This is a genomic window from Shewanella sp. HN-41, assembly GCF_000217915.1.
Taxonomy (GTDB): domain Bacteria; phylum Pseudomonadota; class Gammaproteobacteria; order Enterobacterales; family Shewanellaceae; genus Shewanella.
In genome coordinates, this window is sequence record NZ_AFOZ01000030.1 from 57,672 (window position 1) to 102,681 (window position 45,010).

Sequence of the window (45,010 nt, forward strand, 5' to 3'; positions counted from 1 at the left end):
GTCGGTGAGCTCAAGGGTCGTCATCTGATCCGACACTAGGTTGAGCCACATAATCACTTCATCGCCACCATTGGCCTTCTGCACTTCTGGAGGATCGGCTTCCTCTGGCAGGTTATCGAGCAGGCCCGAAATTCGGTCACGAACATCGTTAGCCGCATCTTCAATATTGCGGCTGATATCAAACTCTAAGGTCACCTGTGAACGACCATCGCTGCTCGATGAACTCACATGGCGAATGCCTTCTACTCCGCTGATCCTGTCTTCAATTAACTGGGTAATCCGGCTCTCAACCACGGCGGCACTGGCGCCGCGGTAGTTAGTTTCTATCGACACTATCGGCGGATCGATATTGGGGTATTCCCGCAGGGGCAATTTATCAAAAGCCACCAGACCAAAGGCCACCAACAGCAAGCTGATAACCGAGGCAAAAACGGGGCGCTTAACTGAAAGATCTGTCAGGATCATACACTTGGCTCCGCATTGGCATCGGAAAGATAGCTAAACTTTTCAGCCAATTCGGTTTTAACCACATCGCCTGGGTGCACTTTCAGTAGGCCGCGGATCACCACATTTTCACCAATCTCTAAGCCACCGAGGATTTCCACCCAACCGCGGGTACGAATACCAATGGTGACCTGTTTACGCTCAATCACATTGTCTTTATTCACACTGTAGACAAAATGATTGTTCTGGATAGGAATAATGGCCGACTCCGGCAACATCATCGCTTCGCGGCTACGTTTGATAAGCTTAACCTTCATCAGCATGCCGGGTAGTAAACGCAGATCCGGGTTGGGAATTTCGGCGCGCACTATCACGGCACGGGTAGTAGGGTTCACACGACTGTCAATGGATGTCACCACCCCCTTGAAGGTAACATCAGGAAATGCCACGGCTTTGGCTTCGACCAATTTACCGGGGAGCAGATCTTGAATAAAACGCTCAGGAACCGAAAAATCCAGTTTAATCGTAGAGATATCATCGAGTGTGGTAATTTCGGTACCCGGGGTCACTAAGCTACCCACACTCACTTGGCGCAGCCCTAGCCGGCCATTAAAAGGCGCTAGAATACTACGATCATTAAGGGATGATTGCGCCTGCTCAAGTTCAGCGCGGGTAGTGTCGATTAAGGTTTGTAGGCGATCACGCTCTAACTCGGCCACAGTGCGACTGGTGACCAGTGAGCTTATTCGATTAAATTCCCGTTGATTATCACTCACCTTCACTTGGGCGGCTTTCACTTGGGCAATTTGCTCTGCATTTTGTAGCTGTACCAGTAAGTCCCCTTTCTTAACTATGTCGCCGTCGTCAAATTTCAACGAGATCACGACATCGGTGACTTTAGGCGTAATAGTCACAGACTCATAGGCCTTGTTGGTGCCTATGGCTTCAACTTCATCACGTACAGGCGCCATTGCTGCGGTAGCAATCACTACATTGGGCACGAGTTTAGTCTTGGCCTTCTCTATCCCTTGGGGTTGCATGGCTTGATATCCAAACCATGCCGACGCCAAAATGGCGATTGTTATAATAATTTTTTTCATCTGGCTTCCAAATGATGAAGACTCGCATTGATGACGGCTAGTTTACCCACTCATATCATCACATCAATACGTTTTACTTTTTCTTACAAATTACGGCCATAGCGCAAAAAATGTGTAAATGTTTATCTTTAGCACTAAAAATGAGATACGGCATCTGGAAATTGCACAATAACGAGATGGTGTAGTGATTAAAGCTAAGTATCTTAAAATGACCGTATGTTAAAACTAAAACCACTTAAAAAATACTGGTATAAAAAGTGGAAAAATAAAAACTGTTTTGATTTGGATAAACCGCGCTTTCTGGATCTCGGACAATAAAAAAGGGCGATGATCGCCCTTTTTAGCCTTGAGATAGGATTAACGTAACTTACGTTCTTCCTTCATCAGGTTCGACAATGATTGATGCACACTCGTAATCACATCCTTATCGAGTGGCTTATCCTCGGCGTCTCGTATAAAGAGTTTAGTCTCTTCAGGCGTATCACCATCTTCGAGCAGCAAACGGTAATTGCCTTCTTTTAGGGATAATTTATCGTCACTCCAGAGCGAGCTCCAGAAGCCTGAGTTATCTGAAAACTTGATGAAGTATAATCCTTTAGCACTATCCATATCGGAAATTTCAAAGCCCATTTCCGGCAGTACGATTCGCAAACGATCCCATACTTGTTTGTAAGGCGCTTTGGCTGACCAATAAGCGGCACCGTCTTCTGGTGCGACTAAATCGACATTAATACCTAAGGTTTGCTTCAAACGGTTGGCTTGGATCACTTGTTCACGTTTGATACTCATATAAGCAATGGCGCTGTTAAGCATATCGATAGTGTATCGCTGCTTGTCTTCACCGCTTAACAGGACTTCTTGCGCTTTATCGTCATAAAACTCTTCGTGTTCCGCTAAGTGGATCACGATATTAGCAGTACGACCATGGGGACGAGTTTCCACATCAAAACGGTAACGTTGACGTAGTAGGTAAATCTTATCTGAACCCCACATGCTCGACTCGATCACCTCCTGACTTTCAATCCAGTCGGTTTCGATACTACCCTGTTCAAAATTGCGGCTACGCACAGGAATAGACTGCTTCGCGAGGAAACCATCAAGATTGGTGAAGATTTCCTGTTTTAAGTCCACACTGTTGTCGATAGATTCGACCACAATTTTGATGTTATCGCTGCCCTCTTCCACATGGGTTCCTTCTGCCATTGGCAGAACCTGCAGTGGCGGACGGATGTCCAGATTCTTACCCACCAGCGTAGGATTGGCTTTGGGGCCTATGGATGGCACTTCATATTCTTTATTGTAAGGTGGCGTTTTCAATCCCTCGGGGATCGTTAGCCTTGGCACTTGCTCAGCCTGAACATAGTCTTCACCACCGTTAGCTTGGCGACGCTCTAATGGCGAACTACAAGCTGCAACGGCAGCAACTAGGAACAGTGGGGTGACTTTCTTTAACATTAATTATTTAACCTCTATCTGGGCACGAGTCATTGCATCTAACAACAGACCATGACATTGCTCAGAAAGTTCAGTCAAAGGTAAACGAATATAGCCACATTCAATCAGCCCCATACGATGGGCGGCCCACTTCACTGGGATTGGATTGGCTTCGCAAAACAGTGTGCTATAGAGGCCACGCAATGGCTCATCGATGCTTGCCGCTAATTCGGTATTACCCGCAAGGGCCGCGTCGCACATGGCTTTAAAGGCTTTGGGCACTATGTTGTTGGCAACCGAAATCACGCCATTACCGCCAAGGAGTAAAAACTCCCTCGCCGTCGCGTCATCACCGCTGTACAACATAAAATCATTGCCGCATAACTCGCGTAAACGCTTAACGCGTGACACATCACCCGTGGCTTCTTTCACACCAATAATATTGCTAACGCCAACCAGTTCAGCCACTGTTTCGGGCTTCATATCAACCGCGGTGCGGCCAGGAACGTTATAGAGAATTTGTGGAATATCAGTGCTTGCCGCCACCGCTTTGTAGTGCGCGACTAAACCCTTAGGTGTCGGTTTATTGTAGTAAGGTGTTACGCCTAACATGGCGGCAACGCCCACCCTAGAGAGGGACTTGGTGAGTTCGACCGCTTCAGATGTCGCATTGGCGCCATTTCCACCAATGACAGGAATTCGGCCTGCGGCAAATTTCACCGTTTGTGCAACCACAGTCACATGCTCATTCATTGGCAGAGTCGCAGACTCGCCAGTCGTGCCCACGGCCACGATAGCATCTGTGCCTTGGTCTATATGGAATTCGACTAATCTTTCAAGACTTGCAAAATCTACTGAGCCATCACTGTTCATTGGCGTGATTAAGGCTACGATGCTTCCGTTTATCATCTGACTTTCCCCAAGATTTCAGGATTCGCTATGGTACTGATGCCAACCACTAATGACAAGCATTAACGGGGCTCTCAAATTGATTTAGTTATGGTAGCATTACATCCCGCACAAAAACTCGGCATTAACCCTGAGTTTTCGCTCCATGATATCGAAAAAGTGAGGAAAATTCATGACCAATTTCCTGGTCGTCACCGCAATGGGCGTAGATCGCCCTGGACTCGTAAGTAAACTCGCTCGGCTTGCCAGTGACTGTGACTGCGATATCGTCGACAGTCGTATGGCATTATTTGGTAACGAATTTACCCTGATCATGATGTTGTCAGGTTCGTGGGCATCAATAACGAAAATTGAAAGCATGCTCCCGAGTCTCAGTGTTGAGCTAGAGCTGATGACAGTGATGAAGCGCACCTCTAAACACACCCCGCAAAATTATGTTTCGCGCCTCGAAGTTCGCTTCACGGGCAAAGATCAGCGCGGCACGATGAAACGCATCACCCAATTTCTCGCTGATCGCTCGTTAGATTTAGCGGCGGTACGCTCCTATTCAGAAGAACTTCCGGATGGTGAGCAGACACAAAATGTATCGCTAACCATTAATATTCCTGAAAAAGTTGAGCTAGAAAAACTTGAACAGAGTATCTATCAACTCGCCCAAGAAATGGCGTTAGATTGCACCATTAAACGCATGCAAGGGACAACGGCAAGCGATAGAGGATAATTGATGAACAGATTAACCGTTGGCGCCAAGGCGCCCCAATTTGCCCTGCTGGATCAACAGGGAAAGCCTGTTTCGCTGCAGGAATGTTTAAAAAAAGGCCCTGTTTTAGTGTATTTTTACCCTAAGGCTTCAACCCCAGGCTGCACAGTACAAGCCTGTGGTCTGCGCGACACTAAAGCCGAATTAGATAACCACAAAGTCACGGTACTCGGTATTAGCCCAGATCCAGTCGCAAAACTGGCTAAGTTTGCTGAGAAGCAATCACTTAATTTTACCTTGTTGAGTGATGAAGACCACAGTGTTGCCGACGTCTTTGGCGTATGGGGTGAGAAAAAGTTTATGGGTAAAATCTACGATGGTATCCATAGAATAAGCTTCCTTATCAATACTGACGGCACCATTGCCCATGTGTTTGATAAGTTTAAAACCAGCGATCATCACCAGGTCGTTCTAGCCAAAATCGCGGGTTGATTGTGCACTTGAGTGCAAAATGAGCGCCATGCGGCGACTACAGCGCACAAAAAATTAGCAGTCGGACACAAAAGGCCCTTTATCAGGGCCTTTTTTCATGAAAAATTTTCAGCTTATGCGCAAAAATTAACCTTCTTTACTGAATAAATTCAGTCTGATGGCGCTTAATGACTCAGAGACTACGCCAGATAAGGCCAAATAATTGCCGCCGCTATACTCCACATGGTTAACCAAATAACACGATCGAGGTAACGCCATGCCGCTGGACGAGTAAAAATAGGTGCCAGCAAGCGCGCACCAAAACTTAAACCGAAAAACCAGATAAACGATGCCAACACGGCGCCAGCACCAAACCAAGGGCGATGCATATCATCAAACTGAGTGCTGATACTCCCCAGCAACACCACTGTATCGAGATACAAATGCGGATTCAGTAAGCTGATCCCGAGCGTGGTAAGCATGGCGGTTCGCAAAGTATCGGCATTTTGCGTTTGCTCCATTTCAATGCCTTTAGCCACAAATGAGGCCTTAAGTGCATTTGTACCGTACCAAAGTAAAAAAGCGGCACCACCAAAACTTGCCACATGCTTAATGGTAGGAAATGCTTCAATAATATGTCCAAGCCCAGCCACCCCTGCGGTGATCATCAGCGCATCGATGACCGAACAAAGTAGGGCAATGGGTAACGGGTAAGCACGCTTAATGCCTTGCTTGAGCACAAAGGCATTCTGTGCGCCCACTGCAATAATCAAACTCCCACCAATTCCCATCCCCTGTATAAATGCCGCTTGCATAACCACCTCACCAGTTTGAAGAAGGTGCTAGCATAGTCAAAACGAAATAATTAATATAACTAATGTTTTTTATATGACATAAGTAAAACTAATAATAATCGAAGCGCACTGATTAAGGATGACTATGCTGGAATACGCTAATCTGAAAGCCCTCGCCGTTGTCGTCTCTGAAGGCGGTTTCGAGCGCGCCGCCAAAGTGCTGCACATTACCCAATCGGCCGTTTCACAACGCATTCGGCAGCTTGAAGAAAAAGTTGGTCAATCGCTGCTTATTCGCTCCAATCCCGTGGTCGCAACCCCCACAGGCAAACGCCTGCTGCGCCACTATTCACAGGTGCAATTGCTTGAGAGTGAGTTAAGAGCCGAAATGGACGCCGACGATCCCAACCATCCAACCACAGTGCGCATCGCCGTGAATGCCGACAGCCTTGCCACTTGGTTTTTACCGGCAATAGCGGGCATGTTCAGTCGCCACGCTTGGTTATTGGAATTGATCGTCGATGATGAATCCTATACCCATCATCTGCTGAAGAATGGTGAAGCCGTTGGTTGCGTGACCACGACTGAAAATCCGATGGCTGGCTGTAGCAGTGAGTTTTTAGGCACTATGGAATATTTAGCGGTTGCCACCCCTGAATTTGCCCGCCGTTACTTTGGCAATGGCGAAGAGCTGGCAAAGGCAGCAACGCCCCTCAGCATCAGCCAAGCCCAACTGGCTAAAGCCCCTGCGGTCGTGTTCTCCACAAAGGATAAGCTGCACGAGAAATACCTTGCCCACTATTTTCAAATGACGGCAGGACAATGGTGGCAACATACGATTCCCTCATCGGAAAGTTTTTTGGAAGCCATAAACCTAAGCCTTGGTTATGGTCTAGTAGGCCACTTACAGGCTAAACCTTTAATCGATAAAGGGATACTTATCGAATTAACCCCACAGCAGCGCATGCGCGTGCCGCTATATTGGCAACATTGGAATATTAAAGCTAAACAGACGACCTTAGTTTACCGCGCCCTTGCCGCCACGGCGCAGCACCATTTGCTGCAAACCTGAATGTTAACCACTGGCATAAAATCAAAAACTGCGCCTAAGTACGCAGTTTTTAGGCAGATATAACATCTCTACTGACTTAGTTTTCCAACGAAGGAAGCGGCTCCTCAATTTCCGTTTTCGGCCAAGCGTTAATCACAGCCTTGACTAAAGATGCCAAGGGGATAGCAAAGAACACCCCCCATACGCCCCACAGTCCACCAAAAACCAACACTGCGGCGATAATAATCACTGGGTGTAAGTCCACCGCGTCCGAAAATAAAATTGGCACCAACAAGTTACCGTCTAATGCCTGAATAATGCCGTAACCTAACATTAGATAACCAAACTCAGAGCTAAAACCCCATTGGAAAAACGCCACTAAGGTAATCGGCAAGGTCACTAAAGTGGCTCCTACATAGGGAATGAGTACAGATAATCCAGTGAGCACCCCGAGCAAAGCTGCATAACGCAGTCCCATCACGGCGAACAAGACGTAACTCGCTATGCCGACAATAACTATTTCAATCACTTTGCCACGAATATAGTTAAATATCTGTTGGTGCATCTCAAACCACACCTTACGGGCTAGCTGCCGATTGGTGGGAAAAAATCGTTTACTGCCATTGATGAGTTGATCTTTATCCTTTAAGAAAAAGAATACCAACAGCGGCACCAGAATCGCGTACACCATCAATACCAATAATGAGGCGGAATAACCAATAAGTTGTTTAGCAATATCAATCACATGTTGAGTATCGAGAAGCTTTTTAAGCTCTGCAACCATCATATTGAGCTGCTCTGGATTAATAAATTGTGGATATTGATTAATCAACGTCTGCAGAGTTTGTAGCCCTTTATCTATCATGCTGGGTAAATCCGTCATTAGGCTCACACCTTGACGCCAAACACTCGGGATCAACCCAAAGGTCAGCATGACCACGACCCCAAGAAAGAGCACTAACACTAAGGATGCACCTGTCGTGCGATTAATGCCTAGTTTGAGCATTTGTGCGACGGGCCACTCGAGTAAAAATGCCAGCACTAACGCCACGAGCAAAGGGGCAAGCAATCCCCCCGCAAAATAAATGACTAAAGCTAAGCCAACCAAAATGGCCATTAAGGTGACTGCCTGTGGATCGCTAAACCGCTCTTGATACCAACGAGAGAAAAAAGTAAACATGGATTTATTCCAATAATGATGGTTAGGCTTTCAGAGTGTGCAAGAAAGCAGTTTATTTGCAGATCATTAACGCTATATCATCGACTTAACACTGTCATGCGCTTAAAAATGATGTTGTTAATCATAGGGAATGTATCCGCGAGGTCAAGATGCCATTTTACGCGTCAAAGGGTTCCATTTTCTGATCTGCAGCTTTGTTTCCCCCGTGTCATAATGCGCCACGATACCATGATGATCGCAACCATCATGTGCGTCCGCTAAGTCTGAGTATGTGGGGGATTGAAACACAGAAATAACAATATTATCCCTGAGATAAATCAACTTTAGTGACCACTAAGGCTAATTGAATCGCATCATCACACAGGACTTGGATATTGTAGCCCTGTTTTTTTAAAAAGAGGGGAACATCTCGCCGTGAACCTGAGTCTGAAAGTAAAATATGTAAGGTTTCACCCGAAGACATGGACTTCAATGCAAGCTTGACTCTGACCAAAGGGACAGGACAGCGAAATGGTGTTAAATCAATAAAAATCATAATGAACTTGCTATGAACGAACTTGGGCTATTATCCTAAGTTGCCACTCAAACTACAAGCTAACTGCAGTATTGCAGCCTTAGTTGAGATAATTAGAAGAAATAAAGGATCCGCTTGCGTAAATTGACGTTCTTGACTCAATGTAAACCTTTTGTCGTCGGTGCTCTCTCTTTGATGCTACTGACTGGTGCCGCCAAAAGCTTTGCTAACAATGATTTACCTGATTTAGGTACGGCCGCAGTTAACACCTTCAGTCTCGAAAAAGAAATGGTCTATGGCGATGCCTACATGCGCGTTATTCGCTCTTCGGCCCCCATGCTCAACGACCCCGTATTGAGTCAATATTTGACTGAACTTGGTAATAAGTTAGTCGCCCATGCAACAGGGGTAAAAACACCTTTCTATTTTTTCTTGTTACAGAATGATGAGATTAACGCCTTCGCCTTCTTCGGTGGACACGTTGCCGTGCATACGGGATTATTCCTCAACGCCGACAATGAGAGCGAACTGGCCTCGGTTTTAGGCCACGAAATTACCCACGTGACCCAACGTCACTTAGCCCGCTCGCTCGAGGCGCAACAAAAGACCGGCCCAGCAACCATAGCGGGATTACTCGGAGCGATTTTACTGACCATTGCGGTTCCCCAGGCAGGCATGGCAGCACTTGCCACCACTCAAGCCTTAGCGACTCAGTCAAAAATTAACTATACCCGTTTGCATGAAAAAGAAGCCGACCGTATCGGTATGCAAATATTGGTAGATGCGGGTTTTGACCCCAATGCGGCGTCGGAGTTTTTTGGTAAGCTCGCAACTCGGTATCGCTTTACTACAACACCACCGCAAATGCTGTTGACCCACCCCTTGCCAGAGTCTCGGATCTCCGAGGCCCGCGACCGGGCACATCAATATCCCCATAGATACATTCCAGATAACCTCAACTTCCAACTCGCTAAGGCACGCATCCAAGTGCGTTTTTCGAGCTACAGCGATGATGCCGTATTGGGCCTGTTTGAAAAGCAGCTGAATAAACAAACCTATGGTTTTAAAGAAGCCGCCCTCTATGGCAAAGCCCTCGCGCTTTTTAGACTCAAGAAGTTTGATGAGTCAGAGATACTTATCGATGAACTGTTAAAAATCGATGCTAACAACTTGTTCTATCTCGACACAAAAACCGATTTACTCACCGAGCGCAAAGATTACCCTAAGGCGATTAAACTCCTCGAGGCGCAGCGTAAAATGAAGCCAACCTCTCAGGTCATTAACGCTAACTTAGCCAATATTTATATTGAGGCGGGAGAACCCACCAAGGCCATCCCATTACTAGAGGATATGATTTTCCTCGATAAACAGAATCAACTGCCCTATCAACTGCTCAATCTGGCCTACAAAAAGATAGGGAACCAGGGCATGGAATATTTCTCCAGTGCCGAATTAATGGCGCTAGGGGCCAACTATAAAGGGGCGATTGATCAGCTCAACTTTGCCTATCGCGCATCTGAGGATAATCCGCTACAACTTGCTCGAATTGAAGCGCGTATTCGCCAATTTAAACAAGCAGATAAAGAAATGGACGCCCTTAAATAAGCTATCGAATTGAGACGAAAAACTCAGTTTAGTCAAGCCAATTGCGCCCCAAACACCCTGACGGGGCGCACATTTTTCTGTTATTATCCGCAGCATTGCCATTTCAGCCCATATTGAGCCTATTGCATTATGACCCAAGCGACGATTTACCATAACCCACGTTGTTCCAAGAGCCGTGAGACCTTAGCCTTACTCGAGCAGCAAGGTTGTGAGATTACTGTGATTGAATATCTAAAAAATACACCTACGGCCACTGAAATCCACGACATTTTAGCCAAACTTAACATCGGTGCCCGCGAGTTAATGCGTACCAAAGAAGATGAATATCAGGCGCTAGGGCTGGCAGAACCGTCACTCACTGAAGAGCAACTGATCGCCGCCATGGTTGACACCCCTAAGTTGATCGAACGCCCGATTGTGCTGACGGCGAAAGGGGCTGCTATCGGTCGTCCCCCTGAAAATGTGTTGGCGATCCTGTAACTGAAATTGTTATTTCTCTGTTATTTTTCAATACGCTGTTATTCTTAAATATTAGGTAGACCATGACCTCGAATACCCTATTTACTCTCAGCCGCTTAGGCTATCTTGCTCTGCTGTTGCTGCTTGGCGGTTGGTTTATTGGTCAAGGGCTCAATGGCGAATATACGTTATTATTTAGCCTCCTATGGCTTGTGCCACTCCTTTTACCCGCCAAAGGCATTATCAAAGGCCATCCCTATACCTATGCATGGGCGAGCTTTATTCTATGCCTGTATATGCTGCATGCCCTCACCCTACTCTATGTCACGACGGACGCATTTGCCTTTGCTTTAATTGAAGCATTGCTGGTTGGAGCCCTCCTTGTCGCCTTTCCCTTCTATGCCCGAATTCGTGGCCGAGAATTAGGCTTAGGTTTAAAGAAAAAATCCGATAAAGAGGCTTAGGACGACTACAGTCATCATCTAAGTTACCCCGTAAAAAACCTACGTTAGAGCGCTGTCCCCTATGGAACTGCGCTTTCCTCCCTGAATTAGCAACACTTAAGTGACCTTTTATCACTTTTTTGCAACCTCACTACCATGCTATAGTCATTTTCGCGTCGAACTATGGCCTCTATAGGGTCGATAGTAGGGTGATAAATCTAACCACTAAAGTCAGTTAGCATTGGAGTGTGGAATTATGGGGATATGGGATCCAATTCGTCTGTTAGGGCTTATTAGTTGCTCCGCAATACTGGTTGCCTGTGGCGGTGGTGATAGCGAGGCAGATGGCGGGATCGTCACTCCGCCCTCGAGCAATATACCACGCTGTACTTCAACCATTCCGGCATTAGTTACCACTAGCTCATCCTCCATCCGTTTCCAAACAGAAGCGCAATATGTTGCAGGACAATCCAGCGCCATTATCGCCAGCATTCAAAACCGTGATAGCCAAGAACTGCATTTTCGTTGGCAGCAAATTGACGGCCCTACCATTGAACTCGTCAGCCAAAACAGCCCAGTGTTAGCCTTCGATATTCCAGCTAGCGGCAGTTACCGCTTTAGTCTGCATGTGACGGGCAGCAGTATAGATGTGATGGGGGAAATTGGCATTAACGCCGATGCTGCAACGGACGGATTACTCAATATTCGTCAAGATCATCAAGTTGTTGAAGGTAATGGGGTCAGTCTAAGGATTGGACAGCAAGCAGGGCTAAGTGCCACAAATATCTCTTGGTGTATTGCCTCTGGCCCTGACGTTGCCATCGATCTTACCGATCCCTTTAGACCCCTATTTACCGCCCCCATCGCCAGTCAAGACACAGTATTAAGACTTCAAGCTAGCGCCAATATTAATGGCTCCCAAGTCAAAGACGATGCTTTTATCCTGACGACTGCCGCACCTGCGATTAGCTCACAGTATTTTGATACACCAGTCGCACGCACCTATGCCTATCGTGAGGACTCACCCTATGCTAACGCACTAACAAGCTGCGTTTATTCAAACCAGTTGAATGATTCCTGCACTATTAATCAATTACCTCTGATTGGCCAAATCTCCAACACGCTCGATACCGAGGCAATCCTTGATCGAGTGCTAGTGTCACACGATTGGATGGGTGATAATTTTGCCGCTTTCTTAGCACAAATGGACCCCAATAGCGATTTTGCCCGCCTATTACAATCTGTTACCGCCGTAGTGATCAGTTATGATGTTCGTCCCTCTTTCTATTGGGTGCTGACGGGGGCAATTTATTTGGATCCAAACGATCTATGGCTCACGCCCGCACAGCGTGACAGCATCAACGAAGCACCGGATTATCGCAGCGACTTTGGCAACGATCTGAATTTCATTATGCCCTGGCGTTATGTCAAAGATAATCAATATGCGTCACTGGGGTTCCCCGTGACGACCCGAGCCACTCGCACGCTCGCCCAGATCACCCCTGATTTAGCGTCACTCTTGTACCATGAGCTGGCACACGCCAATGACTTCTTCCCCCGTAGCGTTCATGCCTCACTCACAGGACCCAGATTGATTGACGACTATAATCGCCGCAATACCAATAAGAGCTTGGTATCGGATCAGGTTAGCAATCTGTACCCGCTCACAAGCACTGAAATGGCAGGTCTTGCGGGAGTCAGCTTCCTTGGCGCCAAAGCCAATGCGACTCAAAAGGCTTATCAACCATCTGATATTACAACTTTTTTCTCTACGGATATCGCCAATGATTTCTATGCATATTCCAGCACTCGAGAAGACACGGCTATGCTGTTTGAAGAAGCCATGATGAGTTACCGTTACCAAATCCTGCGGGATGTCGCAGTCACCAATAAACCCGCGGTCTTAACCGCGGATACTGTCATTGTCGATTGGGGGCAAAGAGGCAGAATTGGTGAAAGCAGCTTAGAAAACCGAGCCGCATTAGTCATAGATGAGATATTACCCGAGCTTGATGGGATAAGCTTGATAGCTAGCCTACCCGCACCTATCGCCATGACCCAAGGTCAGAGCTGGCGCCAATCCTTAGCGATTTCGCCAACCAATGCGCAGCTTAAAGGCCAACAGAACGTTGCAACGAATGGCCAAACAATCATCGAACCCGAACTACGTTTAAGTGGCGACCGCCACCGTCATCCACAACAATAAGCAGATCTACAACTTAAAAGCCCGCATGCATTCAGCATAGCGGGCTTTTATCTCTTTCAAATCCTATTTAGCTAGAGATGCAGTGTCTCTTTTGCAAACGGAATAGTGAGCTTACGCTGGTGAACCAGTGAGGCCTTATCTAACTTATCGAGAACATCAAATAGCGTGCGTAGATCCCGCGCCATACGATTGAGCAGAAAGCGACCAACATCCTCGGGTAATTGTAAACCTCGCATGGCCGCCCGACGCTGCAACGCGGCGAGTTTCTCTTCATCAGCCATAGGCTGAAGTTGGTAATTAAGCCCCCATTGCATCCGTGAAACGAGATCGGGTAACAGGAATCCGGCGTCCGCAGGAGATGAACGACCACTGACCACTAAAGCGCAATTCTTATGCTCGGCAACACGGTTGTAGAGATCGAATATCGCCTCTTCCCACACTGGGTGCCCAGCAATCGCGTCCACATCATCGATGCAAACTAACTCTAATTGTTCTAACCCTTCGAGTAACGCAGTAGAGATACTTGCATGAATGCCTAAGGGAATATAGAAACTACGGCGGTCGAGTTCATTGGCATGGGCACAGGCCGCGTGCATTAAATGGGTACGACCAGATTTAACCGGACCCCATAAATAAATCGCAGCCTCACCATGACCTTCGGCACTGGCTCTGAGCTTTTGGATCAATTCATCATTACCCGCGGCGGGGTAATAACTATTAAAGGTTTCATCATCCGGTAAATACACGGGTAATGAGAGTTGTAGAGGTGAGTTAAATGGCACTCGTACGTCTCAATAAAATTAGCTAAAAATCACACAAAGCGGGCGCAAATGTAGAATCGCCCCAGCTTATCTATCCACAGTTTTAAGGTAAGCGCCACTGGTAGACGGGTTTACCTAACTGACTCGACACAGGACTGAACTCCCCTGAACTCGCAGGGACAACCACAGAGATCCTCGGCTCTAGGCTCAATAAACGCTCAAAATCGGTTTCTGAGCCAAATAAATCCAATGAAAAGGTTACTGTATTTCCCTGAATACGTGTCAAAGTTGCACTTTTTATTGCGCTAAGTTGTTTTAAATATTTTTCAATCTCAACAACTTGTTTCATTTTTTCAATGTTAATAAAAGTAACGCTAGCACCGACCTGAGTACCAGTATCGGCAATGGCATACTTAGTAAAATAATAATCCCCTAATGCCACCATCATGGCACTTACCGCCTGAGCGGCGTTTTCTGCGCTGCCATTAAAGCTAAAAAGCGGCGGTGTTAACGAATCAATCGTAGCCTTGGTATAAAGATTTAAGCGATAACGCACTTGATTACCCGCGGGTTCGATAGCCACTAAAGCGAGGAAATCCGCTTGATAACGTCCAGAGACACTTGCCACGATATCGGCGAACATCCCTTTGACATCATTGGGGTTTATTCCCATCAATTCATCAAGATCTAAAATAGGTAGCAATACTGGAATACCGCGTTCGTCAGAAAAAGCCGAGAATGCTTGACGTTCGGCTAAGGTCGAAGAATCGCTTAATAAAATGGTATCGCCTTCGCTCGGCATTGCGACCCAAAATAGAGTCAGGGGACGCTGTGTCCCCCATACGGGTAATTGTGCCTGACGTAATAGTGCAACGACGCGGCGATGCTCGAAGTTAGCCTTAAGCAACAATTGACCATTTTGTTCAAGGTAACCATATTGGCTAAGCAGTGTATCTGGGGTGGCCAGTTGGGCTTGGATAACGCTATTCTCGAGTGAACGCGCAGTGCCCGTATTTTTGATAATCACTTTTTCCAATGCTTTTTTTAACGCTTGATTACGCTCAGGCACGGCACGGGAGGAGACTGGCACATCGGCCTCATCTAATTTACTCACCTCTACAGCGTGCAGGCTATTAATCGTGAACAAGCAGTATAAAAACGCAATTAAGCTCGGCTTCAATAGGAATTTCAGCATCTTTGAGTAGTTGAAGTAACGTCAGATAGGGCAAATTGTACCATAGTTAACGCCTTAAGCGAGTCTTGGCAAAATTTAGCCCGCTTTAATTCGGTGTGGCTAATCCTGCTCACCAAAACAGTGATCGCAACCCGCAAATATGGGGATATTATTGTGCCCTCAATGCAACAAACTGATATCATTTCGCGGTTTACCCTAAAATTAACGAGAATAATAAATGAGACGACTCGCAATTCCCCTACAGGGTGCCCAAATGTTGTTTGTGGCATTTGGTGCCTTGGTATTAATGCCGTTACTGACCGGACTCGACACTAGTGTCGCTCTATTCACCGCAGGTATTGGTACCTTACTGTTCCAACTGATCACTAAACGTCAGGTCCCTATTTTCCTTGCATCCTCCTTCGCTTTTATCGCTCCAATTCTGTATGGCGTGCAAACCTGGGGTATTCCATCCACTATGGGCGGCATTATGGCTGCTGGCTTGGTCTACGTCATACTCGGCGCATTGGTCAAAGTACGCGGCACCGATTTTATTCATAGGCTGTTACCGCCAGTGGTAGTCGGGCCTGTGATTATTATCATCGGCCTTGGCTTAGCGCCAGTCGCAGTAAATATGGCGCTCGGTAAAAGCGGAGATGGCAGTCTGACATTAGTCCCAACCAATACGGCACTGATCATTTCACTTGCATCGCTCGGAACTACCATTGCGGTGGCTATATTTGCCAAAGGCATGCTGAAAGTGATGCCGATCCTAGCCGGTATCGTTGTGGGGTATGGACTCAGTCTCGCCTTTGGTATTGTCGACTTTGCGGTCGTGGCAGCAGCGAGTTGGATTGCCATTCCTAAATTTGTCGCACCCGAATTTAACTGGCATGCCATCGCCTTTATGATCCCTGTCGCTATCGCTCCTGCGGTTGAACACATTGGTGATATTCTGGCGATATCCAATGTCACGGGTAAGGATTTTATGAAAAAACCAGGCCTTCATCGCACCCTGACAGGTGATGGTATTGCCACTATGGCCGCAGCTGCATTTGGTGGGCCACCTAATACCACCTATTCAGAAGTCACTGGCGCCGTCACGCTCACGCGCAACTTTGATCCAAGAATTATGACGTGGACCGCTATCACAGCGATTACCTTAGCCTTTGTCGGCAAGTTGGGCGCTCTGATGCAAACTATTCCCGTGCCTGTGATGGGCGGTATTATGTGCTTGTTATTTGGCTCAATCGCCGCGGTAGGACTAAATACCTTAATCCGCAATCATGTGGATTTATCCGAGCCGCGCAACTTAAGCATTGTGGGCGTCACGCTGGTATTTGGTATTGGTGGTATGGCATTTGGCATTGGCTCATTTAGTCTAACGGGTATTAGTCTGTGTGGTATTGTGGCCATCACGATGAACTTACTGTTACCCGTGACTAAGCACCCGAAACAGGATCTCACGTCGCATTAGTCGCGCCAACAGGCGCTGATTGAGTCAAGCTGCTCGACTAGATTTGTAGCATAAAAAAAGCCGCTGGATATAAATCGCAGCGGCTTTTTATGGCATTCGAATTAACGCTTATTCCGCTGTTTTGTACTTTTCAGCAGTCGCTTTGATTAAGGGCTGTAACTCGCCTTTTTGGTACATGTCCACCACGATATCACAACCACCGATCAGCTCACCTTCAATCCACAACTGTGGGAAAGTTGGCCAGTTTGCATACTTAGGTAATTCGGCACGAATGTCTGGATGCTGAAGAATATCCACAAACGCAAATTGCTCACCACAGTTAATCATGATCTGGGCGACCTGAGACGAGAAGCCACAGCTCGGTAACTTAGGCGAACCTTTCATATAAACAATGATGGGGTTTTCGGCGATCTGCTGCTTAATTTTCTCTACTGTTTCCATTTTAATTCCTAAGTGCGATGACATTGACTCAATGGCGCTATTGTACGACAGCTAGGCACAGAACAAAATCCCACAGTTTGTAAGGTTATGTCGAGATTTGATTTTTCGATGACGCCTATCTAATCAAATAGCCAAACAATGATTCACATCACAAATTTTATCGGTACAATAGTGCCCAGTGAGCACGTTTAAAAACGATAACCTAAGACCATGGAGAGATACTAATGGCTTTCGAATTACCCGCATTACCATATGCAAAGAACGCACTAGAACCACACATTTCTCAAGAAACCATTGAATACCACTACGGCAAGCATCACAACACTTATGTTGTTAAGCTAAACGGCTTAATCGAAGGAACTGATTTCGCTGGTAAGTCTTTAGAAGACATTATCAAAACTTCTACCGGCGGCGTATTTAACAACGCGGCTCAAGTGTGGAACCACACTTTCTACTGGAACTGCCTAGCGCCTAACGCTGGCGGCGAGCCAACAGGTCCAGTTGCCGATGCAATCAATGCTGCTTTTGGTTCATTTGAGGCATTCAAGGCTCAATTTACCGATTCTGCTGTAAACAACTTCGGTAGCGCTTGGACTTGGTTAGTGAAAAAAGCCGATGGCACTGTTGCCATCGTTAACACTAGCAATGCGGCAACGCCACTGACTGACAGCACAGTCACGCCAATCCTGACTGTAGATGTGTGGGAACATGCTTACTACATCGATTACCGTAACGTGCGTCCTGACTATCTTGCCCACTTCTGGCAATTAGTTAACTGGGATTTTGTGAACCAAAACTTCGCAGGTTAATGCTTTAACCCAAAGAATTAACGCTAATAAAAGAGCCCTTGTGGCTCTTTTTTATACCATTACCCTTCCATCCCCCCTCCCTCCCCATCGGAAAATTGATGTCACTACAAGTGCAACAATTGCATTTGCAATCATTTGTTATTGTTTTATTTGATATTTTTTTTGACACAGGTATCGAGTTTGTGTCTAAGATTAGTATAGGAAGCTGGCAAACCAGTTCTCCGTTCCATGACATCACTGGCGTTTCAGGGGGTTTATATGGGCATTTTCGAGCATTACCAAAAGCGCTACGAACAAAAACTCGATGAAGAATACACTTTGCAGGAGTTTCTCGACATCTGTAAAGAAGATCGCAGTGCTTACATGTCAGCATCTGAACGGCTCTTGCTTGCCATTGGTGAAGCAGAAGTCATAGATACCGCAAAAAATCCGATACTTAGCCGCATTTTTTCCAACCGTCTTATTTCACGTTATCCCGCATTTAAAGATTTCTTCGGCATGGAAGATGCGATTGAACAAATCGTGGCCTACCTCAAACACTCAGCTCAAGGCCTAGAGGAATCAAAGCAAATCCTGTATTTACTCGGTCCTGTGGGTGGTGGTAAATCATCATTGGCCGAAAAGCTCAAAGCGCTAATGCAAAATGTCCCCATTTATATCCTGAGCGCAAACGGGGTACGCAGCCCAGTGAACGATCATCCCTTCTGCCTCTTTGACGCCGATGAAGATGGCCAACTATTAAAAGATGAATTCAACATCCCTATCCGCTACCTAAAGACCATAATGTCACCTTGGGCAGTGAAAAGATTGCACGAATTTGGCGGCGATATTTCTAAATTCCGCGTCGTTAAGGTTTTCCCTTCTATCCTCGATCAAATTGCGATAGCCAAAACGGAACCCGGTGATGAAAACAATCAAGATATTTCGTCTTTAGTGGGTAAAGTCGATATTCGTCAGCTTGAACACTTTTCCCAAGATGATGCCGATGCCTATGCCTATTCGGGGGCATTATGCCGCGCAAATCAAGGAATGATGGAGTTCGTCGAGATGTTTAAGGCACCGATAAAAGTGCTACATCCCCTACTTACCGCCACCCAAGAAGGCAATTATAACGGCACCGAAGGACTATCAGCCCTGCCCTATAGTGGCATCATTCTGGCTCATTCGAATGAATCGGAATGGTCAACGTTTAAAAACAATAAGAACAACGAAGCCTTCCTCGACCGTGTTTATATCGTCAAAGTACCCTACTGTTTACGGGTATCTGAAGAGCTACAAATCTATCAAAAGCTGCTCATTAACTCCGAGCTATCGAAAGCCCCCTGCGCTCCTGGTACCCTAGAAACCCTAGCGCAATTTAGTGTGCTATCGCGCCTAAAAGTACCTGAAAACTCCTCCATCTACTCTAAGATGCGGGTTTATAACGGGGAAAGCCTGAAAGATACCGATCCTAAGGCCAAGTCCTACCAAGAATATCGCGATTATGCAGGTGTCGATGAAGGGATGAATGGGCTATCTACCCGTTTCGCCTTTAAGATCCTATCGCGGGTATTTAACTTCGATCACTCAGAAATTGCAGCTAATCCGGTGCACTTATTCTATGTGCTAGAACGCCAGATAGAGCAAGAGCAGTTCCCCAGTGATACCGCCGAACGCTATCTCGAGTTTTTAAAGGGCTACTTAATCCCTAAATACGTGGAGTTTATTGGTAAAGAAATTCAAACCGCTTACCTAGAGTCTTACTCTGAATACGGCCAAAATATCTTTGACCGCTACGTTACTTACGCCGATTTTTGGATCCAAGATCAGGAATACCGCGATCCAGAAACAGGTCAACTGTTCGATCGTGCGGCCCTCAATGCCGAACTGGAGAAAATAGAGAAACCCGCAGGGATCAGCAATCCCAAAGATTTCCGTAATGAAATTGTCAACTTCGTGCTGCGCGCCCGCGCTAACCATGAGGGTAATAATCCACTCTGGACCAGCTACGAGAAACTTCGCACTGTGATCGAGAAGAAAATGTTCTCCAACACTGAAGATTTACTGCCGGTGATTTCCTTTAACGCCAAAACCTCGAATGACGATCAACGCAAACACGATGATTTTGTCAATCGCATGATGGAGAAAGGCTATACCAAGAAACAAGTCCGACTCTTGTCTGAGTGGTATTTACGGGTGCGTAAATCCTCTTAAACTTGCGCTCGCTAAGTACAGGGCTTTGGTGCTACCAAAGCCTTCGCTAGGGTTTGGGAGGTGCGTATGGCGAACTTTATCGACAGACGGTTGAATGCGAAAGGAAAAAGCACTGTCAACCGTCAACGCTTTATCAATAGATATAAGCAACAAATCAAAAAAGCCGTCAGCGATGCGGTGACGCGCCGCAGTGTAACGGATGTAGATAAAGGCGAAAAAATCAGTATTCCTACGCGGGATATCAGTGAACCTATGTTTCACCAGGGCAAGGGTGGTGTCAGGGACAGAGTGCATCCCGGAAATGATCAATTTGCCCGTGGAGACAAAATCGATAGGCCCCTCGGTGGCGCAGGCGGCGGTGCGGGTAAAGGTGATGCCTCGGATTCAGGCGAAGGGAACGATGATTTTGTCTTTGAAATTTCAAAGGATGAATACCTAGAACTATTATTTGAAGACTTAGAATTACCTAACCTGCAAAAAAATCGCCTCAATAAATTAGTAGAGTATCAGGTTTATCGTGCCGGATTTACCAACGATGGCGTCCCCGCCAACATCAATATTGTCCGCTCCCTACGTTCATCACTGGCACGTCGCATTGCAATGTCGGCGAGTAAAAAGAAGCTATTAAAGGAATTAGAACAAGAGTTAGCGGAGCTTGAGAATATCCCAGGAACTCAGGCAGAGCTGATCCTCGATTTAAAGGCTCAAATAGAGGAGTTAAAACAAAAGATTGCTAATGTTCCCTTTATCGATACCTTCGACCTACGCTTTAATAACTTTGCCAAACGGGAAATTCCTTCTAGCCAAGCGGTCATGTTTTGCCTGATGGACGTGTCTGGCTCTATGGATCAAGCGACCAAGGACATGGCAAAGCGCTTTTATATTTTGCTTTACCTCTTCCTGACTCGGACCTATAAAAACCTTGAGGTGGTATACATTCGCCACCATACCCAGGCTAAAGAAGTCGACGAGCATGAGTTCTTCTACTCCCAGGAAACCGGTGGCACCATAGTGTCCAGCGCATTAAAACTAATGCATGAAATTCAACAGGCACGCTATCCCGCCGATGAATGGAACATTTATGCCGCCCAAGCCTCAGACGGTGATAACTGGGCCGATGATTCCCCAACGTGTCGGCAGATATTAGAGCAAAAAATTCTGCCGTTAGTACGCTACTTTAGCTATATCGAAATCACCAATCGCGCCCACCAAACCCTGTGGCGCGAGTACGAATCCCTACAACAGCATTACGATAACATTGCGGTGCAACATATTCGTCAAGCAGAAGATATCTACCCTGTATTTAGAGAGTTGTTTAAGAAGCAGGCGGTTTAAGGGGGTATTATGGGGAAGAAATCAAGAACACCACTGAGCGATGGTCCCGATTGGAGCTTTGAGTTGCTGCAGGACTATCTGAAGGAAATTGAACGTGTAGCCGCTCTATACAAACTCAGCGCCTACCCTAATCAAATTGAAGTTATCACCGCAGAACAGATGATGGACGCCTATGCGGGTATAGGGATGCCCATAGGGTACACCCATTGGTCTTTTGGCAAGCGTTTTATCGAAACAGAGCAAGGCTATAAACGTGGACAAATGGGCCTTGCCTACGAGATTGTGATTAACTCAAACCCTTGTATTGCCTATTTGATGGAGGAAAATACTATCACGATGCAGGCGCTGGTAATTGCGCACGCATGTTTTGGACACAATAGTTTCTTTAAAAATAACTACTTATTTAAAACTTGGACAGATGCCAGTTCGATCATCGATTACTTAGTCTTTGCCAAAAACTACATCAGTGACTGCGAACAGAGATACGGGGTTGAACAAGTCGAAAGCGTGATTGACTCCTGCCATGCGCTGATGAATTACGGCGTCGACCGTTACAAACGACCTTCGGAAATCTCCTTCCGTGAAGAACAAGCCAGACAGAAAGACCGTGAAGCCTATCTACAGAGTCAAGTGAATGACCTTTGGCGCACTATCCCAAACCAACTACAGGGTCAATCTGAAGCTAAAAAACGTCGTTTCCCCGCAGAGCCGCAGGAAAATATTCTCTATTTCATCGAAAAAAATGCCCCATTGCTCGAGCCTTGGCAACGGGAGATCATCCGCATAGTGCGTAAAATGGCCCAATATTTTTACCCACAAAAACAAACACAAGTGATGAACGAAGGCTGGGCGACCTTCTGGCATTACACTATCTTAAACCACCTATATGATGACGGTGTGGTAACAGACCGTTTTATGATGGAGTTTTTACAGAGCCATACTGGTGTTGTCGCACAACCCGAGTACAACAGCCGTTACTACAATGGCATTAACCCCTATGCCTTAGGTTTTGCCATGTTCTCCGATATCCGGCGTATTTGTGAAAATCCAACCGAAGAAGATAAGGTTTGGTTTCCTGAGATTGCTGGAAGTGATTGGCTAGAAACATTGCATTTTGCCATGCAAAATTTTAAGGATGAGAGTTTTATCAGCCAATATCTCTCTCCTCGAGTCATCCGCCAATTTAAATTATTTGGCATTCATGACGATGAAAAACGCAATTATTTATCAGTATCCGCTATCCATGATGAACAAGGTTATCAAGATATTCGGCAATTATTGTCGCAACAGTATAACCTGTCGAATATTGAACCTAATATTCAAGTTCATAATGTTGAAATAAATGGTGATAGATCTTTAACCTTAAGATATGTGCCGAGTAACGATATCCCCCTCGCAAATACCTATAAAGAAGTATTGAAACACTTACATCGGCTATGGGGATTTACAGTAACGCTTGAGCAAAAAAATACCGATGCCAGTATTAATATTTTAGCGACCTGTCCTGAATTAGTTAAATCAGAATTGTAAAAGTAAAAAGCCGTTTCCAATGGAAACGGCTTTTAAAAACACCTGTCATTTACCCCACACCAAGGGGGTGGAATTAATTATCCTGTGCGATGGATGCGGGCATATCGTCCCGTAATTGTAACCACATTTTGCCACTGTTAATGCCATAGGTACGCATTAGGGCAGGTACATCGACATAATTTTTTGCCTTTGCTAACACTTCTAATTCTTTATAGAAGTTTAAAGCCAGCAAACGCGCCTCTGGACTACTGAAATAATAGCGCCCCACTCGGCTATATAAACCTTTAAAGCCATTTAGGATCAACACATAGAGTGGATTCCCAGACGAAAATGCTAGGGTGTGATGCAGTAAATAGTCATATTCAGCGAAAGATTCAGCCGTATCTTCTAATTGGTGAATTTTTGCCAACACACCGACCGCTGTTTCAGGGTTGTAACGCAGTGCACCACGAAAATAAATTGCACTGACATTCGTTCTGGCCGAGAGCAGTTGGTCCACCAGCACAGGAAAACCTTCGGGATTGAGATCGGCAATCGTCTCAAGAATATTTAAACCTGAGGTTTCCCAAAAATTGTTCACCCGTGTCGGTTTACCATGTTGAATTTTTAACCAACCATCACGAGCTAGACGCTGTAGCACTTCACGCAAGGTGGTGCGTGTCACACCGATCAACTCAGAAAGCTCACGTTCAGCCGGTAAAATGGACCCTGGTGGGAATTTATTTTCCCAAATTGATCTCACAATATACTTCTCTGCAAAACTTGCAGGTCCTTTGGCATTGATAATCATCAGCCCACTTATCCAGTTGTTGTACGTCGTAATGGTCACTGATCATACCAGAGCGGTAAAAAATGGAAACCATTGACTGAAAATCCCCGCACTGTGTCGGTATAAATGTCACAAAACGCTCAAAAAACAGACTAACCTCAAGACTTATTGAGCAAATTTTGCCGATTAGCTCCGCTTTTTGAAGTATGAGTTCCAGTATCTCATTACATTAGCATTCTCTTTAGGCTAGACTGATTTGCAAACACGGGTAAATACAACATAACACGTGCAAATTTTTCAACATAATAAGTAGAGAGGATGCCATGCCGGTGACAATGAGCCAGGCGTTTATTGGGAACTTCTTAGGGAATTCCCCTAAGTGGTACAAAATCGCAATACTGTCATTTTTAATAATCAACCCAATACTCTTTTTTTATGTCAGCCCCTTTGTGGCTGGTTGGGTATTAGTGCTTGAGTTTATTTTTACCTTAGCCATGGCATTAAAATGCTATCCACTACAACCCGGTGGTCTATTAGCCATAGAAGCCGTTGCTATTGGTATGACCTCGGCCAGTCAAGTTCTGCATGAAATAGAAGCTAACCTCGAAGTATTGCTGTTGCTGGTCTTTATGGTGGCCGGTATTTATTTCATGAAGCAATTGCTGTTATTTGCCTTCACGAAAATGATCACTAAAGTGCGCTCAAAAATTTTAGTGTCCTTGATGTTCTGCCTAGCCTCCGCCTTCTTATCTGCATTCTTAGATGCATTAACGGTTATTGCGGTCATTATTGCAGTCGCGGTGGGGTTCTATGCGATTTATCACAAAGTGGCTTCAGGAAAAGACTTCTCGGCCGATCATGATCATACCTCTGAAGACAAGAACGGCGATGATAATCAACTTGACGAAGCAGAATTAGAGTCATTCCGTGGTTTTCTACGTAACCTATTGATGCATGCGGGGGTGGGAACTGCACTCGGTGGGGTTTGCACTATGGTGGGCGAACCACAGAACTTGATCATTGCTGCCCAAGCAAATTGGCAATTTGGTGAGTTTGCAATACGTATGTCACCCGTGACTGTGCCCGTGCTGATTGCGGGGATCCTGACTTGTTATTTAGTTGAAAAATTCCATATTTTTGGTTATGGAGCCAAACTTCCCGATGCCGTACATAGGATCCTATGTGAATATGCGGCCTACGAAGATGCCCGCCGCACCAACAAAGACAATATCAAGCTAATCATACAAGCGTTAGTGGGGATCTGGTTGATTGCAGGTCTAGCCTTGCATTTAGCATCCGTCGGTTTAATTGGTTTATCTGTCATTATTTTAACCACAGCCTTCAACGGCGTGACCGATGAACACGCGCTCGGAAAAGCCTTCGAAGAAGCATTACCCTTCACTGCGCTTTTGGCGGTATTTTTTGCCGTGGTCGGGGTCATTATTGATCAACAATTATTTGCTCCGGTTATTCAATGGGCACTGAGCTATCAAGGAAATACACAATTAGTTATCTTCTATATCGCCAATGGTTTGTTGTCCATGGTGAGCGATAACGTGTTTGTGGGCACGGTTTACATTAACGAAGTTAAAGCCGCCCTGATTAACGGACAAATTACCCGCGATCAATTCGACCTGTTAGCGGTGGCCATTAACACTGGTACTAACTTGCCTTCGGTGGCGACACCAAACGGTCAAGCAGCGTTCCTATTCTTACTAACCTCAGCCCTCGCCCCGCTCATTCGTTTATCCTATGGCAGAATGGTGTGGATGGCTCTCCCCTACACTATCGTTTTGTCGATAGTCGGTGTGTTAGCGATTGAGACAGGTTTCTTAGAACAGGCAACGCAATACTTCTACGACTCACAGATGATCATGCATCACAGCGCAAAAGAAGTGATTGGGGGTGCCACTGGGCACTAACATTGAGTTGACTGAACTTTCTTAAATGAGTAGAGTCCAAAAAACGCCCCCAGCCTTTGAGGGCGTTTTCGTTACTATGGAGCCCACATCTTTGACAGTACTAACTCGCTTTGCCCATTCCCGAATCTCTTGGTTGGTCCTAGGCGGCACAGCCCTATGCTTAGAGGCGGCTGCACTGTATTTTCAATATGTTATGAAACTCGATCCCTGTGTGATGTGTATCTACCAAAGATTAGCCGTGTTTGGTATTTTTGCGGCTGGGATCATTGGGATCATGGCTCCTCAGTATCTGATCGTGCGCATTTTAGCGGCGCTCGGTTGGGCTGTGAGTGCAACATGGGGACTGAAACTCGCCCTAGCGCTAGTGGATATGCAAAATAACCCTTCACCTTTTTCAACCTGTTCCTTTTTACCAGACTTCCCTGCCTGGATGCCACTTCATGAATGGTTTCCTGCGGTCATGTTGCCAACGGGCATGTGTACCGATGTGCCCTGGCAATTTATGGGGGTAACAATGGCCGAGTGGATGGTTGTGGCATTCAGTGGTTTCCTCGTCGTTTGGCTGCTGTTTATCGTACCAATCCTCAGCGGCTCGACTAAGCCTTCTCTGTATAAATAACTTAAGCTAAGGCAGGTATTACACCTGCCTTTCTACGCTACCGCTGGTAAAGTTTACGGTTTTAATCAGTGAGTTTCCGCCATCTCCTCATCTTTGATATAAGCTAATAGCAAAAGAGCGAAAAAGCGCTACACTGGCTCAATGGAAAGCGTATTACGGAACGCTGCTATGGCGGACAAAAGCTCAACCACTGAATCACAACCCCCCTTGACTCAATGGCAAAACAGCTTGCCCTTTAAATTCAGTCTTATTCAACTCGTTATCGCCAGTATTCTGATTTTTAGTACCGCTTGGGTGATGCTTAGCATTCAAAATCAACAGATCACGGAGCAACAGGCGGTACTGAATCAAAACCATGGCCAAATTGTGATCGCCAAATTACAGGAAATGACCTCTCAGGTTGAAAATCTCGTCAGTGCTATCAGTAATATCGCCATGCTATATCGTTATGATAAGCCACAACTGAGTAAAGCTATACCTGCCTTATTTTCTATTGAAAATCAGAAAGATGTTATTTCTGGCGGTGGAGTTTGGCCAGAGCCAGACAGTTTCAACCAGCAGAAATTTCGCGACAGCCTCTTCTGGTCGCACAATATCCACAATGAATTGATTGCAATAGACACCTATAACGATCAGGCTTTTCCAAGTTACCACACAGAGGAATGGTATCGCCCGACACGCTTTTTCCCTGCAGGAAGAACCTTTTGGTCTAAATCCTACGTCGATCCTACAACCCATGAACCCATGATCACTGCCTCCGGTGCTATGTGGATGGAACATCAGTTTATTGGTGCTGCAACTGTGGATATCAGTTTAGGAAAGCTCGATATCTTACTGCGAAATGCAATGGCGGATGTCGGTGGCTATGTCATCGCCCTCGACCACCAAAATCAAGTGTTAGCCTATCCACACTCTAAGGATCACAACCAACCTCAAACCAATGCGACTCAAACGTTACTCACCTTCGATGCACTAGCCAAATCAACATTAGCCTTTGCACCTGTTGCCTCGGCGCTCGCCAACGCCGATCGCACCTTTGTGGAGCAAGCCATTGCACAGCGCGTGTTTACCCAAGAGCAAATGGACAACCTCACCCGCTTAAGTAAAGATAACGAGCGGGAAATGCTTGCCGCCATAGTGAATAGCAACGCACTAAACCAATTTACGGTACCGAAGCTATTGGCTTCAATTTCCTTAGTAACTGATCCTATTCTGAACACGCCCTCGCTAGTGTCCATTTTCCTCATGCCGAATACCTATTGGAAAATATTAGTCGTCACTCCCATTGCGCCATTACAAGATACTGCGATGCATTTGGTTGAAAAAATAGGCATATATCTGGTTTCTATTCAGTTGCTTGGACTCATTTTACTGTTCTTATTGCAACATAGACTGTTTATTTCACCCATTATGGAGATGGTTCAGGCGCTCAAACGTAACGATCCTGCATCCATTGAAATCAAAGCGAATCAACGCCACGATGAAATTGGCTTATTGGCAAAAACCTTTTTATCACGCACTCAACAACTCGAAGTGGCGATGGCCAGCTTAGATGCCAGCAATCTAGCCTTAGAGCAACAACTACAGAGTCAACAACTCTTTCAACAGGAACTGAATTTCCATAAAGAACAGCTACGAGCTTTACTAAAGTTCTCACCTAATCTGATTTATATCAAAGATTTAAATGGAAAGTATATTCTCGTTAACGATAAATACTGTGAAGTGCTTGGAATTGAGCGCCGACGAATTATTGGTGCATCTGACTTCGATCTGTTCCACAGTCAACTTGCTCTGATTTACCAGCAAAACGATCAAAGGGTCACCCACAGCCGTGACGCTATCAATTTTGAAGAAGTCATCCCCTCCCACCGCGGAGAATTAGTGTATCAGATGACAAAATTTGACATTAAAGATGATGAAGACCATTCGATCGCCGTTGGTGCAATCGGCTTTGATATTGATCTGCGTAAACGCCAAGAACTGGAGATAGAAAAGCTCCTGCAAACTCAGGTCGTCAGCATACAAAAACAGCAAAACAAAACCCAATTAGCCAACGATGAAAATGCTCAGTTACGCCAGCAACTTGCGCTCATCCACCATGAAATAGCACAACAACAGCAACTCAATCTAAGTCGGTTACAAAGCCAAAAATTAATGCAGAACTTTCTTGCCGATATAATGACACAACTGATGCAGGAGCAAGACCATCTACTTGGGCAAATTTGTCAAACTCAAGCCGAGGCGAACCCAGAATATCAAACTCATACCATCGAGTTGATGGCACTCCAAGCCGATAGATTGAGGCATATTTCGCAGTTATTTACCGCCCATCAATCCGATATTAGGCCATTGCATCTTGCCCAATTTATTCGCCATTTACTCGGGTTATTACAAGGGCAACTTATGCGGGCAAATGTCAACGTGAGTCTAACATGCGATGAAAATTTGATTGTCGATGGGAGTTCATGGCAATACCTACAATTCTTTTACCGGCTCATTTGCAACACTTTGAATCATGCATTTAAAGAACACAATCAGTCCCGGGAACTGCACATAAATATCACAAGGCAAGGTAATAAACTTCACGTACAACTCAGCGACAATGGTGTGGGTATGACTGAGTCACAACTCACCCAGTTGAGACAGGAAATGGCGCAGGATCTCTGCCTTGGCACGCTCACCTGCCTAAGCTTATGGGTGAAAAATGATCTTAACGGTGTGCTATCCCTTGAAAGTGAACTCAACAAAGGTACGCAAGTTGTTTGCAGTTGGCCATTATAAATCCCCCGCACACACCCTCTAGATTAAAACTGATTTCATGCCGCAAAAATCATGAAATTACACTTCTGCCACTTCGACTTGATCTAACCAAATTTGAGCTTGCTGACGCTCACTGGTGGAAAACACTTTTACAGGGCAAGGCAAGATCAATGCTAATGCATTGACCATAGTCCCACTATTTGCCGTGTCGGCAATCATCACCACCCGCGAGAAATCGCTTAGATGAAATAGACTCAACCAAGCGTCATCCCATAAGGCGCCCACTGAAATGCCAACAAATTCTGGACTAAACTCATACCATAAACGAATACAGGCGTGATCCTGTAATTTGGCCTCAATAGCGGGGATGAGTTGGGAGTCTATATCTTGGTGGTTCACTCTGCCAGAAACTAAAATGGTCAAAATATCATCGGCATAACCGGGCGATATGGTCAACATATAAGATCCCCTATCAACAGAGAACATGGGAAGCAGATATCAACTAAGCATGGGTCTGTAATTTAGCAATTTCTTGGTCGAATAGATTTTTAATCAAACCTGAAAACTCCGCCACAAATAACATCTGCGCAGGAGTGGCTTTATGATTCGCCACCGAGGCTAAAATTTCCTCTAAGTCGTAGACTATGGCATCCACCTCTCGGATGATCATATTACGCTCGGCAAAAGATAAGGAAGGATTCTGGCCGCACACCATAATAATTTGGGCAGATAATTGCTCTTCAAATAATTCCATCACTGTATCATCGGAAACACTTTGGGTATCTGGCGCTTCAAATAAGCCAAGGTGTTCAGTCAAATACTGGATCAAATGCATGTAACCGTCTTTATCTGTGACCATTTTTTACCCTTAACACACATAAACTTAGTGCCACTAACGGCCCTATCTACAACAAAAATGAAAACATTGACACACTTTACACTCAATCAAGGATTCAATGCATCACGTCAGCCACCACTCACCATACTCTAAATAAGTTAGCTGACGTGTTGATCTATGCCAATCTTATTGAAGTTGCTGAGTTAAGGTTAGTACAAATGACACTGGAACAGCCTGACTAATACTCGATAAACCCGCAATATCACGTAATTTCTCGACACCAGCCACTAAATCAAACTCATTGGCATTGATTATTATCGGCTGAAAACTGCTAACCATCAGTTTATTATCAGATACTTTGGTTAGAATTACCGAAAAAGTTTTCGTTTGCTCTTTGCCATGCAGTGAAATTTTACCATCAAAATCGGCGACTTTGCTTTCACCAACCACTAAGTCCTTAAGCATCTTGCTATCTACCTGTGATGTGAGCTTCAACTCAGGGTAAAGCGAGACTTCAAACAGCAGATTCTGTAATCGTTCATCACGTACTTCAATGCCTGTTGCCACCCCCACTAAGGGAATAGTTAAGTTAAATTGACCGCTATCTGCTAACGTCCCTTTAAGTTGCTTAAAATGATGCACTTCAGCAATATCGCCTTTCTTCACCGAAATGAAATTGACTCTCGAATCCTGCTCTATTACTTGCCATTGTGCGGCACAACTAAAACTGGCCATTGCAGATAAGGCGACAATTCCAATCCATTTGTTCATTGTATTAGTCCTCAGGGTTAAAAAGGATACCGCGGCAGTATTCACCTAGATATCGGGCTAAGATTTTGATCAGTTATCTGTCACCTAGTCCCCAAGCCGCCCTAAGGGATGAGCTTTAGAGAAGTTTAGATATCTATCAGCTAAGCGTCACTAAAGATACCCTTTTTATCCATTAGCGACTAGTAAACTATCGCTTAAGCCCGCACTAACCATTTATCTAAACTGTTGGCGAAAGCTTGCTTATCGGCCTGAGAAAATGCCTCCGGGCCACCTGTATGCACACCAGAACCGCGCAGATCTTCCATAAAATCCCGCATGGTCAGCTTTTGCTTAATATTATCTATGGTATACAACTCACCACGGGGATTGAGTGCCAAAGCCCCTTTCTCAATCACTAATGCCGCGAGGGGAATATCCGCAGTAATCACTAAATGCGTTGTTTCAACATGATCGACAATATATTGATCCGCCACATCAAAACCTGAGCCAACTCGGATTTGGCTAATATAAGGTGATGGCGGTATACGGATCAGCTGATTAGCAACGAGCACCAGCGGCATCGCTTTACGTTCCGCGGCTCTGAAGAGGATTTCTTTAATGGGGTTTGGGCAAGCATCGGCATCGACCCAAATTTTATACTGACTCAAATCGGTCACTCCAATATCATAAACATCACCGCAAGCTGGCGGCATTATGGCGCTAGACGGTCAATATCCCATGTGCCATCACGGCGAGTATAAATAAAGCGATCGTGTAATCTGTGTTCTCCACCTTGCCAAAACTCGATGCTGGAAGGCTTAATCAGGTATCCGCCCCAAAAACTCGGTAGAGGCACATCCCCCTTGGCAAACTTGGCCTTCATCTCCATAAATTTGCCCTCGAGCACTTGTCTAGCACTGAGTTTACTCGACTGCTGTGATACCCAAGCGGCAATTTGGCTCTCCTTAGGGCGCGTCATAAAATACTTTATGACTTCTGCGGTTGAGAGCGGTTGCGCTTCACCGAGCACAGCGACTTGTCGTTCTAAAGGATGCCAAGGAAAATGCAAACTGACTTTATTATTGACGGCAATCTGCTGCGCCTTGCGGCTACCTAAATTAGTGAAAAAAACGAATCCAGTATCATCGAACCGTTTAAGCAATACGATACGCTGAAATGGCTGACCATGCTCATCCACAGTGGCTACACACATCGCCGTTGGATCGCTAAGCTCAGCATCCCTTGCCTGCGTCATCCACAGTTCAAATAGGTCCATTGGGTTTTGCGGTAAATCGGCGCGACGTAAGCCACCTTTTACATATTCACGGCGGATATCACTGAGATCTGTCATAGGATTTCCTTATAAGCACACAGCATAACTGTAATTTTTGACGAGAGTCTAACATGATAATCAAAAAGTTAGCCCTGCGAATAAAATAACACCCCGGCAAAAAAGCCAAGGTAAACACCTTGGCAGGATCCACTCTCACGACGTCCATACCGACAACATCGGCACCACTCTCCTGTAGTTTGACGTCAAGTGGCAGGTGCCAATAACCAAACGCCTTGAAATAACATAAATCATCTGGCTTTTCTGCAATCCTGGTCATACACCCAAAAAGCAAACGCCCCGCATTTACATTAGTTCAGGGCTCAACACTTCAGCCTGTAACTGCTGATAGTGATTAAAACCAATATGATAGCCTTGATCCGTCGTTAATGAACAACGCCCTAAGCATAAATGCCGAGGGGCTCCTTGGGCCTCAAGGGGATGATTAAAACCGATCAAGTCCCAACTCACGGGTGAGAACAGATTTAACAGGCTTCCCAAAACAGTCTGAGGATATTGCGACAAATCAAGATTGGTTTCAAAACTCACATAGGAGCAGGCATAGGCTTGCCCTGCCTGTGGAGTAATATGCAGGGTGATATAATATTCGCCCCAGAGCCCATTCATTGAAAAGCCATAGGGCTCAAATAGATGTACATCAAATGTGAACTGTGGAAATAACGCCTCCAACTTAAGCCAACGGCACATATCCCCTAGGGTTTGCACCTCACCATTGAGGTATTCGGCCAATTCACCCCGGATATGGTACATCAGCAGTTCTATCGTGCTTTCTTCTGTTTGGGCTTTATAGTGTCCCTCCGAGCAGAAAAAATAATGGTGATGCGAATCTAAGTGTCCCATACGAAACGCTTTGCCAGGAATATGCCGACGCAATTGGATAATATCCTCGGCAAAAGTGCTATTTTGCAGGTGGGCGTGGTATTCATTTTTACGCTGGTAGCTTATGAATGCGATGTTAACCACGCCAAAGTGCTCAATAAAATAACAGGCTGCGTTGACTAAGGTGCTGTTACCACAGGTTAATATTAAGATCCTATTCTTCCAGACGAACAGGCTAGATTCACTGAGTAAATAGGCATCACAGTGATCACTTTTAAGACTAGAGAGGATCTCTGCGTTCGCATGTCGCACTAGATCAACCCAAAAGGACAGATCTAATTGACGCAAATTCGCCACCGCTGGGCCGACGGTAATCTCGAGCTTTTTTTCTGAACCTTCAAAAAACATCAACTCTTTGACCCCATGGCCGCCACATCTCCTGTAACTCATTCCTGCGCAATTTTACACGACTCATTGGGCAAGCAAAGCGAAAAGCATAGGTTTATAAAAACAAAAATCAGCCTAAGTCACCCTAGGCTGATTTTTTTAACGTACTAAATTTTAAGAAAAATCTTCTAAGTAAGTATAGCCTTTAAGGCCTACTTGCAACTCTTCTAAAATTTGCGCCCGCTCATCTTCTGCTATGTGCAGGTTCACTAACTCTTCATAGGTGCGCATAAAATCGACCGCATCCAAGTTAACATAGCGCAATACGTCAGCCACTGTATCGCCTGCCAGTACAGATTCAATATTAGTGACGCCGTTCTCTTCGATACGCACGACCGCAGAGTTAGTGTCACCGAAGAGGTTATGCATATCCCCGAGGATCTCTTGGTAGGCTCCCACAAGGAAGAAACCAATCAAATATGGGCTTTCAGCACTCCATGCAGGTACGGGCAGAGTGGTTTCAATGCCTTGACCATCTACGTATTGATCTACAATACCGTCGGAATCACAGGTAATATCCAGCATCACAGCTCGGCGCTCGGGGGCCTTATCTAAACCCGACAACGGCAGTACAGGGAATACTTGATCAATACCCCACGCATCCGGTAATGACTGGAATAGCGAGAAGTTAACGAAGAACTTATCGGCTAACTTTTCGTTGAGCTCATCGATAATCGGTCTGTGGTAGCGGTTTTTAGCGCTCAACAGGCCTTGCACTTCATGGCAAACACGCAGGTTGGCCTGCTCGGCCCATGCACGCTCCGCCAGTGTTAACTGACCTAAAGCAAACAGGGATTGCGCTTCCTGCAAGTCACTTTGACTATCATGGTAAATCTCGATCAAAGCACGCTGATCGGCGCGACCACTGATCTCAGACCATGAGTGCCACATGTTGTGTAATAACTGCGGCGACTCTTCCGCTGGCGGTTGAATATCCTCAGGCTGGTAAGCCTCGGTACCAATCACATCGGTAATAAGCACCGCATGGTGCGCAGTCAAGTAACGACCAGATTCTGAAATAATACGTGGCATTGGCTGTTCGTATTCATTACAGATATCGGTCAATACGTTAACGATATTGTTGGCATACTCGGTCAGGCCATAGTTCATCGAGTTATTACTTTGGCTACGAGTACCATCGTAATCCACAGCTAAACCACCGCCTACATCGAAGCAATTTACACTTGCACCTAGCTCACGTAATTCACAGTAGAAGCGACCCGCTTCACTCACACCTTGGCGAATATCACGGATATTGGCAATTTGCGAACCTAAATGGAAATGCAGTAACTGCAGCGAATCCAACATATCGTGTTGCTTTAACTGTTCGACCACTGTCAAAATCTGGGCCGCAGATAAACCAAACTTAGATTTTTCACCGCCACTGGCCTGCCACTTGCCTTTACCTTGGAAGGCAAGGCGAGCACGTAAGCCCAAACGTGGCTTAACACCCAAACGCTGAGACTCTGCTAGCACCATCTTAAGCTCAGACAGTTTCTCTAAAACGATATAAACCTTATGGCCTAATTTCTCACCAATCAAAGCTAAGCGAATATATTCGTTGTCTTTATAGCCATTACAAACGATAACCGAGCTGGCTTTTTGCGCCATCGCAAGCACGGCCATCAACTCTGGCTTACTGCCCGCTTCAAGGCCTAACTGTGGCACTTCCTTTGATGCTTGACTCGCAAGGATCTCTTCCACCACGGTTTGTTGTTGGTTTACTTTAATGGGGTAAACCAGCAAATAGTCCGCCTGATACTCATACTTTTGTATCGCTTGGTCAAATGCTTGGCACAGGCTGTTGACTCTGTGGTGCAGGATCTGCGGAAAACGCACTAGCACAGGTAAAGCGACCCCCGCTTTAACCATATCTTTGGCGAGCTCATTTAAACCAATCTTGTAATCAGGATTTTTAGGATCCGGTGACACTGTCACCTCACCTTGGTCGCTGATCCCATAAAAACCTTGGCTCCAGTGAGTAACATTGTACCCAGCACGAGCATCATCAATAGACCAATCATTCATTTTTATTTAGCCCGTCTATTAAAAAATGGGTTGGACGACCATTTGCTTGTTACAAGGCCGCCCGTTCGACAAACCCAGGCAAAGGGATACCTTACCTGACATACATTAAAGGTGAACATCACCTTTTATTGGTGCAGCAAAATCACGCAAGTTTAGGTGACATTGATGCTATTTTCATTAATGCCGCAGGGAGTCTCCAATGCCGCATTATTGGGTATTCAATTATAGGGAACACCAATCATGTATTCCTTTTTTGCCAATCGAGTTCTACCGACCAGCAGAGTGTTTACCATACCCCTAGCCATGGCTAAAAAACACTCAAAAAGCCGAAGTTACAGTGAGAATCACACTTTAGCGGTTTAAGCCCAAACGGCCGCAATCCCACTATAAAGAGTGCAAACAACACCAAAACAAATAACACTAGGGAACAACATCACACATTAAGTGGTGCAGCTTGAGCTTATCCACCTAATAAAAGACAAGTTTATATAAACTGGGGACTGTTGGCTTCTTCACGGCCAGAGTTGATGCGGATTAACGTGAGATGCTTAAGACCGGTATCATCGTAGGGTACGACAATAGCATGCTGGCATTGTGACGCTTTAAGGCAAAGTGCAAAAAATGGATGCTTGTGCATTAGCTAAAAAAACCCTCTTAACCCCATGTAACAGCTATAGATTGTTTGCTACACGGTTAATGACCAGTGAACCATAAAACCTTTACTACTCACGTAATATTTGTCTATCTACAACGAGCTAACTCGTTAAACGGCGCAATTAAACCGCGCAATGTCACAGAATGCAAGCAAGAATCTCATTTAATATTTTACGTTAAAATATAATAAACACCTGCGTAACAAACATTGACCATTACTACTATTTTTACTCATAAAAATAAGAGACTTAGCTATAGATAGCTAATTAACTCCGTTCAATATTTTTTAATAGCTTTAGCACAAAAATTGACAATACTAATGGAGGATAGCCTTGCATCTGCCGCTGATGGATTTCTATCACTACACGCCGCTTTGATATTTGTCATCAATACAGCATCTCACTTTAGCCCCCTGCTGACCCACAATGATGAATCCCAGTGGCAATAAAGCTGCTGTTTCAATACTAAAGCAGTTATAATCGCCGCTGAATCACATCCATATGCACAGAGAAATCCATGGTACAGATAGGTAAAACCTGCAAACTTGAGGTTGTAAAACAAGTCAGTTTTGGCGTATATCTCGACGCGCACGAACTAGGGCAAGTATTGCTGCCAAATAAAGTCACCCCAAAGGACTGCCAAGTCGGTGATTGGCTTGAGGTGTTTCTGTACCTAGATTCTGAAGATATAGTGATTGCCACCACCCGCCGTCCCCTTGCTCAGGTGGGAGAGTTTGCCTATTTAAAAGCGGTATCCACTGGGCCTTATGGCGCCTTTTTAGACTGGGGCTTAGATAAGGATCTCTTGCTACCCTTCGGTGAGCAGCATAAGCCGATCGAAGAGGGCCGCTCCTATTTAGTCTATGTGCATGCCAACCGTGCCGATGAGCGGATTGTCGCTTCATCTAAAATCGATAAATTCCTCGACAAGACTGAACCTAACTATCAGGTTGGCGAGCAAGTGGACTTATACATCGGCGGCACTACAGACTTAGGTTACAAGGCCATTATCAATCATGCCCACTGGGGGGTAATTTACCAGAATGAAGTCTTCCAAAAGTTGCGTTTTGGCCAAAGACTCAAAGGCTTTATTAAACAAGTGCGCCGTGATGGCAAAATCGATCTAGTGCTGCAACAGGGCAGTAAGCAAGAGTTAGATAAACACGCCCACATTATCTTGAGTAAACTCAAACTGGCTGGCGGTTTTTTAGCCTTGACCGATAAAACCGACGCAGAAATCATCTACGATCAGCTAGGAATGAGTAAAAAAGCCTTTAAAAAAGCCATAGGTGGCCTCTTTAAAAATGGCCAACTGAGCATAGATAATGATGGATTGCGTTTAACTGCAACCGCAGAATAATCAACTCTATTCAATACTTAGCTTTAAAATTGTACAGTTTACCGCCACTAAGACGGAGTTTAACTGACAACGTCTAGGATATTAAGCATGGCTCTGTTATAAACAAAGCCATGCTTTTTTCTTTGGAGCTTATATGGAACTCACGTTACACGAAGCCAGAGTCATCGGATGCCTGCTGGAAAAAGAAATCACTACTCCCGAGCAATATCCACTCTCGCTAAATGCATTGACCTTAGCCTGTAATCAAAAAACCAGCCGCGAGCCTGTGCTGGATCTGAGCGAAACCCAAGTCCAAGATGCCCTCGACTCCCTGAATAAAAAACGTTTAATCAGCGAACAATCGGGCTTTGGTAGCCGTGTGGTCAAGTATAAGCACAGGTTCTGCAACACCGAATTCAGTGAGTTACAATTATCCCCTGCCGCCGTTGCTATCGTCTGTTTACTCCTCCTTCGCGGCCCGCAAACCCCCGGAGAACTGCGCACCCGCAGTAATAGACTCCATGAATTTAGGGATGTCACAGACGTTGAGGATTGCATCAAGCAACTCATGAGCCGTGACAAACCTATTTTAAAACAGTTACCAAGGGAGCCAGGCCGCAGAGAGTGTCGCTATATTGAGTTATTTTCCGAGGCATCCGCCCAGACGCTGGGGTCAGATGCACCTATGGCGACAACGGCCCTTGAACAAGTTACAGATGCAGAACTCATAGCCAGAGTGGCGCAATTAGAGCAGCAAGTCGCTGCCCTGACCGAGAAACTCGATGAGCTACTCGCATCGCTCAGTTAGGGCTTGCATGTAATAACGACCTTAGGTTGTGAGTTGCAGCATCCTTAGCTTACTCATCTACCAATCGGATAAAACCTGTTCGAACTTTCAATCATAGAGACAGCGAATGACACATAACCCACCCAGTACATTCAATAACATGTTTATCATCGCTGTCTTTGAACTGCGAAAATTTTTCTTGAATACCCGAGGCATTATTGCACTGATTGCCTTTGCGCTGGTATGGGGGATTTTGTTGCTCTACCCCATTCAAGGTGCATCGGCGATGTTGATGCAACCGAATATCAAAGACTTAATCGATGGCCTATTTGGCGCAAAGACCCTTAATGTCTTATTTGAATGGCCAGTGGCAGAAATGGCAGTATTTTGGTGTTTTGCGCTGTACCTATTCCCGATGTTTAGTATTTTGATCGCCGCCGATCAGTTTTCATCGGACAAAACCCGTGGCACGCTGCGTTTCTACACCATTCGAACCAGCCGTGACAGCCTATTATTCGGCCGCTTTCTCGGGCAAATATTGATCCAAAGCCTTTTGATTTTACTGACGATTATGGCCACCATCGCCCTCGCACTTTACAGAGATAGCCAGTTATTTTTACAGGCAATAAGCTCTGGAGCCTTGGTGGGTTTAAATTTACTCATCGTTATCTTGCCCTTTACCGCCCTGATGAGCCTATTATCTTTATATGCCCGCACCGCACGCCAGGCGATGGTATTGGCAACGATCCTGTGGACATTAGTATCACTCGCTATATTACTCCTGAGTCATCAATCGAGCCTGTTAGCAGAACTCCAATGGCTACTCCCTGGTGCACAGCTCTCAAATATGATCAACACCAATGGACTTAATAGCTTAGCTTACGCACCTATTCCCTTACTACAAACCGCATTCGCCCTCTTCCTTGGCCGCGTTTATATCCAAAGGAGTCAACTATGATCCTCGTTCAATGCCAAGGGCTGTCAAAAAACTATGGCAGTAAAAAAGCCCTAAATAATATTAACTTAACCCTAGAGGCTGGCGCACCCATCGCATTGGTAGGTCCCAATGGTGCGGGTAAAACTACCCTTTTTAGCCTGCTATGTGGCTATTTATCACCTAGCGAAGGCAGGATTAGCTTGCTAGGTGAAGCCCCGAACAGCCCTAAACTCTTAGGCAAAGTAGCGGCGCTACCACAGGATGCAACCCTAGATCCTAACTTAACCATTGCCAGCCAACTGGCTCTGTTTGCTCGTCTGCAGGGAATGAATGCCAAATTAGCCGCAGAAGAAGCCTTACGGGTTCTGAGCTTAGTGGATTTAGTCGATATCGCTCAGCAAAAGCCACCGAGTTTAAGTCACGGCATGGGCAAACGTGTCGCCATAGCCCAAGCCTTGATTGGTTCACCGACACTCGTCCTGCTGGATGAACCTACCGCAGGGCTCGACCCCGCCAATGCCAAAAAAGTACGTGAGCTGGTGAAAACCCTTTCCCCCACAACGACGTTTATGATCAGCTCCCATAATTTGGACGAACTCGAAAAACTCTGTGATCAAGTGCTGTACCTAGATAAGGGTGAGCTAAGCCAATCCGTCTCCATGCACGCCAACACCGACAGTGACTATCTCACCTTGACCATGCAACACTGTGATAGTGAAAAATTACTGCAGGAAGTGGCAAAGCTTAACGGTGTCATCAATGTTAGCACTAAGCAAAGCAATAGCTTTGTTATCCAACTTGCACCGAATGAAGATAAGATAGCTGAACAATCTGCTATCGATCACTATCAGTTTGAGATGAAACTACTTTCCCTCTTTAACCATCACCATTGGCAATACAAGATGCTGATGAAGGGGCGTACATTAGAAGAAACCTTGTTCTCCTAAAGATAACCCATTGCGCCCGCAAGGGCGCTTTTCCACTGATGATGACCCAGTTGCGTATTTACATATCGATGGCTCAACGTCATCCAGCAAGCCCTATCCTAAGAAGAGCCAATAAATAAGCTCGTTGCGCAATAGACAGCCACCAATAATCAATAAAGCAGCGGTTAAGTCGCTAAAGGGAGCGAACGCTTTCAATCTACAGCAGGGCTTGTTATAACTCCCAGTCCCTTGCTCATTCGCTGAATTCAGAGGTATCAATGAACAAAGCACAACTCATTCAACGTATTGCCGTATCACTCAATCAATCTCAAGCCAGCACTAAGCCTGTAGTCGAGCACATCCTACAACAAATCCATATTGCCTTGAGCGAAGGAGAAAAGATCTTTCTACCCCAATTTGGCACCTTTGAGTTGCGTTACCATTTACCTAAATCTGGCCGTAATCCGCAGACGGGTGAAACCATGGAGATAGCAGGCTTTAATCAGCCGAGTTTTAAGGCAGCGACGGCGCTAAAACAAGCGATTAATGATTAGAATAACTCAAGGGTTTTGAACAAAGCCTCGTTAAACTATGGGGCTTTTTATGTGGGCTGGCCGGCATTAATGACAAGGTATGCACAGCCTGAGTGCTTAAGCTTTACCAATATCGATAGCGTTAAAACCCAGATGCAAAAAAGCCCCGACTAATGTCGAGGCTTATTTACTATTCACTAAGAATAATGGTACCCGAGGCCAGACTTGAACTGGCACGCTGTTACCAGCGAGGGATTTTAAATCCCTTGTGTCTACCGATTCCACCACTCGGGCAAACTCTGTATATCGCAAGCTTTGCTGTTGATATTTAACTCTTTGCTTCGACTTTATACTTAAGTTTAAAATGCTTAGTTTTAAAAACTTAAGTTTCGAAGTTTAACGCTTCAGCTCGCTTTGAGCTGTGACCATTATAATAATGGTACCCGAGGCCAGACTTGAACTGGCACGCTGTTACCAGCGAGGGATTTTAAATCCCTTGTGTCTACCGATTCCACCACTCGGGCAAACTCTTTATGTTAACGACGGGAATCGTGTCATTAGCATGTTATTTATGGAGGCGCGACCCGGAGTCGAACCGAGATCGACGGATTTGCAATCCGCAGCATAGCCATTCTGCCATCGCGCCATTTTCCAACCTATTAAGATTGGAGCGACATATCGGGTTCGAACCGATGACCTATACCTTGGCAAGGTATCGCTCTACCAACTGAGCTAATGTCGCTTTTCGATTTCGCATTGACTCAGATAAACAAGGTATCGTACTTCACCTTATCAACCGAGCTAATGTCGCATCATGTAGAGTTAAGATTTTGTTTTCACTTCGTCTCTCGTCTACGGGGTGGCATTCTACCTATTTGCCATGCTGTGTCAACCGCTGTTTTATCGATAACTTACTGCTTGCGCACTAAATAATCTCTTTGATTTTTTATTGTGCTATTCAGCCGTCAGATCTTTCCAAGCGGCTAAAATGTAACTCATCATTGACCAGAAGGTTAATACTGCAGCGATATATAAGAGTACAAATGCGGCTTGGATCATCAGGGGATTGTATTGCCAAATCAGGCCAATAATCGCCACCATCTGCGCCGCAGTCTTATATTTACCGATCCAAGATACGGCAACCGTACCGCGCTTACCTAATTCTGCCATCCACTCACGCAGGGCTGAAATCACAATTTCGCGACCAATCATAAAGAGGGCTGGCAGAGTAAGCCAAATATTTGCGTATTGTTCGACCAATAAAACTAATGCCGTGATCACCATAAGCTTGTCGGCAACGGGATCGAGAAATGCGCCAAAACGGGTTAATTGTTTCAGTTTACGGGCAGCATAACCGTCTAATGCATCCGTTAACGCCGCCAGCCAGAACACAAATGCGGCAACAAAAGGGGTCCAACTATAGGGTAAATAAAACAGCACCACGAAAATGGGCAGTAAAAAAAGCCTGAAAAGAGTTAATGCTATGGGTAAGTTAAACGGCATGATCAAACCAGTTAGTCAAAAGCAGCGCCAATCTTGCCTTAATTTTATCACCCTCGCAATGCATCATGAATGGTTTGTGCCATTTCTATGCTAATCCCTGGCACTTTGGCCAATTCAGCGACACTTGCCCCTTTAACTTCTTGTAAACCGCCCAAATGCTGTAGCAGCGCCTTACGGCGTTTAGGCCCAATGCCAGCAATAGCTTCGAGTGTTGAAGTATTGCGGGTTTTCTGGCGACGGTTGCGATGCCCCGTAATCGCAAAGCGATGGGATTCATCTCGAATATGCTGGATAAGGTGCAATGCGGGTGAGTCGCCCTCGAGGGAAAAATGGGTTTCAGTATCCCCTAAAATCAAGGTTTCAAGCCCAGGTTTACGCCCTTCACCCTTTGCAACCCCAACCAACTGCGGCGCTTTATCTAAATGGGTAAACTTTTCATCGACGACCTTCTGGGCGATACGCAATTGCCCTAAACCGCCATCGATAAACAAAATATCAGGGATTTTACCGCCCGCCTCAATCTTATCGAAACGGCGGCTAATGGCTTGTTTCATCGCGGCATAATCATCACCCGGGGTGATACCCTCGATATTAAAGCGCCGATACTCACCTTTATGCGGCCCTTCTCGATTGAACACCACGCAGGAGGCAACGGTACTTTCCCCCATGGTATGGCTGATATCGAAACATTCCATCCGCTGGATAGGTGTATTCAATTCTAAAATTTCTTCTAATAGTACAAAGCGTTGCTCGACAGTGTTCTTATGGGATAAACGTGTGATGACGGCATTAGTGGCATTGGTCACAGCTAGGCGTAAAAAACTGGCTCTATCGGCGCGCACATTGGTCTTTATGGAAAACTTTTTATCCAGCGCCGTAGATACCGCCGCTTCCAGCTCGTGTAATTCTTCAAAGTTATGGCTGATGACCACTTCCTTTGGAATGGTGCGCTGTATATCTGCATTTAAGTAAAACTGCAAAATAAAGGAGCGCAGCACTTCATCCATATCCGTTTCGGCCGGCACAGAAGGATAATAACTACGACTACCAAAGATTTTACCCTCGCGGATAAATAACAAATGGAAACAAGCGATACCCGATGCATAGTGCACACCAATCACATCCATATCGCCTTTATTGTTCGATACTTCCTGTTGCTCGGCGACCTTACGCAGCGCCATAATTTGATCACGAAAGCGTGCCGCCTGCTCATATTCCTGCTGCTCGGCCGCTTGTTCCATCTTAACCACTAAGGCGCTGATCACTTGTTGATCTTTGCCCTTTAAAAACAGGCTAGCGAGTTTCACTTGCTCATCATAGTCGGCATTGCTGACTTTACCCACACAGGGCGCGCTGCAACGGGAAAGCTGATACTGCAAACAGGGCCGTGAGCGGGATTTGTAATAAAGGTCGTCGCATTGGCGAATTGGAAAGAGTTTCTGCATTAGGTGCAGGCTTTCACGCACCGCACCGCCATTAGGATAAGGGCCAAAATATTGGCCTTTTTCCCGCTGCGGACCACGATGATAGGCAAGTCTAGGGTGTTCGTGTTGGCTTAATAATATGTAAGGGTAAGATTTATCATCACGCAATAACACATTGTATTTAGGCATGTATTGCTTGATGTAATCATTTTCAAGCAGCAGCGCATCGGTTTCACTGTGGGTCAGTGTCACATCAATATGGTGAATATGTGAGACTAAGGCCTGGGTCTTGATATTGCCTAAATTCTTGCGAAAATACGACGAAAGCCGTTTTTTAAGATCCTTGGCTTTCCCCACATAAATGACGTCACCCTTGACGTCATACATGCGATAAACCCCGGCAGAAGATGAAACCGTGCGTAGAAAACTTTGGGCGTTAAAAACACTCGACATTATTCACACCCACGACTTTCAATAGGCAAACAACATATCAACATCAAAGACAAACATACCCTAGGATTAAAAATGACCCGCATCCAACATTTTGTAGCGAATGGCTAGACGTGTCAGCTCAACGTCACCACTGATCCCAAGCTTAGCAAATAAACGGTAGCGATAGCTGTTAACCGTTTTAGGGCTGAGGTTGAGCTGCTCAGAAATATCATTCACTTTCTCACCATTAGTGATCATCAGCATGATCTGCAGCTCACGTTCAGATAATGCCTTAAATGGATTTTCATCGGCGGGATTAAACTGGCTCAGCGCCATTTGCTGGGCAATTTCAGGGGATAAATAACGTTGCCCACGGGAAACCTGACGTATCGCTTGCAATACCTCTGGCGGTGTTGCTCCCTTAGTTAAATAACCCGAAGCTCCTGCCTGCATCACCTTACTTGGGAATGGATCTTCGGTGTGAACAGTCAGCACAATAATTCTTGCATGGGGTTGATAACGTAAAATTTTACGTGTGGCTTCCAACCCACCCATTCCGGGCATATTCATATCCATCAAGATCACATCGGCTTCGTTTTGGCGAGCCCACTGCACCGCAGTCTCACCATCAGGGGCTTCCCCCACCACTTTGAGCCCACGCTCATCTTCCAAGATACGGCGGATCCCAGTTCGCACAAGCTCATGATCGTCAACTAAATATATCGATATCAACTTAATCCACCTTTTATCTTTCCCGCCAGAGCCGCTAACTATAAAAGCAACACAGCAAACGGATTACGAGTCTATAGGGCTAATTTAGCCCAACAACCCCGTTTCGCAAAGCATAAAATGAATATTGTTAACTAGATGATATTTAAAGGAACGATTACAGAATGCCTCTCTAATAAAAAGCGTTTAAAAAGGAAGCAATATACAGAGCCCAATCCCACAGCAGCATTTATGATAACGATTCGACAGAGCCCTACGAAGCTAACCGCTCGTAGAATTGGTGGAATAATAACAGGAACCCAAAGGCTCAGGTTATATAAACAAAAAAGCCATCATTGCTGATGGCTTTCCGTGAAATATGACGGAGGAGCGGTTATTCGAATGAGGAACCAAGGGTTCAAATGGCTTAAATGC

The 45,010-nt window shown here is 45.5% G+C and carries 42 protein-coding genes and 4 tRNA genes (1 of these 46 running past the window's edge); 20 read left to right on the forward strand and 26 right to left on the reverse strand.

Going from position 1 to position 45,010, the window contains the following annotated elements:
* From SOHN41_RS11470 to dapA, 4 genes are all read right to left on the reverse strand, one after another.
* Positions 1-465: the 5' end (the start) of an efflux RND transporter permease subunit gene (locus SOHN41_RS11470; RefSeq protein ID WP_007649049.1), read on the reverse strand. The gene continues 2,631 nt to the left of window position 1, outside the view; the window shows 465 of its 3,096 coding nt (coding positions 1-465); its start codon is at positions 463-465; its stop codon lies beyond the left edge, outside the window.
* Positions 462-1,544, reverse strand: a complete 1,083-nt coding sequence (locus tag SOHN41_RS11475) for an efflux RND transporter periplasmic adaptor subunit (RefSeq protein WP_007649051.1) — start codon at positions 1,542-1,544, stop codon at positions 462-464. The genes SOHN41_RS11470 and SOHN41_RS11475 overlap by 4 nt, the downstream gene beginning before the upstream one ends.
* Before the next feature lie 357 nt (positions 1,545-1,901).
* Entirely contained in the window at positions 1,902-2,999 is a 1,098-nt protein-coding gene (bamC, locus tag SOHN41_RS11480) for an outer membrane protein assembly factor BamC (protein WP_007649053.1), read from the reverse strand.
* Between the two features lie 3 nt (positions 3,000-3,002).
* Entirely contained in the window at positions 3,003-3,887 is an 885-nt protein-coding gene (dapA, locus tag SOHN41_RS11485; protein WP_007649055.1) for a 4-hydroxy-tetrahydrodipicolinate synthase, read from the reverse strand.
* A gap of 172 nt (positions 3,888-4,059) precedes the next feature.
* On the opposite strand from dapA, the gene SOHN41_RS11490 reads away from it, so the two are divergent.
* Positions 4,060-4,608, forward strand: coding sequence for a glycine cleavage system protein R (locus SOHN41_RS11490; protein WP_037458930.1), 549 nt, complete (start codon positions 4,060-4,062; stop codon positions 4,606-4,608).
* Between the two features lie 3 nt (positions 4,609-4,611).
* Positions 4,612-5,079: a thioredoxin-dependent thiol peroxidase gene (gene bcp / locus SOHN41_RS11495; protein ID WP_007649059.1), complete on the forward strand. Its 468-nt coding sequence runs from the start codon at positions 4,612-4,614 to the stop codon at positions 5,077-5,079.
* Positions 5,080-5,258: 179 nt separating this feature from the next.
* Here bcp and SOHN41_RS11500 read toward each other — a convergent pair whose 3' ends face one another.
* The gene (locus tag SOHN41_RS11500; RefSeq protein WP_007649061.1) at positions 5,259-5,873 is read right to left on the reverse strand and encodes a LysE/ArgO family amino acid transporter; all 615 of its coding nucleotides are present in this window, start codon (positions 5,871-5,873) and stop codon (positions 5,259-5,261) included.
* Between the two features lie 124 nt (positions 5,874-5,997).
* Between SOHN41_RS11500 and SOHN41_RS11505 the strand changes: the two genes are divergently transcribed.
* Positions 5,998-6,924 (forward strand): LysR family transcriptional regulator ArgP, encoded by a 927-nt coding sequence (locus SOHN41_RS11505; RefSeq protein ID WP_007649063.1) that lies wholly within the window; start codon positions 5,998-6,000, stop codon positions 6,922-6,924.
* Positions 6,925-7,000: 76 nt separating this feature from the next.
* Here SOHN41_RS11505 and SOHN41_RS11510 read toward each other — a convergent pair whose 3' ends face one another.
* Positions 7,001-8,083, reverse strand: coding sequence for an AI-2E family transporter (locus SOHN41_RS11510; RefSeq protein ID WP_007649065.1), 1,083 nt, complete (start codon positions 8,081-8,083; stop codon positions 7,001-7,003).
* A 301-nt stretch (positions 8,084-8,384) separates the two neighbouring features.
* Positions 8,385-8,618: a sulfurtransferase TusA family protein gene (locus SOHN41_RS11515; protein ID WP_007649067.1), complete on the reverse strand. Its 234-nt coding sequence runs from the start codon at positions 8,616-8,618 to the stop codon at positions 8,385-8,387.
* 114 nt (positions 8,619-8,732) lie between these two features.
* Here SOHN41_RS11515 and SOHN41_RS11520 point away from each other — a divergent pair, with 114 nt between their 5' ends.
* The 4 genes from SOHN41_RS11520 (at position 8,733) to SOHN41_RS11535 (ending at position 13,310) form a co-directional block, all read left to right on the forward strand.
* Entirely contained in the window at positions 8,733-10,202 is a 1,470-nt protein-coding gene (locus tag SOHN41_RS11520; RefSeq protein WP_007649069.1) for a M48 family metalloprotease, read from the forward strand.
* A 129-nt stretch (positions 10,203-10,331) separates the two neighbouring features.
* Positions 10,332-10,682: an arsenate reductase (glutaredoxin) gene (gene arsC, locus SOHN41_RS11525; protein WP_007649070.1), complete on the forward strand. Its 351-nt coding sequence runs from the start codon at positions 10,332-10,334 to the stop codon at positions 10,680-10,682.
* Positions 10,683-10,744: 62 nt separating this feature from the next.
* On the forward strand, positions 10,745-11,125 hold the full coding sequence (locus tag SOHN41_RS11530) for a DUF2069 domain-containing protein (protein WP_007649072.1): 381 nt from the start codon (positions 10,745-10,747) through the stop codon (positions 11,123-11,125).
* 235 nt (positions 11,126-11,360) lie between these two features.
* Positions 11,361-13,310 (forward strand): hypothetical protein, encoded by a 1,950-nt coding sequence (locus SOHN41_RS11535; protein ID WP_007649073.1) that lies wholly within the window; start codon positions 11,361-11,363, stop codon positions 13,308-13,310.
* Positions 13,311-13,381: 71 nt separating this feature from the next.
* On the opposite strand, the gene hda is transcribed toward SOHN41_RS11535, so the two are convergent.
* Both hda and SOHN41_RS11545 read right to left on the reverse strand, forming a co-directional pair.
* Positions 13,382-14,092 (reverse strand): DnaA inactivator Hda, encoded by a 711-nt coding sequence (gene hda / locus SOHN41_RS11540; protein ID WP_007649075.1) that lies wholly within the window; start codon positions 14,090-14,092, stop codon positions 13,382-13,384.
* A gap of 82 nt (positions 14,093-14,174) precedes the next feature.
* Positions 14,175-15,266 (reverse strand): DUF2066 domain-containing protein, encoded by a 1,092-nt coding sequence (locus SOHN41_RS11545; protein ID WP_007649076.1) that lies wholly within the window; start codon positions 15,264-15,266, stop codon positions 14,175-14,177.
* Positions 15,267-15,483: 217 nt separating this feature from the next.
* Between SOHN41_RS11545 and SOHN41_RS11550 the strand changes: the two genes are divergently transcribed.
* Positions 15,484-16,722, forward strand: a complete 1,239-nt coding sequence (locus SOHN41_RS11550) for a uracil-xanthine permease family protein (RefSeq protein WP_037458933.1) — start codon at positions 15,484-15,486, stop codon at positions 16,720-16,722.
* A gap of 108 nt (positions 16,723-16,830) precedes the next feature.
* On the opposite strand, the gene SOHN41_RS11555 is transcribed toward SOHN41_RS11550, so the two are convergent.
* Complete coding sequence (locus SOHN41_RS11555; RefSeq protein ID WP_007649079.1) at positions 16,831-17,163, reverse strand: Grx4 family monothiol glutaredoxin; 333 nt, start codon at positions 17,161-17,163, stop codon at positions 16,831-16,833.
* 224 nt (positions 17,164-17,387) lie between these two features.
* On the opposite strand from SOHN41_RS11555, the gene sodB reads away from it, so the two are divergent.
* The 4 genes from sodB to SOHN41_RS11575 all read left to right on the forward strand — a co-directional run bounded on the left by sodB (position 17,388) and on the right by SOHN41_RS11575 (position 23,030).
* Entirely contained in the window at positions 17,388-17,972 is a 585-nt protein-coding gene (sodB, locus tag SOHN41_RS11560) for a superoxide dismutase [Fe] (protein ID WP_007649080.1), read from the forward strand.
* A 258-nt stretch (positions 17,973-18,230) separates the two neighbouring features.
* Positions 18,231-20,165 (forward strand): PrkA family serine protein kinase, encoded by a 1,935-nt coding sequence (locus SOHN41_RS11565; protein ID WP_007649082.1) that lies wholly within the window; start codon positions 18,231-18,233, stop codon positions 20,163-20,165.
* A 66-nt stretch (positions 20,166-20,231) separates the two neighbouring features.
* Complete coding sequence (locus SOHN41_RS11570; protein ID WP_007649084.1) at positions 20,232-21,500, forward strand: YeaH/YhbH family protein; 1,269 nt, start codon at positions 20,232-20,234, stop codon at positions 21,498-21,500.
* 9 nt (positions 21,501-21,509) lie between these two features.
* Positions 21,510-23,030 carry a SpoVR family protein gene (locus tag SOHN41_RS11575; RefSeq protein ID WP_007649086.1) on the forward strand — a complete coding sequence of 507 codons (1,521 nt, stop codon included), beginning with the start codon at positions 21,510-21,512 and terminating at the stop codon, positions 23,028-23,030.
* 73 nt (positions 23,031-23,103) lie between these two features.
* On the opposite strand, the gene fadR is transcribed toward SOHN41_RS11575, so the two are convergent.
* Entirely contained in the window at positions 23,104-23,820 is a 717-nt protein-coding gene (gene fadR, locus SOHN41_RS11580; protein ID WP_007649088.1) for a fatty acid metabolism transcriptional regulator FadR, read from the reverse strand.
* A 302-nt stretch (positions 23,821-24,122) separates the two neighbouring features.
* On the opposite strand from fadR, the gene nhaB reads away from it, so the two are divergent.
* The 3 genes from nhaB to SOHN41_RS11595 all read left to right on the forward strand — a co-directional run bounded on the left by nhaB (position 24,123) and on the right by SOHN41_RS11595 (position 29,121).
* On the forward strand, positions 24,123-25,721 hold the full coding sequence (gene nhaB / locus SOHN41_RS11585) for a sodium/proton antiporter NhaB (protein ID WP_007649089.1): 1,599 nt from the start codon (positions 24,123-24,125) through the stop codon (positions 25,719-25,721).
* A gap of 91 nt (positions 25,722-25,812) precedes the next feature.
* The gene (gene dsbB, locus SOHN41_RS11590; protein ID WP_007649090.1) at positions 25,813-26,340 is read left to right on the forward strand and encodes a disulfide bond formation protein DsbB; all 528 of its coding nucleotides are present in this window, start codon (positions 25,813-25,815) and stop codon (positions 26,338-26,340) included.
* Between the two features lie 168 nt (positions 26,341-26,508).
* The gene (locus SOHN41_RS11595) at positions 26,509-29,121 is read left to right on the forward strand and encodes a PAS domain-containing protein (protein WP_007649091.1); all 2,613 of its coding nucleotides are present in this window, start codon (positions 26,509-26,511) and stop codon (positions 29,119-29,121) included.
* Positions 29,122-29,178: 57 nt separating this feature from the next.
* Here SOHN41_RS11595 and SOHN41_RS11600 read toward each other — a convergent pair whose 3' ends face one another.
* The 8 genes from SOHN41_RS11600 to SOHN41_RS11640 all read right to left on the reverse strand — a co-directional run bounded on the left by SOHN41_RS11600 (position 29,179) and on the right by SOHN41_RS11640 (position 35,970).
* On the reverse strand, positions 29,179-29,559 hold the full coding sequence (locus tag SOHN41_RS11600; RefSeq protein ID WP_007649092.1) for an STAS/SEC14 domain-containing protein: 381 nt from the start codon (positions 29,557-29,559) through the stop codon (positions 29,179-29,181).
* Positions 29,560-29,602: 43 nt separating this feature from the next.
* Positions 29,603-29,959, reverse strand: a complete 357-nt coding sequence (locus tag SOHN41_RS11605) for a DUF3802 family protein (RefSeq protein WP_007649093.1) — start codon at positions 29,957-29,959, stop codon at positions 29,603-29,605.
* Positions 29,960-30,124: 165 nt separating this feature from the next.
* Positions 30,125-30,709 carry a YceI family protein gene (locus SOHN41_RS11610; RefSeq protein ID WP_007649094.1) on the reverse strand — a complete coding sequence of 195 codons (585 nt, stop codon included), beginning with the start codon at positions 30,707-30,709 and terminating at the stop codon, positions 30,125-30,127.
* 194 nt (positions 30,710-30,903) lie between these two features.
* Positions 30,904-31,356 carry a YaiI/YqxD family protein gene (locus tag SOHN41_RS11615; RefSeq protein ID WP_037458947.1) on the reverse strand — a complete coding sequence of 151 codons (453 nt, stop codon included), beginning with the start codon at positions 31,354-31,356 and terminating at the stop codon, positions 30,904-30,906.
* 44 nt (positions 31,357-31,400) lie between these two features.
* Complete coding sequence (pdxH, locus tag SOHN41_RS11620) at positions 31,401-32,039, reverse strand: pyridoxamine 5'-phosphate oxidase (protein ID WP_007649099.1); 639 nt, start codon at positions 32,037-32,039, stop codon at positions 31,401-31,403.
* 285 nt (positions 32,040-32,324) lie between these two features.
* Complete coding sequence (locus tag SOHN41_RS11630; protein WP_007649100.1) at positions 32,325-33,266, reverse strand: adenosylmethionine decarboxylase; 942 nt, start codon at positions 33,264-33,266, stop codon at positions 32,325-32,327.
* A 153-nt stretch (positions 33,267-33,419) separates the two neighbouring features.
* Complete coding sequence (gene speA / locus SOHN41_RS11635; RefSeq protein ID WP_007649102.1) at positions 33,420-35,333, reverse strand: biosynthetic arginine decarboxylase; 1,914 nt, start codon at positions 35,331-35,333, stop codon at positions 33,420-33,422.
* A gap of 484 nt (positions 35,334-35,817) precedes the next feature.
* Positions 35,818-35,970 carry a hypothetical protein gene (locus SOHN41_RS11640; RefSeq protein WP_007649104.1) on the reverse strand — a complete coding sequence of 51 codons (153 nt, stop codon included), beginning with the start codon at positions 35,968-35,970 and terminating at the stop codon, positions 35,818-35,820.
* Between the two features lie 533 nt (positions 35,971-36,503).
* On the opposite strand from SOHN41_RS11640, the gene SOHN41_RS11645 reads away from it, so the two are divergent.
* The 5 genes from SOHN41_RS11645 (at position 36,504) to SOHN41_RS11665 (ending at position 40,529) form a co-directional block, all read left to right on the forward strand.
* Entirely contained in the window at positions 36,504-37,346 is an 843-nt protein-coding gene (locus SOHN41_RS11645; protein WP_007649107.1) for a CvfB family protein, read from the forward strand.
* Between the two features lie 133 nt (positions 37,347-37,479).
* Positions 37,480-38,133: a YceH family protein gene (locus SOHN41_RS11650; RefSeq protein ID WP_007649109.1), complete on the forward strand. Its 654-nt coding sequence runs from the start codon at positions 37,480-37,482 to the stop codon at positions 38,131-38,133.
* Positions 38,134-38,239: 106 nt separating this feature from the next.
* The gene (locus SOHN41_RS11655; protein WP_037458938.1) at positions 38,240-39,070 is read left to right on the forward strand and encodes an ABC transporter permease subunit; all 831 of its coding nucleotides are present in this window, start codon (positions 38,240-38,242) and stop codon (positions 39,068-39,070) included.
* Positions 39,067-39,996: an ABC transporter ATP-binding protein gene (locus tag SOHN41_RS11660; protein ID WP_007649116.1), complete on the forward strand. Its 930-nt coding sequence runs from the start codon at positions 39,067-39,069 to the stop codon at positions 39,994-39,996. The genes SOHN41_RS11655 and SOHN41_RS11660 overlap by 4 nt, the downstream gene beginning before the upstream one ends.
* Positions 39,997-40,253: 257 nt before the next feature.
* Positions 40,254-40,529, forward strand: a complete 276-nt coding sequence (locus SOHN41_RS11665) for an HU family DNA-binding protein (protein WP_007649118.1) — start codon at positions 40,254-40,256, stop codon at positions 40,527-40,529.
* A 186-nt stretch (positions 40,530-40,715) separates the two neighbouring features.
* Here SOHN41_RS11665 and SOHN41_RS11670 read toward each other — a convergent pair.
* The 7 genes from SOHN41_RS11670 to uvrY form a co-directional block, all read right to left on the reverse strand.
* Positions 40,716-40,802 (reverse strand) — tRNA-Leu (locus SOHN41_RS11670).
* Between the two features lie 143 nt (positions 40,803-40,945).
* Positions 40,946-41,032: transfer RNA gene (locus SOHN41_RS11675), tRNA-Leu, on the reverse strand.
* Positions 41,033-41,080: 48 nt separating this feature from the next.
* A tRNA-Cys gene (locus SOHN41_RS11680) sits at positions 41,081-41,154 on the reverse strand.
* 20 nt (positions 41,155-41,174) lie between these two features.
* A tRNA-Gly gene (locus tag SOHN41_RS11685) sits at positions 41,175-41,250 on the reverse strand.
* Positions 41,251-41,462: 212 nt separating this feature from the next.
* Positions 41,463-42,011 (reverse strand): CDP-diacylglycerol--glycerol-3-phosphate 3-phosphatidyltransferase, encoded by a 549-nt coding sequence (pgsA, locus tag SOHN41_RS11690; protein WP_007649129.1) that lies wholly within the window; start codon positions 42,009-42,011, stop codon positions 41,463-41,465.
* Positions 42,012-42,058: 47 nt separating this feature from the next.
* Positions 42,059-43,888, reverse strand: coding sequence for an excinuclease ABC subunit UvrC (gene uvrC / locus SOHN41_RS11695; RefSeq protein ID WP_007649130.1), 1,830 nt, complete (start codon positions 43,886-43,888; stop codon positions 42,059-42,061).
* Positions 43,889-43,954: 66 nt separating this feature from the next.
* Positions 43,955-44,599, reverse strand: a complete 645-nt coding sequence (uvrY, locus tag SOHN41_RS11700; protein WP_007649131.1) for a UvrY/SirA/GacA family response regulator transcription factor — start codon at positions 44,597-44,599, stop codon at positions 43,955-43,957.
* Positions 44,600-45,010 lie beyond the last annotated feature (411 nt).

Excerpts from the sequence above, each read along its gene's own strand:
- SOHN41_RS11475 (WP_007649051.1), bottom strand. The coding sequence starts at position 1,544 with ATGAAAAAAATTATTATAACAATCGCCATTTTGGCGTCGGCATGGTTT.
- bamC (WP_007649053.1), bottom strand. The coding sequence starts at position 2,999 with ATGTTAAAGAAAGTCACCCCACTGTTCCTAGTTGCTGCCGTTGCAGCT.
- dapA (WP_007649055.1), bottom strand. The coding sequence starts at position 3,887 with ATGATAAACGGAAGCATCGTAGCCTTAATCACGCCAATGAACAGTGAT.
- SOHN41_RS11490 (WP_037458930.1), top strand. The coding sequence starts at position 4,060 with ATGACCAATTTCCTGGTCGTCACCGCAATGGGCGTAGATCGCCCTGGA.
- bcp (WP_007649059.1), top strand. The coding sequence starts at position 4,612 with ATGAACAGATTAACCGTTGGCGCCAAGGCGCCCCAATTTGCCCTGCTG.
- SOHN41_RS11500 (WP_007649061.1), bottom strand. The coding sequence starts at position 5,873 with ATGCAAGCGGCATTTATACAGGGGATGGGAATTGGTGGGAGTTTGATT.
- SOHN41_RS11505 (WP_007649063.1), top strand. The coding sequence starts at position 5,998 with ATGCTGGAATACGCTAATCTGAAAGCCCTCGCCGTTGTCGTCTCTGAA.
- SOHN41_RS11510 (WP_007649065.1), bottom strand. The coding sequence starts at position 8,083 with ATGTTTACTTTTTTCTCTCGTTGGTATCAAGAGCGGTTTAGCGATCCA.
- SOHN41_RS11515 (WP_007649067.1), bottom strand. The coding sequence starts at position 8,618 with ATGATTTTTATTGATTTAACACCATTTCGCTGTCCTGTCCCTTTGGTC.
- arsC (WP_007649070.1), top strand. The coding sequence starts at position 10,332 with ATGACCCAAGCGACGATTTACCATAACCCACGTTGTTCCAAGAGCCGT.
- SOHN41_RS11530 (WP_007649072.1), top strand. The coding sequence starts at position 10,745 with ATGACCTCGAATACCCTATTTACTCTCAGCCGCTTAGGCTATCTTGCT.
- SOHN41_RS11535 (WP_007649073.1), top strand. The coding sequence starts at position 11,361 with ATGGGGATATGGGATCCAATTCGTCTGTTAGGGCTTATTAGTTGCTCC.
- SOHN41_RS11545 (WP_007649076.1), bottom strand. The coding sequence starts at position 15,266 with ATGCTGAAATTCCTATTGAAGCCGAGCTTAATTGCGTTTTTATACTGC.
- SOHN41_RS11550 (WP_037458933.1), top strand. The coding sequence starts at position 15,484 with ATGAGACGACTCGCAATTCCCCTACAGGGTGCCCAAATGTTGTTTGTG.
- SOHN41_RS11555 (WP_007649079.1), bottom strand. The coding sequence starts at position 17,163 with ATGGAAACAGTAGAGAAAATTAAGCAGCAGATCGCCGAAAACCCCATC.
- sodB (WP_007649080.1), top strand. The coding sequence starts at position 17,388 with ATGGCTTTCGAATTACCCGCATTACCATATGCAAAGAACGCACTAGAA.
- SOHN41_RS11565 (WP_007649082.1), top strand. The coding sequence starts at position 18,231 with ATGGGCATTTTCGAGCATTACCAAAAGCGCTACGAACAAAAACTCGAT.
- SOHN41_RS11570 (WP_007649084.1), top strand. The coding sequence starts at position 20,232 with ATGGCGAACTTTATCGACAGACGGTTGAATGCGAAAGGAAAAAGCACT.
- SOHN41_RS11575 (WP_007649086.1), top strand. The coding sequence starts at position 21,510 with ATGGGGAAGAAATCAAGAACACCACTGAGCGATGGTCCCGATTGGAGC.
- fadR (WP_007649088.1), bottom strand. The coding sequence starts at position 23,820 with ATGATTATCAATGCCAAAGGACCTGCAAGTTTTGCAGAGAAGTATATT.
- nhaB (WP_007649089.1), top strand. The coding sequence starts at position 24,123 with ATGCCGGTGACAATGAGCCAGGCGTTTATTGGGAACTTCTTAGGGAAT.
- SOHN41_RS11595 (WP_007649091.1), top strand. The coding sequence starts at position 26,509 with ATGGCGGACAAAAGCTCAACCACTGAATCACAACCCCCCTTGACTCAA.
- SOHN41_RS11600 (WP_007649092.1), bottom strand. The coding sequence starts at position 29,559 with ATGTTGACCATATCGCCCGGTTATGCCGATGATATTTTGACCATTTTA.
- SOHN41_RS11605 (WP_007649093.1), bottom strand. The coding sequence starts at position 29,959 with ATGGTCACAGATAAAGACGGTTACATGCATTTGATCCAGTATTTGACT.
- SOHN41_RS11610 (WP_007649094.1), bottom strand. The coding sequence starts at position 30,709 with ATGAACAAATGGATTGGAATTGTCGCCTTATCTGCAATGGCCAGTTTT.
- pdxH (WP_007649099.1), bottom strand. The coding sequence starts at position 32,039 with ATGACAGATCTCAGTGATATCCGCCGTGAATATGTAAAAGGTGGCTTA.
- SOHN41_RS11630 (WP_007649100.1), bottom strand. The coding sequence starts at position 33,266 with ATGTTTTTTGAAGGTTCAGAAAAAAAGCTCGAGATTACCGTCGGCCCA.
- speA (WP_007649102.1), bottom strand. The coding sequence starts at position 35,333 with ATGAATGATTGGTCTATTGATGATGCTCGTGCTGGGTACAATGTTACT.
- SOHN41_RS11640 (WP_007649104.1), bottom strand. The coding sequence starts at position 35,970 with ATGCACAAGCATCCATTTTTTGCACTTTGCCTTAAAGCGTCACAATGC.
- SOHN41_RS11645 (WP_007649107.1), top strand. The coding sequence starts at position 36,504 with ATGGTACAGATAGGTAAAACCTGCAAACTTGAGGTTGTAAAACAAGTC.
- SOHN41_RS11650 (WP_007649109.1), top strand. The coding sequence starts at position 37,480 with ATGGAACTCACGTTACACGAAGCCAGAGTCATCGGATGCCTGCTGGAA.
- SOHN41_RS11655 (WP_037458938.1), top strand. The coding sequence starts at position 38,240 with ATGACACATAACCCACCCAGTACATTCAATAACATGTTTATCATCGCT.
- SOHN41_RS11660 (WP_007649116.1), top strand. The coding sequence starts at position 39,067 with ATGATCCTCGTTCAATGCCAAGGGCTGTCAAAAAACTATGGCAGTAAA.
- SOHN41_RS11665 (WP_007649118.1), top strand. The coding sequence starts at position 40,254 with ATGAACAAAGCACAACTCATTCAACGTATTGCCGTATCACTCAATCAA.
- pgsA (WP_007649129.1), bottom strand. The coding sequence starts at position 42,011 with ATGCCGTTTAACTTACCCATAGCATTAACTCTTTTCAGGCTTTTTTTA.
- uvrC (WP_007649130.1), bottom strand. The coding sequence starts at position 43,888 with ATGTCGAGTGTTTTTAACGCCCAAAGTTTTCTACGCACGGTTTCATCT.